Below are 57671 nucleotides of genomic sequence, written 5' to 3' on the forward strand. Positions count from 1 at the left end.
GCCGGCACGGACATGCCGGAGGATCTGCGCGGGCTCGGTTTCACGCAGACCCCGGGGATGAACGAGCTGATCGCCGTCCCCGACGCCGACATGCCGGTGATGTCCACCCTGGAGATCAACGCGCTCGTCACCGAGTCGGGCCGGCTCACCGCCCGTGTCGGGTTCCCGACCGGCGTGCTCTCCCGCGAGGAGGTCCGGGAGCTGGCCGACCTGTGGGGCACCGCCCTCACCGGTCTGGCCCGGCACGCCGCCCGGCCGGACGCCGGCGGGCTGACCCCGTCCGACGTGCTGCTGGCCCCGGTGCGCCAACGGGACCTGGAACGCTGGGAGGCACGCTTCCCGTCCCTGACGGACGTGTGGCCCACGACCCCGCTCCAGCAGGGCCTGCTCTTCGAGTCCGAGGTGTCGGAGGCGACCCAGGACGCCTACCAGATGCAGTTCGCCTACCACCTGTCCGGCGCCGTCGACCCGGAGCGGATGCGGGCCGCCGGGCAGGCACTGCTCGACCGGTACGCCAACCTGCGCACCGCCTTCGTCCCCGACGGCTCCGGGGACCTCGCGCAGCTGGTCCTCGACGACGTCGTACTGCCCTGGCGCCACCTGGACCTGACCGGGGCCGGCGAGGAGGAGTTCCAGCGGCTGCTGGCCGAGGACCGCGTCGAGCGCTTCGACCCCGCCACCCCGCCGCTGCTGCGCTGCACCCTGGTGCGCCGCGGCCCGGAGCGCGCGGTCCTGGTCCTCACCGCGCACCACGTGCTGTTCGACGGCTGGTCGGTGCCGACGCTGATGCAGGACCTGCTGCGGCTGTACGGCTCCGGGGGCGACCCCTCCGCCCTGCCCAGGGTCCGCTCCTACCGCGACTTCCTGGTGTGGCAGGAACGCCAGGACCGCACCGCGTCCGCCCGGGCCTGGGCCGACGAACTGGCCGGGTTCGACGAGCCGACGCTGCTCGCCCGGGAGAAGGACGCCGGGGCCCGCGTGGACGACGTCGGCCATGTCGACGTACCCCTCGCCCCGCAGCTCGCCCTCGACCTCTCGGCCCGCGCCGCCGACCTCGGCGTCACCCTCAACACCCTGGTGCAGGGCGCCTGGGCGGTGCTCCTGGGACAGCTGACGGGCAGCCAGGACGTGGTGTTCGGTGCCACGGTCTCCGGGCGGCCGCCGGCCGTGCCGGACGTGGAGTCCATGGTCGGCCTGTTCATCAACACCCTGCCCGTGCGGGTGCGGATCGCGCCCGGCGAGACCTTCGCCGAGCTGCTCGCGGGGCTCCAGGCACGGCAGGGCGCGCTGCTCGACCACCACCACTACGGGCTGACCGAGATCCACCGGGCCGTGGGGACCGGCACCCTCTTCGACACCCTGGTCGTCTTCGAGTCCTACCCGGTCGACCACGTCGGCCTGAGCGAGGCCAACGACACGGCGGGTGTCGCCATCACCGGCATCACGCCGTTCAGCGGCACCCACTACCCGGTGACCGTCATGGCCGACGCCGACCCCCACCTGCGGCTGTCCCTGCAGTACCAGCCGCACGCCCTGGACCGGGCCGCGGCGCAGACCCTCGCCGGGCGCCTGGAGCGGGTGCTGCACTCCCTGGTGACCGAGCCCTGGGTGCCCGTCGGCACGGTGGACGTGCTGACCCCGGCCGAGCGGGAGCGGGTGCGCGGCGGTGCCGCGGCCACCGGGGCGCCGGACGCGACGGTCCCCGGCCGGTTCGAGGAACGGGCGGCGGCCGTGCCGGAAGCGGTGGCCGTGGTCTCGGGCGGACGGCGGCTGACGTACCGCGAACTCGACGAGCGGGCGAACCGGGTGGCGCACCGGCTGCGCGAGCACGGCGCCGGCCCGGAGACGCTGGTGGCCGTCGCCCTGCCGCGCACCTGCGACCTGGTCGTGGGGCTGCTCGGCGTGCTGAAGGCCGGAGCCGGATACGTGCCGGTGGATCCCGAGTACCCGAGCCGGCGCCTGGAGTTCGTGCTCGGCGACGCGGCACCCGCGCTGATCCTCACCGACCCCGTCTCCGCCGCCGCCCTCCCCGACACCGGCCTGCCCGTGCTGCACCTCGCGGCGGCCGAGGGCGACGACCCGACGCCCCTCGCGGACGGGCCGCACCCGGACAACGTGGCGTACGTGATGTACACCTCGGGCTCCACCGGGGCCCCCAAGGGCGTCACGCTCACCCACCGCAACGTCACCGGCTGCCTGCCCTCGCTGGCCGAGGCCGTCGGCGTCCGGGCCGGCACCCGCATGCTGGCCGGCGCCTCCGTCAACTTCGACGTGTCCGTGTTCGAGATCTTCACCACGCTGACCCACGGCGGCACCGTCGAACTGGTCCGGGACGTGCTGGAGCTGGGCGAGCGGGACGACTGGGACGCCGACGTGATCAGCTCGGTGCCGTCGGCCTTCGCCGAACTGCTCGACGGCCTGCCGGGACGGATCAGCCCGCGCGCCGTGGTGTTCGCGGGCGAGGGACTGCCGGCCGCGCTGGTGGCCCGCGCCCGGCAGGCCTTCCCCGGACTGCGCGTGGTCAACGGCTACGGCCAGACCGAGTCGTTCTACGCCACCGCCTTCACCCTCGGCCCGGACGACGAGTTCGGCGGTGAGGGCGCCGCGCCCATCGGCGAGCCGCTGGAACACGTCCGCGCCCATGTGCTCGGCGCGGGCCTCGGCCCGGTGCCGCAGGGCGTGACCGGCGAGTTGTACGTGGCCGGCGACTCCCTGGCCCGCGGCTACCGCGGCCGGGCGGCGCTGACCGCGGAACGGTTCGTGCCCGATCCCTACGGGCCGCCCGGGTCGCGCATGTACCGCACCGGCGACCTGGCCCGGTGGACCGCCGACGGCAGGCTGGAGTACGTCGGCCGCGGCGACGGCCAGGTCAAGATCCGCGGCGTGCGGGTGGAACCCGGCGAGGTGGAGGCGGCCCTGACCGCGCACCCCGGTGTCGCCCAGGCCGTGGTCGTCGCCCGCGAGGGACACGGCGGCGGCACCTCCAAGTACCTCGCCGCGTACGTGGTCCCGGCCGGCGACGAGACCCCCGGCGACCTGCGCGACTTCATGTCCGCCAAGCTGCCCGACCACATGGTGCCGACCGCGTTCGTGCCGCTGGAGCGGTTCCCGCTGCTGCCCAACGGCAAGGTGGACCGGGCCGCCCTGCCCGAACCGGAGTTCACCGGCGTCGCCCACCGGGCACCCCGCACCACGACCGAGGACGTGCTGTGCCGCCTGTTCGCCGACGTGCTCGGCGTGGACCGGGTCGGCATCGACGACGACTTCTTCGTCCGCGGCGGCCACTCCCTGCTGGCCACCCGCCTGGTCAACCGGGTCCGTGCCGAACTGGGCGCCGAGATCGGCGTCCGGACGGTGTTCAACGCGCCCACCGTCGCCCGGCTCGCCGGGCACCTTGCGGCGGGCGGCCCGGCCCGGCCGCTGCTGAGCGGCGCGCGCACCCGCCCGGAGCGGGTGCCGCTGTCGTACGCGCAGACCCGGCTGTGGTTCGTGGACCGCTTCGAAGGGCCCTCGGCGACCTATAACCACGCCTTCGTCCTGCGCCTGCGGGGCACCCTGGACGTCGCCGCGCTGCGGGAGGCGCTGCGGGACGTGGTCGCCCGGCACGAGGTGCTGCGCACCGTGATCGGCGAGGAGGACGGCACCCCGTACCAGCGGGTGCTGCCCGCGGACGAGGTGGACCTGACCACCCCGCTCGTCGAGACCGGCCCGGAGGGCGCCGACGCCGCGCTGGAGGGCGTGCTCGGCCGCCCCTTCGACCTCGCCACGGAGATCCCCACCCGCACCACGCTGCTGCGGCTCGGGGCGCAAGAGCACCTGCTGGCGCTGGTCATCCACCACATCGCCGTCGACGGCGAGTCCATCGCCCCGCTCGCCCGCGACATGGCCACGGCCTACGCGGCCCGCCTGGGAGCCGCCGCCCCGGACTGGCCGGAGCTGCCCGTCCAGTACGTCGACTACACCCTGTGGCAGCGCGAACTGCTCGGCGACGAGAACGACCCCGGCGGTGTGCTGCACGCCCAGGCCGCCTACTGGCGCCGGGAACTGGCCGGCGTACCGCAGCCGCTGCGGCTGCCCACCGACCGGCCGCGGCCGTCCGCGCCCAGCCACCGCGGCGACGTCGTGGAGTTCGCCCTGCCCCCGCACGTCGCGGAGGCCGTCGAGCGGCTCGCCCACGACCGGGGCGCCACGGCCGCGATGGTGCTCCAGTCCGCCCTCGCGGTGCTGCTCGGCCGGCTCGGCGGCGGCGAGGACATCACCATCGGCTCCCCGATCGCCAACCGCACCGACGACGCCCTCGCCGACATGGTCGGCTTCTTCGTCAACACCTGGGTGCTCCGTGCCGACCTGTCCGGACACCCGTCCTTCGCCGACGTCCTCGGCCCGGTCCGGGACAAGGCGCTCACCGCCTACGACAACCAGGACGCGCCCTTCGAGCGGCTGGTGGAACTGCTCAACCCGGAGCGCTCCACCGCTTACCACCCGCTGTTCCAGGTGATGTTCGCCTGGCAGAACATCACCCGGGAGAACTTCCGGATGCGCGGCCTGGAGGTGGCCTGGGAGCCGTCCTTCACCGGCACCGCCAAGTTCGACCTGTTCTTCAACATGGGCGACATCCCCGGCCAGGGCGTGATCGGCCATCTCGAGTACGCCACCGACCTGTTCGACCGGGGCACCGTCGAGGACCTCGCGGCCCGCTTCGTGCACCTGGTCGAGCAGCTGGTCGAGGCCCCCGAGCGGCGGATCGGCCTGCCCGGACTCCTGCTGCCGGGCGAGGGCGAGCGGCTGGACGCTCTCGCCGGTCCCGGCAGCGCCGCCCCCGACGCCACCGTGCCCGGCCTCGTCGGGGCGCAGGCCGCGGCCCGCCCGGAGGAGACCGCCGTCGTCTGCGGCGACCGGGTCCTCACCTACCGGGAGCTGGACGAGCGGGCCGACCGGCTGGCGCGCGCCCTGCGCGGACGGGGAGTGGGCGCGGAGTCCCTGGTGGGTCTGGCGCTGCCGCGTTCCGCCGATCTGGTCGTGGCGATGCTCGGCATCCTCAAGTCGGGCGCCGCCTACCTGCCGATCGACCCGCGCTTCCCCAGCGCCCGCCTCGGCCTGATGCTGGAGCAGGCCCGCCCCCGGCTGCTCCTCGCCGACGCGGAGTCGGCGGCCGCGCTGCCCCCGCACGACGTGCCGGTCCTGTGCCCGGCCGCCCTGGACGCCGAGCCCGCCGGCACCAGCGGTGCGCTCGCCCCCGTGCACCCCGACAACGCGGCGTACGTGATGTACACCTCGGGCTCGACCGGTGTCCCCAAGGGCGTCACGATCACCCACCGCAACATCGCGGCCTGCCTGCCCTCCCTGGTGGCCGCCGTCGGTCTGGAGCCGGGCGGCCGGGTCCTGGCGGGCACCTCCGTCAACTTCGACGTGTCCGTGTTCGAGATCATGACGGCGCTCACCACCGGGGCCACGGTCGACGTGGTTCGCGACGTGCTGGAGCTGGGCGAACGGGACGACTGGCAGGGGACCGTCGTCAGCTCGGTCCCGTCGGTCTTCGCCGAACTCCTCGACCGGATCGCCGGCAAGGTACGGGTGGGCACCCTCGTCTTCGCGGGCGAGCCCCTGCCCGCCGCCCTGGTGCGGCGGGCGCGCACCGCCTTCCCCGGGGTGCGGGTGGTCAACGGCTACGGCCAGACCGAGACCTTCTACGCCAGCGCCCACACCCTCCGGGGCGACCAGGAGGAGGCGGACGGGCCCGGCGCCCCGATCGGCACCCCGCTGGACGGGGCCCGGGTGCGCGTCCTGGGCGACGGCCTGCTGCCGGTGCCTCCCGGTGTCCCCGGCGAGCTGTACGTGGCGGGCGGCTCGGTGGCCCGCGGCTACCACGACCGGCCGGGACTGACGGCGGAACGGTTCGTGCCCGACCCGTTCGGTCCGGCGGGCTCGCGCATGTACCGCACCGGCGACCTGGTCCGCTGGAACCGGGACGGGCAACTGGAGTACGTCGGCCGGGGCGACGGTCAGGTGAAGATCCGCGGTCTGCGCATCGAGCCGGGCGAGGTGGAGGCGGCCCTCGCCGCCCATCCCTCGGTCGGGCAGGCGACCGTCGTCGTCCGCGAGGGCAAGGGCGGCGCCAAGCAGCTCGTCGGGTACGTCGTCCCCGCCCGCCCGGGAGCCGAGGACTCCGGCCGGGAGCGCAACACCCTCGACCTGACGGCGGGGGTGTCGGTGCCGGAGCTGCGCAGGTTCGTCTCGGCCCGGCTGCCCGAGTACATGGTGCCGTCCGCGTTCGTGGTCCTGGACCGGCTGCCCCTGGCCCCCAACGGCAAGCTCGACCGGGCCGCCCTGCCGGCGCCGGCCGTCCGGAACGAGACCTACCGGGCGCCGGTCTCGGAGCCGGAGAAGATCCTCGCCGCTGTGTTCGCCGAGGTGCTGGGCGTGGACCGGGTCGGTGTGGACGACGACTTCTTCGTCGTGGGCGGTGACAGCATCCGCTCCATCCAGGTCGTCTCCCGGGCACGTGCCCGGGGCGTGGAGGTGACCCCGCGCGAGGTCTTCCAGCACCGCACGGTGGCCGAGCTGGCCCGGGTCGCCGCCGGGCGCGGGGCCGCGGTCGAGCTGGAGGAGCTGGCGGGCGGCGGGATCGGTTTCGTGCCGTTGTTGCCGGTGGCGCGGTATCTGCTGGAGCTGGGGGGTGGGTACGGCCGGTTCACGATGTCGTCGGTGGTGGATCTGCCGGCGGGGATCGACCGGGCGGGGCTGGTGGCCACGCTGTCGGCGGTGTGGGACCGGCACGATCTGCTGCGTTCGCGGCTGGTGGAGGGCGGCCTGGAGGTCGGCGCTCCCGGTTCTGTCGACGTGGCCGCGCTGGTCGAGCGGGTGGCGGCCGACGGGTCCTGGGATGCGGCCTGGTACGAGCTGGCCGCACGCGAACTCGACACGGCGACGGGTTTGTTGGACCCGGCAGCGGGGGTGATGGCGCGGTTCGTGTGGTTCGACGCGCCATCCGGTGGCCGGCTGGTGATCGTGCTGCATCACCTGGTCGTGGACGGTGTGTCCTGGCGCATCCTCCTGCCCGACCTCGCCGAGGCCTGGAAGCAGGTCCGCGACGACCGCGTCCCGGAACTGCCCGCGGTCGGCACCTCCGTGCGCCGTTGGGCGCACGCCCTGGTGGAGGAGGCGTCGTCGCCGGAGCGGGTCGCCGAGCTGGAGCTGTGGCGGTCGGTCGTGGAGGGGCCGGATCCGCTGATCGGCGCCCGCCCGCTCGACCCCGCGACCGACGTGGTGTCCACCGTGGACCACGTTTGGCTGAGGCTGCCCTCCGAGGTCACCGAGGCCCTGCTGACCACCGTCCCGGCGGCGTTCCGTGGCGGGGTGAACGACGGGCTGCTGAGCGCGCTGGCGCTGGCGGTGGCGCGTTGGCGGCGGGACCGGGGGGTCGACGAGTCGTCGCTGCTGGTGAAGCTGGAGGGCCACGGGCGTGAGGAGGCCGTGGTCCCGGGCGCGGACCTCTCGCGCACGGTCGGCTGGTTCACCAGCATGTTCCCGGTCCGTCTCGACGTCGGGGACGCCGATGTCGAGGAGGCGCTGGCGGGCGGGGCGGCGGCCGGGCAGGTGGTGAAGGCGGTCAAGGAGCAGTTGCTGCGCATCCCCGACAAGGGCATGGGCCATGGGCTGCTGCGTTACCTGAACGAGGAGACGGCGGCGGTGCTCGCCGGGCACCCGACCGGGCAGATCGCCTTCAACTACCTGGGCCAGTTCTCGGCCGGCACGGACATGCCGGAGGATCTGCGCGGGCTCGGTTTCACGCAGACCCCGGGGATGAACGAGCTGATCGCCGTCCCCGACGCCGACATGCCCGTGATGTCCACCCTGGAGATCAACGCCGCGGTGACGGACACCGAGGACGGCCCGGCGCTCGCCGTCCGCTTCGGGTTCCCGACCGGCGTGCTCTCCCGCGAGGAGGTCCGGGAGCTGGCCGACCTGTGGGGCACCGCCCTCACCGGTCTGGCCCGGCACGCCGCCCGGCCGGACGCCGGCGGGCTGACCCCGTCCGACGTGCCGCTGGTCGACGTACGCCAGGGCGAACTGGAACGCTGGGAGGCACGCTTTCCCTCGCTCACGGACGTATGGCCGCTCACCCCGCTCCAGCACGGCCTGCTGTTCGAGTCGATGCTCGCGGACACCTCGTACGACGCCTACCACGTGCAGGTCGTCTACGCCCTGTCCGGTGCCGTCGAACCGGAGCGGATGCGGGCCGCCGGGCAGGCGCTGCTCGACCGGTACGCCAACCTGCGCACCGCCTTCGTGTCGAACCGGGCGGGCGAGCTGGTGCAGTTGGTGCTCGACGCGGTCGAACTGCCCTGGCACCTCGCCGACCTGCGGGAGCTGGACGACGCCGCGCGCGCCGAGGCCCTGCGGCGGCTGCTCGCCGAGGACGAGGCGGACCACTTCGACCCGGCCCGGCCCCCGCTGCTGCGGATCACCCTCGCCCTGACCGGCGCGGACGAGGCCCAGCTCGTGCTGACCTCCCACCACGCCCTGCTGGACGGCTGGTCGCTGAGCATCCTGATGGGCGAACTGCTGCGGCTGTACGGCTCCGGGGGCGACCCCTCCGTCCTGCCGCGGGCCCACCGGTACGGCGACTTCCTGCGCTGGCTGTCGGAGCAGGACCCGGCGGCCTCCGACCGGGCCTGGCGGACCGAGCTGGCCGGGGTGGAGGAGCCGACGCTGGTCGTGACCGACACGAGCGTGCGGGCCGACGCGCGCCGGGTGGGACAGGCCGACATCCCGCTGTCCCCGGAGACCGCCCGTGAACTGATCGGCGTCGCCGCCGAGCTGGGCGTCACGCTCAGCACCCTGGTGCAGGGCGCCTGGGCGATCGTCCTGGCCGGGATCACCGGCCGGCAGGACGTGGTCTTCGGCACCACCGTCTCCGGCCGGCCGCCCGCCGTGCCCGGGGTGGAGTCCATGGTCGGCCTGTTCATCAACACCCTGCCCGTACGCGCGGAGCTGTCGCCCTGGCAGAGCCTGCGCCAGGTGCTCACCGCGCTCCAGGACCGGCAGGGCGCGCTGATGGACCATCATCACGTCGGGCTCACCGACATCTGCCGGACCGCCGGACTGACCACGCTGTTCGACACCGTGGTGGTCTTCGAGTCCTTCCCGATGGAGCGGGACGGCCTCGCCGACGCCGACGCCAACGGCGGCATCGCCATCACCGGTGTCGGCACCGGCAACGGCACGCACTACCCGCTCGGTGTCGCGGCCGCCGCCGACGACCGGCTGCACGTCGTCATGGAGTACCAGCAGGACCACTTCGAGGCGGCGGTGGCCGAGGGCATCGCGGACCGGCTCGGCCGGGTGCTCACCCGGATCGCGGCCGACCCGGACCTGCCCGTCGCCGCGGTCGCCCTCCAGCCCGACGAGGAGCGGCGGCGACTGCTCGACGGCTTCAACGACACGGCGGCACCGACGGCCGCCGGCACCATCGCCGACCAGTTCGAACGCCGGGCCGCCGCCACGCCCGACGCCACCGCGCTGCTCTTCGAGGACCAGCGGGTGACGTACCGGGAACTCGACGAGCGCGCCGACCGGCTGGCGTACGCGCTGCGCGAGCGGGGCGTGGGCCCGGAGACCGTGGTGGCGGTGGCCACCCGCCGCTCCCCGGACCTCGTCGTCGCCCTGCTCGGGGTGACCAAGGCGGGCGGTGTGTACCTGCCGGTCGACCACACCTACCCGGCCGAGCGGATCGCCTACATGCTGGCCGACTCCGGGGCCCGGCTCGCGGTGGTGGACGCCTCCGCGGCCGCGGTGACGGACGGGCATGGCCTGGCCACGGTCCGGGTGGACCGGGTGCCGTCCGGCGGCGGGCACGTACCGCGCGTGGCCCGGGGCACCAACCCCGACAGCGCCGCGTACGTCATCTACACCTCCGGCTCGACCGGTCTGCCCAAGGGCACCGTGGTCACCCACCGGGGCGTGGCGAGCCTGGTCGACGCCCACGTCGAGCGGATGGCGGTGGGGGCCGGCAGCCGGATGCTCCAGCTGGTCTCGCCCAGCTTCGACGTCTCCCTGTGCGAGATGTTCACGGTGCTGCTGTCCGGCGCGACCCTGGTCCTCGCCGACAAGGAGGAGCTGGCGCCCGGCCCGCCGCTGGCCGCGACGGTGGACCGGCACCGGGTCACGCACATGATGCTGCCGCCGTCGATGCTGGCCGCGCTGCCCGCCGGCTCGCTGAGCAGCGTGGTCTCGCTGCTGGTCGGCGGTGAGGCGCCGTCGCCCGAGCTGGTCGCCCAGTGGGCGCCCGGCCGCCGGATGATGAACGTCTACGGCCCGACCGAGACCACCGTGTGCGCCACCATGAGCGCCCCGCTGGCCGCCGAGGACCGGGTGTTCCCGATCGGCACGCCCATCCACAACACCCGGCTGTACGTGCTCGACGCGGCGCTCCGGCCGGTCCCGGCCGGGGTGCCCGGTGAGCTGTACATCGCCGGTCCCGGCCTCGCCCGCGGCTACGTCGGCCGGCCCACCGTGACCGCCGCCCGCTTCGTGGTCTGCCCGTTCGGCGGGCCCGGGGAGCGGATGTACCGCACCGGCGACGTGGTGGCGTGGACCGCCGACGGGGCGCTCGTCTTCCACGGGCGGGCCGACGACCAGGTCAAGATCCGCGGCTTCCGGATCGAACTGGGCGAGGTGCAGGCGGGGCTGCGGGCCCATCCGGGCGTCGACCAGGCCGTGGTGGTCGTGGACGGCAGTGGCGGCGACCGCCGGCTGGCCGGCTACCTGGTGCCCACCGCGGACCGGGCCGGCGATCCGGAGCTGGTGTCCGAGGTGCGCGAACTGGTGCGGGCGCGACTGCCGCAGCACATGGTGCCCGCCGCGCTCGCGGTGATCGACGAGGTGCCGCTGACCCTGAGCGGCAAGCTCGACAAGCGGGCGCTGCCGGTCCCCGACTACGCCGGCGAGTCGGCAGGGCGGGCGCCGCGCACCACCCGTGAGGAGATCCTGTGCGGCCTGTTCGCCGAGGTGCTGGGCCTGGACTCGGTGACCATCGACGACTCGTTCTTCACCCGCGGCGGGCACTCGCTGCTCGCCGCCCGGCTGATCAGCCGCATCGGAGTGGTCCTCGGCGTCGCACTGCCCCTGCGCGCGGTCTTCGACGCGCCGACCGTCGCCGAACTGGTCGTGTTCCTGGAGGCGGAGGGCGACTCGGGGCTGTCCGGTGATCCCTTCGCACCGGTGCTGTCCATCAAGGGCGGCGGCACCCGGGCCGCGGGCGACGACGGGCCGCCGCTGTGGTTCGTGCACCCCGGCGGCGGCATCTGCTGGCCCTACCTGGGCTTCGGCGGCCGGCTGCCCCAGTACCGGACCATCCACGGCATCCAGGCGAAGGGCTTCGACGGGGCGGCCCGGCTGCCGGAGTCACTGGACGAGATGGTCCTCGACTACGTGGCGGAGATCCTGGCCGTCCAGCCCGAGGGCCCCTTCCACCTGGCCGGGTACTCCATCGGCGGCACCCTCGCCCAGGCCGTCGCCGCCCGCCTCCAGGAACGCGGCCACGAGGTGGCGTTCCTGGTGCTGCTGGACAGCGTGCCCGGCGACTACCTGGCGACCCAGCCGGCTCCGGCACCCGCAGCCCTGCGGGAGTACTTCCGCGAGCACCTCACCAGCGGCGTCGGCTCCGGGGACCACGAGGCGTTCCTCGACGACGCGGTCCGGGTCATCGTCAACCACACCTCGCTGACGCCCAAGTTCACCTCACCGGTCTTCCACGGCGACGCGCTGTTCTTCAACGCGGTGCCCAACCCGGACGCCCGCTACGGGGACCTGTGGGGGCCGTACATCACGGGGTCCGTCACGCAGTACGACATCGAGAGCACCCACCACGACCTGATCGACGCCGGGTCGGCCGACGAGATCTGCCGGCTCATCGGCCGGGAGACGAAACGGAGATTCGACATATGAGCAGCAACCCCTTCGACGACGAGAGCGGCCAGTTCCAGGTGGTGGTGAACGACGAGGACCAGCACTCCCTCTGGCCGACCTTCTCGGACGTGCCGGCCGGCTGGCGGGCCGTCTTCGGTCCGGCGGGCCGCGCCGAGTGCCTGGAGTACGTCGAACAGAACTGGACCGACCTGCGGCCCAAGAGCCTGCGGGCGGCCATGGCCGCGGAGAAGTAGCGCAGCGACACCAGCGAGCACGGACACCAGCGAGAGGAATCAACTTCGCCATGTCGAAAGTCGTCGAGCGGTGGAACTTCCACCCCAACAGCCCCTGGCTGCGCGGCATCCGGCCCGAGAAGCCCGTCGAGTTCAGCGAGGCGTTCGGCGCGTGGAACGTCTACGGTTTCGCCGAGGTCGAGCAGGTACTCGGTGACCACGAGACCTTCTCCGCCCGCACGGCCGCCTATGCCGCCGTGCAGGTGGACGAGAAGTTCCAGCAGGGCGACATCTCCCAGATGGACCCGCCGGAGCAGACCAAGTACCGCAAGCTCATCGGGCGTGCCTTCACCCCGCGGGTGGTGTCCAACCTCGAACCCGCCATCCGGAAGATCACCGGCGAACTGCTCGACGCGGTCGACGAGAAGGGCTCCTTCGAGCTGGTCGCCGACCTCGCCTACCCGCTGCCGGTGCGGGTGATCGCCGACATGCTCGGGATCGACAGCAAGGACTTCGACCTGTTCAAGGGCGCCGCGTTCGACATCATCGAGAACATGGCGGGCATCGACTTCGTGGCCGGCGGCGACGGGATCGAGGAGCAGATCCACGACGCGGAGAAGCGCCTCCAGCCGCTGCTCGACTACATGCTCGGCCAGGTGGTGGAGCGGCGGAAGAACCCCCGTGAGGACCTGCTGACCTACCTCACCCAGGCCGAGGAGGAGGGCGAGCGGCTCACCGACACCGAGATCGTCAACATCGCCAACGTCCTGCTGATCACCGGGCACATCACCAGCACGATGATGGTCGGCAACACCATGGCGTGCCTGGACACCGAGCCCGACAAGCGGGACCGGGTGCGCGCGGACCGCTCGCTGGTGCCGGGCGCGATCGAGGAGGCGCTGCGGCTGCTGCCGCCGGCCGCCACCCTGTCCCGGGTCACCACCCGCGAGGTCGAGCTGGGCGGGGTCACCATCCCGGCCGAGCAGATGATCCTGCCGTGGGTGAGCGCCGCCAACCGCGACCCGCTGCGCTTCGACGGCCCCGACGAGTTCCGCCCCGAGCGCACCCCCAACGCGCACGTGGTCTTCGGGCACGGCGTGCACTTCTGCCTGGGCGCCCGGCTCGCCCGCCTGGAGGGGCGGATAGCCGTCAACGCCCTGCTCGACCGCTACCCGGACTTCCGGACCGACCCCGAGCGGCCGACCACGTTCTTCCCCTCGGAGGACATGGTGGGCGTGCGCTCGATGCACGTCCTGACCGGGCGGGGCGGGGCCCGGTGACCGCCTTCGCGGACCGTTGGGGCCTCGGTCCCGACAAGTACTGGCTGCGCGGTCGGCTGCCGGAGGAGAAAGTCGCCTTCGACGAGGCCCTCGGGGTGTGGCAGGTCGCCGGGTACCCGGAGGTGCTGGAGGTCCTGAACGACTCCGAGTCGTTCTCGGCCGACTCCACCCGCCTGTTCGACGTGGACGAGGAGCAGGCCCGGCTCATCAAGGGCGACATGGCCCAGATGAATGGGCCCGAGCACATCCACATGCGCCGCCAGGTGGGCCGGGCCTTCAGTCCCAAGCGGATGGAGGACCTGGAGGGCCGGATCACCGGCCTCGGCGACGAGCTGCTGGCCGAGCTGGCCGGCCGGGACCGGTTCGACCTGCTGGGCGACTTCATCGACGACCTGTCGGGCATCCTCTTCAGCGAGCTGCTGGGCACCCCGCCCGAGCAGCGGCACATGTTCAAGGCCGTCGACCAGACGATGGACGCGGACGTCCAGATGAGCACGGTCGGCGAGGGCGGCGAGGAGTACTTCGACTCGCTGCTCGGCCCGCTGCTGCCGCTGCGCGACTTCCTGGGCGAGATCATCGACGAGCGCGCCAAGGAGCCCCGGCAGGACCTGCTCAGCCTGATGCTGGAGTTCCGCTACCTCGACGGCAGCCCGATGGCCCGCGACGAGATCATCAACTTCGCCGTGGCGGTGCTGGGCGCGGGGCACCTCACCAGCCCGATCCTCATCGGCAACACCATGCTCTGCCTGGAGTCCTTCCCCGGCCAGGCAGCCCGGGTGCGGGCCGACCGCTCGCTGGTGCCGAGCATGTTCGAGGAGGTCATGCGGTACTTCACCCCGGCGACCACCTCCTACCGGGCCACCGAGACGGACGTCGAGGTGGGCGGGGTGAAGATCCCCAAGGACCGGATGGTCAGCATCCAGCTGGGCGCCGCCAACCGCGACCCGCGCCAGTTCCCCGACGCGGACGCCTTCGACGTGGGCCGCGCCCCGAACCAGCACCTCGGGTACGGGCGCGGGGCCCACTACTGCGTCGGCGCGGCGATGGCCCGGGTGGAGACCCGGGTGGTCTTCAACCTGCTCCTGGACCGCTTCCCGACGCTCCGGGTGGACCCGGACGTCCCGCCGGTCTTCTTCGGCTCGCCCGAGTTCACCGGAGTGCGTTCCCTGGCGGTGCGCACCTCCTGACCCGCGGCGCCCCCCTCCCGTCCCCGTCGGTGCCACCGGCGGGGACCTCGCACGTCCGGGGCCTGATACCGCGTCGATAAGGCACCGATAAGCGGACCCCATAACGTCGTGGTCGTACCGAGGCGACAGATGCCGAGGGAACAGGAACCCAGAGGGCCCAGCCCCTCACCGACCGACGGGAGTCACCGATGGACGCGGTCCAGGTCCTGCGCACCGGCCCGGTCCGGCGGCGGCAGCGATCGGCTGCCGAGCCGGCGCTCGAGTCCGTCCAGGATGGCCTGGAGGCCGAACTCGAAGCTGTGCTCGGGCGCGGCCCCGTACTCGGTGCCGGCATAGGAGTCGACGCGGGAGCGCAGACGGGGGAAGCCCATCGCGATCTCCGTCGCCTGCGCCATCGTCTCCCTGATCGCTTCCTGGGCGTTGCGGCCGGCATTGGTCAGACGCCGGTTCACCGACAGGGTGGCCGACAGGCCGATGGAGTGGCCGAGCACGAACGTGAAGACCGTGGCCGCCGCCTGGTCGGCCTCCACGCCGACGAAACCGGCCTTCTCGAAGACCGCGAGGCTGTGGTCGTCGTGGCGGGCCTTGTTCTCCCCGTACAGGGGCTGCGAGGCGAAGGCCATCACCAGCCAGGGGTGCTTGGTGACCATGCGGTACAGGTCACCCGCCATCGTGGCCGCCGCCGTGCGCCAGCCGACGGTGTCCAGGTCGGGTAGCCCGACCTCGTTCCACACCTCGTTCCCGGCCAGGACGACGAGGTTGTCCTTGTTCTTCACGTGCCAGTACACGGCCGTGGCCGCCGAGTCGAGGCGCTTGCCGAGACTGCGCATGTTCAGGCCCTCGAGACCTTCGGCGTCCAGCAGCTCGATGGCTGCGCGCACGATCTGCTCGCGGGTCAGCGTGTCACGGGGCATGAGCTCAGGCTAGATCAGAAATTCGGATTGCACAAAGTTCAAGTCAGGTGCGAATCAGCACTTGCACAGTGTGCAAGTCACCTCTACGGTGAGGACTTGAACGGCGTGCAAGTCAGTGAGGAGGATTGAGATGGTGAGTACGGCGATTTCGGTTGTCGGTCTGCGCAAGGCGTACGGCGAGCACCGGGTACTGGACGGAGTGGATCTCGAGATCCCGGCCGGATCGGTGTTCTCGCTCCTGGGTCCCAACGGCGCCGGCAAGACCACGACCGTGAAGATCCTCTCGACGCTGCTGAAGGCGGACGAGGGCCGGGTGACGGTGGCCGGGCACGACCTGGCCGCCGACCCCGACGGTGTCCGCGGCAGCATCGGCGTCACGGGCCAGTTCTCCGCGGTCGACCCCTTCCTGAACGCGGAGGAGAACCTCGCCCTGATGGGTCGGCTGTGGCACCTGGACAAGCGGGTGGCCAAGGAGCGCTGCGCCCGGCTGATCGAGCAGTTCGACCTGGTGGAGGCGGCGCGCAAGCCGGTGCTGACCTACTCCGGCGGCATGAAGCGGCGCCTGGACCTGGCGATGACCCTGGTCGGCGCCCCGCGGGTGATCTTCCTGGACGAGCCCACCACCGGACTGGACCCGCGGGTGCGCCGGGCGATGTGGGACCTGCTGCGCGACCTGGTCGCCGACGGCGTCACGCTGTTCCTGACCACCCAGTACCTGGAGGAGGCCGACCAGCTCGCCGACCGCATCGCGGTCCTCAACGGCGGCCGGCTCGTCGCCCAGGGCACTCCCGAGCAGCTCAAGCGGCAGATCCCCGGCGGCAGCATCGACCTGCGGTTCACCAGCCCCGCCGCGCTCGCCGTGGCCGCCGCCGCACTGGACGGCACCCCGCTCAGCCGCGACGAGGACTCGATGACGCTGCGGGTCCCGAGCGACGGCAGCGCCGCGGCCGTCCAGAGCGTCCTCGCCCGGCTCGACGTCACCACCGTCGGCGAGCTGACGCTCAAGACCCCGGACCTGGACGACGTCTTCCTCGCCCTGACCGGCCAGACCCCCGACACCAGCAAGCCCGCGCCCGCCGGCACCGTCGGCGCCGACACCGAGAATGGAGCCCTGGTATGAGCACCGTCACCTACGCGGTCGCCGACTCCGCCACCCTGCTGCGCCGCAACATCAAGAACCAGCTGCGCTACCCCACCACCGCGCTGTCCATCGTCGGCATCCCGGTCCTGTTCCTGCTGCTGTTCGTCTACGTCTTCGGCAACGTGCTGGGGGAGGGCGTCTCCCCCCTCGGCGGCGGTGACGACTACGTCAACTACGTCCTGCCCGGTCTGATCATCATGACCGCCGCCACCGGCTCCCTGGGCACCGCCGTGTCCACCTCCGTGGACATGACCGAGGGCATCATCGCGCGGTTCAAGACGATGGCCATCTTCCGTCCGGCCATCCTCATCGCCCGCGTCATCTCCTCGGTCCTGCAGACCCTCACCAGCATGGCGCTCGTCCTCGCGGTGGCCTGGGCCATGGGCTTCAGGCCCAACGCCACCGCGGTCGAGTGGCTCGCGGCCCTCGCGCTGCTCGCCGCCGCCAGCCTCGCCCTGACCTGGCTCGGCGTCGCCTTCGGCCTCGCGGCGAAGACCCTGGACGCGGCCAGCAACGCCCCTTTCCCGCTGATCCTGCTGCCCTTCGTCGGCTCCGGCATCGTGCCGACCGACACCATGCCGACCGGCCTGCGCTACTTCGCCGAGTACCAGCCCTTCACGCCGATGATCGAGACCCTGCGCGGGCTGCTCCTCGGCACCGAGATCGGCAACAACGCGTGGATCGCCGTCGCCTGGTGCGCCGGCCTCACGCTGCTCGGCTTCGTCTGGGCCATGAAGCACTTCAACAAGGACCGCACCAACTGACGGTGCGGCACCCGTCCGCCGATTCCCCCCCCCGCAGCCCGTGGCGCCCCAGCGTGTCCACGGGCTGCTTGCCATCCGCCAAAGGGTTCGTCATGCCGGAATTCGAGACTCCTCAACCGATCCTGGCCACCATCGAGCTGAACGTCGGCAGCGTCCGGATCGCTGCGGGCGCCCGCACCGACACGGTGGTGGAGGTACGTCCGAACGACCGTTCCGACCCGCGCGACGTGGCGACCGCGCAGCAGGCCCGCGTCGCCTTCGCGGCCGGAGAACTCGTGGTGAGCGCGCCCAACCCGCGCGGCTTCGCGCTGGGCGGCGGCGCGGTGGTCATCGACATCGAGCTGCCGACCGGTTCCCGGGTCCGCGGGGACGCGCTGGCCGCCGACTTCGTGTGCGTGGGCCGCCTGGGGGAGTGCCGGCTCAGCACCGACTGCGGACACATCGAGGTGGACCAGGCGGGGCCGCTCCACCTGACCTCGATCCTCGGCAACGTCACCGTGGCGCACGCCCACGGCGACGTGGAGGCCCTGGCCGAGGGCGGCGACGTGCACATCCGGGTCGCCGAGGCGGGCGTCCAGCTCAACCGGACCAAGGGCAACTCGGAGATCGGCGAGGTCAGGGGCGACGTACGCGTGTACGCGGACAGCGGCGACCTCCACATCGGGCGGGCGCACGCCGAGGTGGAGGCGCGGGCCTCGCAGGGCGACATCCGCATCGACGAGACCACGCGCGGGCCGCTCGTGCTGGAGACCGCGTCCGGCAAGCTGGAGGTCGGCGTCGCCCTGGGCGTGCCGACCCTGCTCGACCTCGACTCGCACGTCGGCACCGTCTACCGCTCCCTGGACCTCGTCGTCCCCGGCGCCTGCGCGGACCGCTCCGACGCCGTCCACATCCACGCCCACACCATCATCGGCGACATCGTCGTACGCCGGACCTCCTACGACCTGGACGACGGGAGCTGGCCCTGACGGCCGAACCCGCCTCCACCGACCGCCCTCGCCCGGGACACCGGGCGGGGGCGGAGGCGTTTGTGCGGCACGCGAGGCCCGTGCGTCGCCACACGCCGGTACGGGCCACGCCCCGAGGTGGGCCGGTGCCCGCCGGCGCGGGCGGGGAGGGAGGACGGCGCGGGCGTGACGGCGGACAGCCCAGGGTGCTCCCCGCCGCTGTGCCGTGCGCCTCGGCTGCCGCCACCCTCCCCACGGTGCCGAACCCCGTCCCGGCGTACTGGAGGAAGCCGCGTGCCGTCACACGGAAGCCGGCGGGGCACGGAAGCCGGCCGGGCGCGGGAGCCGGCCGGGCGCGGGAGCCGGCGGGGCAGGGGAGCCGGCCGGGCGCGGGAGCCGGCGGGGCAGGGGAGCCGGCCGGGCGCGGGAGCGGCGCCGGGCACGGCGGGCAGCACGGACCCGGAGCTGCGGAAAGCCCCCGGCCCCCCGCGGACGCGGGGGGCCGGGGGCCGGGAGGCTGACGAGGGGAAGGTCAGCCCGCCTTCTGGGAAGTGGCCCGGAAGAGGGCGGAGAGGGAGTCGGCCGTGGTGTTCAGCAGACCCTGTGCCTTGGCCAGGTCGTCCTCCGACAGGACGCGGTCCTGGCCGGCGTCGCGGACCTGGTCGCCGAACCGCTCCAGCATCCGCTTCAGCAGCTTCTGCGTCTCCTTGGCGTCCCGCCCCTTCGGCCTGCCCGACCCGTGCTGCACCCCCGCGCGGACCCGCTCCTCGACGTCCTCCATGAGCCGGGCCTGGAAGCCCGCCCCGTACTGGTCCCGGGTCCGCTCGACGAGCTGCTCCTTGAGCTGCCGGGCGTCCTGCTTGGCGTTCTCACGCATGACCGTCACCTGTTCCTTCGTGTTCTGGCGGATCTGCCGGGCCGCCTGTGCGGTGGCCTCGCCGTCCCGCTGCGCCATCCGCCGCAGGGTGCCGCCCAGGCTCGGGCGGCTCTTGGCGGTGGCGGGCCGCAGGTGGCCGGAGAGGTCCGCGACGTTCGGGTACTGGAAGAGCTGCCGGATGGTGACCTCGACGCCGAGGGTGCGACGCATCCGGCCGATGATGCGGGTGGCCTTGAGGGAGTTGCAGCCGAGGGTGAAGAAGTCGTCCCCGACGCCCACCCGTTCCACCCCCAGGACGTCCGCGATCAGCTCGCAGAGCGCCTCCTGCCGGCCGGTGGCCGCCGGTGCGCCCCCGTCCGCCGGGGCGGGCGCGGCGGTGGCCGGCGCGGGCAGCGCGGCCCGGTCCACCGAACCCGCCGGCGTCAGCGGCAGCTCGTCCAGGACCACGACCGCCACCGGCACGGCGGCGTCCGGCAGCCGCCCGGCGACGAACTCCCGTACCTGCCCGGCGTCCACCCGGCCGTCGCGCACCGGCGAGACATAGCCGACGAGCCCGTCCGCGCCGTCCGGACCGGCGTCCTCGCGGACCACCGCCACGGCATGGGCGACCTGGGGATGCGCGGCCAGCGCGGCCGTGACCCCGGTGACCGGGACGCGCTGCCCGCCCACCCGGGCCCACGGCCCGCCGTGTCCGGCGTACTCCAGCGCACCGTCGTCGCACCGTCGGGCGAGGTCCCCGGTGCGGTACATCCGGGCCCCGGCCGGACCGAAGGGGTCCGGCAGGAACCGCAGCGCGGTGTCACCGGGCCGCCCGGGCCACCCGCGCGCCACCGCGCCGCCGATGTACAGCTCACCCGTCACGCCCGCCGGGACCGGGCGCAGCGCCGAGTCCAGCACGTACGCCCGGGCCGGGCCGGCCGGCAGTACCCGCGTGGAGGCGTCCGGGACGTGCAGCGCCGTGCCGGTCCCCGCGGGGCCGTACGCACCCACCACCCGCGCCCCCGGTATCAGCTCCCGCACCCGCCGCACCAGTGCCTCGGGCAGGGTGTCCCCGGTGAGGACCACCGTGCCGGCGTACAGGGCGCGGCCCGCGCGGTTGAGGGCCTCGGTGAAGAACGGGGCGACCGTGGCGATCACGTCACCGGTCCAGCCCCAGTCCCGGCCGAACGTGCCGATCTCGGTCGGCACCTTCACACCGGCACCGCAGAACAGCGCCGCGACCACCTCGAACAGCATCGCGTCGTCGTGCGGCGAGGCCGCCAGCAGCCGGGTGCCCGGCACCAGGCCCGCGACCGAGGCGAACCGCTCCGCGCCGTCGGCCAGGGCCCGGTGGTCCACCGCCACCACGTCCGGCCCGCCGTCGGCCGCGTACGGCCGGCGCAGCCAGGCCAGGTGCCCCGGGTCGAGCGGGGCCCGCAGCTCGCGCCGCGCCGGGTCGGCGTCGTCCGTGGGGTACGAGGGCTGCGCACCGAGTTCGTCCACGTCCGAGCGCCGCACGAACTCGGCGACGGGCACGGGCGTGTCGCCCGGCCCGGCCACCACGAACGCGGCGCCGGACTTCAGGACGCCCAGCACGGCGACCGCCAGCTGCACGGAGCGCGGCACGTCCAGCGCGACCACGGACTCGGGACCCACCCCGTGCCGGATCAGCTGGTGCGCGAGCCGGTTCGCCCACGTGTTCAGCTCCCGGTAGCTCAGCGAGACCCCCTCCGAGGTCACCGCCACGGCGTCGGGAGTGTCCCGCGCCCAGCGTTCGACCAGCAGCGGCAGCGGCTCCCGCGGCGGCGCCTCCTCCGCGCGCACCGCCGCGTGCCCCTGCCCGGCGCCGGCCTGTCCCGCACCGGCCGCACCCGCGCCGTCGAGCCGTTCCCGCTCGGCCGTCAGCAGCAGGTCCAGCGCGCCGACCCGCCGCGCGGGGTCCTCGGCGAGCGCGCACAGCACCTGGTGCAGCCGGGCGGCGACGGCCTCCACCGCCTCCTCGGCGAGGATCTCCCGGTGGTACTGAAGGGTCAGCCGCAGCCCCGGGTCGGTCTCCACGATCAGCGCCAGCGGATAGCCGGCCGCGCCCTCGGCGTCCACGCCCGTCACCTCGACGCCGGCCGCGGCGCTCGCCTCGGCGATCCCGGCCCGGTCCACCGGGTACGACTGGAACGCCACCAGGGTGTCGAACAGGGCGTCCAGGCCGGTCTGCCGGTGCAGGTCGGACAGGCTGTGGTGATGGTGGTCGAGCAGCGCCGCCTGGCGGGACTGCAGACCGGTCAGCAGATCGGCGAGGGTGTCACCGGGAGCGCACCGGACGCGCACCGGCAGGGTGTTGATGAACAGGCCGACCATGGACTCCACGCCCGGCAGCGCCCCGGGCCGGCCGGAGACGGTCGCGCCGAACACCACGTCCTCGCGGCCGGTGAGCGCCCCGAGCAGCACCGCCCACGCGCCCTGGACCAGGGTGTTGACGGTGACGCCCAGTTCCACGGCGCGCCGGCCGAGGAGGCGGGCCTCGGCCGCGGTGAGCGCGACGGCCCGTTCCCCGGCGCCGCGGGCGGCGACCCGGGGGGCGCCCGGTACCAGCAGCGTCGGCCCGTCCAGACCGGCCAGCTCCTCGCCCCAGACCCGGGCCGAGGCGTCCTGGTCCCGCCGGCCCAGCCAGGCCAGGAAGTCCCGGAACCCGCGCACCGCGGGCAGCGCGGAGGCGTCGCCGCCGGTCGCGTACAGGCGCAGCAGGTCCTGCATCAGGATCGGCTCGGACCAGCCGTCGACCAGTACGTGGTGGGTGGTCAGGACGACGTCGTAGCGCTCCTCGCCGAGCCGGACCAGCGTCAGCCGCAGCAGCGGTGGGCGGGTGCGGTCGAAGTGGTCGGCGTAGTCCTCGGCCAGGAACGCGCGCATCGCCCGTTCGCGGTCGTCCTCGGACAGAGCGCCGAAGTCGATCTCGCGCCAGGGCAGTTCGACGCCGTCCACCACCAGCTGGACCAGGGTGTCGTCGGCGTCCGGGACGAAGGCGACGCGCAGATTGGCGTACCGGTCGAGCAGCGCCTGGCCGGCCGCGCGCATCCGTCCGGCGTCCACGGGGCCGGAGAGGTGGAAGACGGTCTGCATCTGGTAGGCGTCGTAACCGGTGTCGCTCAGCGCGGACTCGAACAGGATCCCGGACTGGAGCGCGGTCAGCGGCCAGATGTCGGACAGCCCCGGGTAACGGCCCCGCCAGGCCAGGAACTCCGCGGACTCCGGGTCGGCCAGGGGCGTCGACGGCAGCAGCTCCGCGGTGAAGTCCGTGCCGGTGGCCACGGCCGCCAGCCGGGCCGCGGTACGGCACTTCAGCACCAGCGGGGCGGTGACCTCCACGCCGCGGGCCCGGGCCCGGGTGACGACCTGGATGGCGCGGATGCTGTCACCGCCCAGGACGAGAAAGTCGTCGTCGGCGCCGACCCGCTCCTGGTGCAGGACCTCGGCGAAGACGGCGGTCAGGACCCGCTCCTCGGCGCTCTGCGGCGCCCGGTACTCGGCGGACGTGAACTCCGGCTCGGGCAGCCCCAGCCGGTCCAGCTTGCCGTTCGGGGTGAGCGGCAGCCGCTCCAGGGCGACGACGGCCGCCGGGACCATGTAGTCGGGCAGTCTGCGCGCGGCCAGGTCGATCAGGGCGCCGGTGTCGACACCGCCGCCGTGCCCGGCGTCCTCGGCGACCACGTAGGCGACCAGCCGGTTGTCGCGGGCGACGGCCACGCTCTGCCGTACGTCCGGGTGGGAGCGCAGCACGCTCTCGATCTCGCCCAGCTCCACCCGCAGACCGTGGATCTTGACCTGGAAGTCCTTGCGGCCGATCAGCTCGATCAGGCCGTCGGGACCGAACCGGGCGGCGTCACCGGTGCGGTACAGCCGCTCGTCGCGCACCACGTCGCCGTACGACCAGGTGAGGAACCGCTCCGCGGTCCGCTCGGGCTGGCCGAGGTAGCCGCGGGCCAGACCCGTGCCCGCCAGGTACAGCTCGCCCGGCACGCCGGGGGGCACGGGCTGCATCGCGTCGTCGAGGATGTAGCAGCGCTGGTTGGCCATGGGGCGGCCGTAGGGGATGCTCGTCCACTCCGGGTCGGTCTTGTCCACCTCGAAGATCGTGGAGTGGATCGAGGACTCGGTGGCCCCGCCCATCACCACGAACCGCAGCCCGGGAGCGACGGCCGCCACCCGCTCGGGCAGGGTGACCGGCACCCAGTCGCCGCCGAGCAGCGCGAGCCGCAGCCGGGGCAGCGGCTCGGCGCCGGTCTGCTCCAGGTGGTCGGTGAGCAGGCCCAGCAGGGCCGGCGCGGAGTTCCAGACGGTGACGTCCTCGGCGACCAGCAGCTCCGCCCAGTGCCCCGGGTCCTTGGCGCGGCCGGCGTCCGGCACCACCACGGTGCCGCCGGCGGCGGTCAGGCCCAGGAACTCGTACACCGACATGTCGAAGCTCGGCGAGGACAGCGCGAGCACCGAGTCGCCGGGGCCGACGCCGTAACGGGTGTTGAGGTCGGCGACGTTGTTCAGCACACCGCGGTGGCGCAGCGCGATCGGCTTGGGCGCCCCGGTCGAACCGGAGGTGTGGATGATGTAGCAGAGGTGGTCGGGGCCCGCGAGGCGTCCGGGGTTGTGCCCGGGCAGCTCGCGGAGCAGGTCCGCGTCCCGGTCGAGCAGCACCAGCGGGGTGCCGTCCGTCCGGGGCAGGTTGCCGGTGAGGTCCGTGCGGCTGACCATCACCGCGCAGGAGGTGCCGGTGACCATCGTGGCGATGCGCGACGCCGGGTAGTCCGGGTCGAGCGGCACATAGGCGCCGCCCGCCTTGAGGACCGCGAGTTCGGCCACCAGCAGCTGGGCCGAGCGGTCCAGGCAGAGTCCGACCCGGTCGTCGGGTCCGACGCCGAGGGAGCGCAGGTGGTGGGCGAGGCGGTTGGCCGCCGCGTTGACCTCGCCGTACGTCAGGCGGTCGGCGCCCTGTACGACGGCCACCGCGTCGGGCGCCGCGTCCGCCCGTGCCTCGAAGGCCTCGTGCAGACAGCCCTGGGCGGGCAGGTCGGTGGCCGTGTCGTTCCACTCGACGAGCGTGGTGCGCAGCTCGGCGTCGGTGAGCAGCCGCAGCCGGCTCACCGGACGCGCCGGGTGCGCCAGCGCGTCGGCCAGGAGCGTGCCGTAGTGGGCCAGCAGCCGGGCCGCCGTGCCCCGCTCGAACAGCTCAGGGTCGTGGCGGAGCCGGACCGTGTCGCCCTGGACCGACACGACCAGCTCGAAGGGCGCTCCGTGCGGGGCGGGATCGGGGCCCGCGGCGAAGGCCACCGTCGTAGCGCCGGTGGCGGCCGCCCGGGTGGCGTTCGCGGCGAGGTCCCGCAGGGTTGCCCCGTCGGTGATCCGGAAGCGCAGCTCGCCGTCCGGGCCGGCCAGGGCCATGCGTTCCTGGCCGGTGCAGCGGTACAGCAGCGCGGCGAGCGCGGCGGCCGACAGCTCCGGGTCCGCCCCCGCCGGCAGCGGGGCGTCGAGCACGGCCGAGGCCCACGGGACGGCGCCGGGGCGTCGCGGGGCGTCCGTCGGGAGCAGGGCCGGCGGCCAGGGCACCGAGGCGTCGGCGGCCGGGCCGGTGGCGGGCGTGGGTGCGGGTGTCGGTGCCGGTGTCGCCGACGGAGCGCCGGCGGCGGGGCTGCGGTCTGGGGTCATGGTCCCACTCCGATCAGGGAAACCGGGGCGCCGGCGCCGGTGTCGATGGGCAGGGGGTTGCGGGCGCACAGCCACCGGACCTCCTCGCGGACGGTGGTGACGAGCGCCGGGTCGATCCGGTAGGTGGTGTCGGAGACCAGGCGGGTGCCGGTCAGCACCAGATGCAGCAGCTGCGCACAGGCCCCCATCTGAGCCGGTCCCATTCCGCGCTGCGCGAGGATGTTGGTGCCCAGCCGCAGCCCGCTGGTGACCAGAGGCGGCCGGGTGTCGCCGGGGATGCGGTTGCGGTTGGCGAGGATCCCGCACTCCTCCAGGGCGCGCTCGGCGGTCACCCCGGTCAGACCGGTGCCGGTGACGTCCATCAGCACCATGTGGTTGTCGGTGCCCCCGGTCAGGATCCGGTGCCCCAGGGCGGACAGCTCGGCGGCGAGCGCCCGCGCGTCGGCCACGATCAGCTCGGCCGTCTCCCGGAACGCGGGTTCGGACGCCACGGCGAAGGCGCGGGCCTTGGCCGCGATCGACGCCGGACTCGGCGTGCCCTGGGACTGCGGGAAGACCGCTCGCTGCATCAGCCGGTGCAGCGGGGTGCGGCCGTCGGGGCCCGGGGCGTCGAAGTCCCGCCCGGCGAGGATCAACCCGCCGCGCGGGCCGGCCAGTTGCTTGTAGGTACTGGTCGTGGTGAGGTGCGCGACGTCGACCGGGCTCGGGTGCAGGCCCGTGGCGACCAGCCCGGCGATGTGGGAGATGTCGGCGAGCAGGTACGCGCCCACACTGTCGGCGATCTCCCGGAACCGGGCGAAGTCGACGGTGCGCGGGTAGGCGCTGGCGCCGGCGATCAGCACCCGCGGCCGGTGTTCCCGGGCGAGTTCCGCGACCTGGGTGAAGTCGATGAGCCCCCGGTGGTCCAGGCCGTAGGAGACCGCGCGGTAGTGGCGGCCGCTCACCGAGGCCCGGGAGCCGTGCGTGAGGTGGCCGCCCGCGTCGAGGTCCAGGCCCAGCAGCGTGTCGCCGGGGCGCAGCAGCGCCGAGAGCACCGCGAGGTTGGCGGAGGAGCAGGAGTGCGGCTGGACGTTGGCGTAGCGCGCGCCGAAGAGCTGCTTGGCGCGCTCCACCGCCAACCGCTCCACCTCGTCGAACTGCCGCGCCCCCGGGTGGTACCGGGCGCCCGGGTAGCCCTCGGCGGTCACGTTCGACAGGGCCGCGCCACCCACCGCGAGGACGGTGGGGTCGGCGGTGCTCGCCGAGGCGACCATCGCCAGGGTGGAGTTCTGCTGCTCGACCTCGGCGTCCAGCAGCGCGGCGAGTTCGGGGTCGGCGTGGTGCAGGGTGTCCATGCCGGCGCGCAGCAGCTCCGCCTGCGCGCCGGTCGGGGGCCGCTCGCCCGGTACGGCGGCCGGTTCCGGTGCGGTCACGGTCCGATGGTTCATCGGCTGTACCTCGTCTCACACTCGTGGGTGGATGGCTGGGGACCGGACGGGCCTCGGGCCGTCAGCGCGTGTCCGCTCGGCGCATGGGCGCGGCACGGCGCTCGGTACGGCGGCGGGAGACCCGGCGCAGGCCCGACGAGATGAGCCGGGCGGCGGTCAGGGACGTGTGGCGCAGACCCAGGTCGATCATGGGAGGGATCACGGCAACCTGCTCATGAGTTCGGCGGTGGCGCGGTGCCGGGTGCAGCCGCGCTCGGCAAAGGACCGGTGTACGCGTTCGCGTACCTCTCGGCCCTGTTCCTGGCTGAGTTTGAACATTCCGTTGGCGCCGGTGATGGTGAAACGGAAGGCCCCGACGCCGGGCAGGATCTGCCGGAAATAGGAAAGGGACTCGGTCATGTCCCAGTCGGCGCCGAATTCCTTTTCGAAGGCGAGCACGGTCGACGTCACCACGTGCAGCGTCCGTTCGCCGGGCGCCTCTTCCTCGATCTTCTCGAGGGTGCCGTGGGCGTGCACCGAGGTGAAGTCCCACGTCGGTGCGGCCGGCGTCTTCTCGTACACCGTCGGCGACACGTAGGCGTGCGGTCCGGAGAAGGTGAGCAGCGCCGGGCTGCCCGTCTCCAGGGCGGCCCAGTGCGGGTTCGCCCTGTTCATGTGGCCGTACAGGGTGGTGCCGGACAGGTCGCCGGCGTGCGGGCCGTCGATCTCCGGGTCCAGGATCACGGGCAGGTGGGTGGCGAACGGGCTGCCGTCACGGGCGCCGTTCGACACCATCAGGGCGAGCGGGCTGGTGCGGATCAGGTCCAGCAGCCAGGAGCTCTCGGGCTCCCGGTAGGGCGGTGGGACGAACATCGTTACCGCTCCTTTCGGCTACGGCGTGAGCTGCGGCTTCGCGGTGCCCAGGAAGCTAGTCGCGGGAGATTTCGGGTCGTTATCGATCCGGCTTCGGAAAAAACGTCCCGGGTGATGCCGGCGTCGGTCGGCGGTGCGTTGATCGGGACTGAATGATCTCGTCCGGAAATCGCCGTCGCACTGGCCGAAAAGAATTCGATAACGAAAAGGAAAGAAGCGGCGGCAACATTGCTGGCCGAGTAGTCACTGCCCAGGCTCGAGATCAGGAGAGAACATGTTCCATGTGAATTCTGAGGTCGGCGCGCTGAAGCAGGTCGTCCTGCACGAACCGGGCCTGGACTTCGAGCGGCTGACCCCGGCCAACAAGGACGAGCTGCTCTTCGACGACGTCGTGTGGGTGGCCCGCGCCCAGGAGGAGCACCGGGCCTTCCAGGCACTCCTGCGGGAGCGGGGCGTCACCGTCCATCTCCTGCACGACCTGCTCGCCGAGACGGTCAAGCTCGACGAGGCGGTGGACTTCCTCTTCGCCCGCGTCCTGGACGACCGGCAGCCCCACCTCGGTGCCGGCCTGGCCGCCGCGACCCGGGCGGTACTGGCCGCCATGGGCCCGCACGAACTGGCCACCCACCTGCTCGGCGGCCTGAACAAGCGGGAACTGACGACGGCGCTGGGCGAGCGGCACCCTCCGCTGCGCTCCCTGGGCCTGGACCTCCTGGCGGACGACGACTTCATCCTGCCGCCCCTGCCCAACTCCCTGTTCACCCGGGACAGCAGCTGCTGGGTCTACGACGGGGTCTCGGTGAACCCGATGGCCAAGGCCGGGCGCAAGGCCGAGACCGTCAACTACGAGGCGGTGTACACCTACCACCCGATGTTCGCCGAGGCCCGCGCGCACCGCTGGATCGACGGCGAGGCCATGGCGCCGGCCGCCATCGAGGGCGGCGACGTCGAGGTGATAGGCAACGGCGCGGTCCTGGTCGGCCTCGGCGAGCGCACCACTCCGGCCGGTGTGGAGATCCTGGCGCGGCGGCTGTTCCGGGCGGGCTCGGCACGGCGGGTGATCGCGGTCGAGCTGCCCAAGGCCCGGGCGCTGATGCACCTGGACACGGTGCTCACCATGGTGGACACCGACGCCTTCACCCTCTTCTCCGGTCTCGACCCCCGGGCCCTGCGCTCCTGGACGCTCACTCCGGGCACCGGCGACGCCCCCGAGGTCACGGAGAACCCCGACTTCTTCTCCGCCGTCGGCGCGGCCCTGGAGCTGGACTCCGTCCGGGTCCTCCAGACCTCCCAGGACTCCTACGCCGCCCAGCGCGAACAGTGGAACGACGGCTGCAACCTGCTGGCCCTCGCGCCCGGCACGGTCGTCGCCTACGAGGTCAACGAGGCCGGCAACCGGATGCTGGAGGACAACGGCATCGAGGTGCTGCGCATCCGGGGCGACCAACTGGGCCGCGGCCGCGGCGGCCCACGCTGCATGAGCTGCCCCGTCGAACGCGACGCGGCCTGACCCCCGCCGGGCCCCGGCCGGCGCACCCCGCCCGCCCCGTCGCAGGACTCCACCCGGCACACCGGGATGCCCCCGCGGCCCCGCCGAGCCCACCGCCCCTCCGGGCCCCCGGGCCCCCGCGTCCTCCGAGCCCTCCGAGCCCTCCGGCCCATCGGGCCCCCGCCCCGCCGAGCCCCGGCCCCACCGTGCCCCCGGGGCCCGCCGCCCCGCCGAGTTTCCGCGACCGCCGGCCCCACCGGGCCGTGCGGCCGCCGCCCCGCCGAGTTCCAGACGTTCCACCGACCGAGAGGAAGCAGGGCCTTGTCCCAGTCAACGGCCGGCCGCGAGGCCACTCCCCGCCACTACCTGATGTGCCGTCCGACGTACTTCGACGTCACCTATGCGATCAATCCCTGGATGGACCCCGGCAAGCCGGTCGACACCGACCTGGCGGTCGAGCAGTGGGACGCGCTGCGCCGGCTCTACCTGGAGCACGGCCACACCGTCGACGTGATCGACCCCGTCGAGGGCCTGCCCGACATGGTGTTCGCCGCCAACGGCGCCACCGTGGTCGACGACCGCGTGCTGGTGGCCAGGTTCCGGCACGCCGAACGCGCCGCGGAGGCGGCGGCGTACCACGACTGGTTCACCTCCCGCGGCTACCCGCGAGTGCACACCGCCGAGTACGTCAACGAGGCCGAGGGCGACTACATGGTCCTCGGGGACAGGATCCTGGCCGGCACCGGTTTCCGCACCGATCCCCGCGCCCACGCCGAACTGGAGCGCGCCCTGGGCCGCGAGGTGGTCACCCTCACTCTGGTCGACCCCCGCTTCTACCACCTGGACACGGCGCTGGCCGTGCTCTCCGACACCGAGGTCATGTACTACCCGGGGGCGTTCTCCGAACGGAGCCTGGACGTCCTGCGCGCGCTCTACCCCGACGCGGTCCTGGTCGGGGAGGAGGACGCGGAGGTCTTCGGCCTCAACGCGGTCTCCGACGGGCTGCGGGTGTTCCTGCCCGACACCGCCACCCGCCTGGCCGGGCAGCTGCGCGGCCACGGGTTCCGGCCCGTCGGCGTGGACCTCTCCGAACTGCTCAAGGCCGGCGGCAGCGTCAAGTGCTGCACGTTGGAGATCCGCCACCGGACCGACGCCTGAAACCGTCCGCCACCACCCCGGGCCCGGCACGCCCAGTCACCGCAAGTCACCGTCAACACGCAAGCGGGAGTACAACCATGAGTCTTCGTGAACCCGAGACCTACGACGTGGTCGGTGTCGGCTTCGGTCCGGCCAACCTGTCGCTGGCCATCTCCCTCGAGGAGCACCCCGCCAACGTCCTGACCGCCCCGGTCACCGCCGCGTTCTTCGAGCGCCAGCCGTCCTTCGGCTGGCACCGGAACATGCTCCTGCCGTCGGCGACCATGCAGATCTCCTTCCTGAAGGACCTGGTCACCTTCCGCAACCCGGTGTCGCGGTTCAGCTTCGTGTCGTTCCTGCACGACCAGGACCGGCTCGCCCAGTTCGTCAACCGCAAGGAGTTCTTCCCGACCCGGCGCGAGTTCCACCAGTACCTGGAGTGGGCGGAGTCGCGCATGTCCGACGTCGTCTCCTACGGCAGCGCGGTCACCGCCATACGGCAGGCGCCGGAGCACCTGCGGGACGCGGCCGGGGACCACCTGCAACTGGAGGTCCAGGACACCCTGAGCGGCACCTCCCGGCGGGTCAACGCCCGCAACGTGGTCGTCTCCACGGGCCTGCGCCCCCGCATGCCCCAGGGCATCCGGCGCGACGAACGCGTCTGGCACAGCTCGGAGTTCCTGGAGCGCTTCGGCCGCACGGACACCGACGGCCTCAGGAACGTGGCCGTGGTGGGGGCCGGCCAGAGCGCCGCCGAGATCACCGCGTTCTTCCACGAGCGCCTCCCGCACGCCCAGGTGCACGCGATCCTCCCGGCGTACGGCTACTCGGTCGCCGACGACACCCCGTTCGCCAACCAGATCTTCGACTCGGCCGCGGTCGACGACTACTACTTCGGCGACGACACCGGCCGCGAGGCCTTCTGGCGCTACCACCGCAACACCAACTACGGGGTGGTGGACGACGCCGACATCCGGCACCTCTACCAGATCGCCTACGACGAGGACGTGGCCGGCACCCGCCGGTTCCACTACCTCAACCTGACCAAGGTCCGCTCCGTCGAGGGAACCGGGGCCACGCGCCGGGTGCACCTCACCTCGTCGCACGGGCGGGGGCCGCAGTGGCTCGACGTGGACGCGATCGTGTTCGCCACCGGCTACGACACCATGGACCCGGCCGAGCTGCTCGGCGACCTCGACCGGCACTGCCTGCGCGACGAGAGCGGCCACCACCGGGTGACTCGCGACTACCGGCTGGTCACCACGCCGGAGGTGACCTGCGGCATCTACCTCCAGGGAGGCACGGAGCACACGCACGGCCTGTCCTCGTCGCTGCTGTCCAACATCGCCGTGCGCAGCGGCGAGATCGCGGACTCGATCATCCGGGACCGCGCCCCGCGCGAGCTGGCGCACGCCGGGGCACTGGGAGTGGCGGAGCGGAGCGGCTGATCCGCGCCGTCGCAGGCCCACCGAAACGACCGCCGGCCGCCGGCGGTCGTTTCGGTGCGCCGACCGGAGCCTTCGTCACCACGACGCCCGCGACCGGAATTCAGGAAAACCTCCCCGACGCGGGCGGTTTTCATCCTGGCGTCTTCTTTCCGAAGCGCGGTAAATTCATAAGGCAATCACCAGGGGAGCGCCGCGTCGGGCCTGGCAGCAGCCCTGGCGGCCCGGGCCGGGCCCCGACCAAAACTGGACCGATATTCCATTGATAGAGCCACGTCCTAACGTCTTCGGTGGCAGAAGACGTGATGCCGGACCGGCTCACGGAACAAGCGTCCCAGTGGAGGCGACAGGCATGCCCGGTGCAGTCAACCTCGAGAACTCCGGCCGTCCCGCGACCGACAGCGAACGCCGGCTGGCGGGCCTGTGGGCCGAGGCGCTCGGGGTCCCGGTCGAGCGGATCGGCCGCGACGACAACTTCTTCCGGATCGGCGGCACGTCGAGGGCCGCGGCGCGGCTGGTGATCGCGCTGGACCGCCGCCTGACCATCGGCGAGTTCGCGCGCACCCCGACCCTGGCCCACCTGGCCGAACTGGTGGACGTGCGCACCGCCGCCGCCGGCCCCGTGCCCGCCGGCGGATGAGATGAGGACCTCCGTACGGGCGCCCCGCGACGGGGCGCCGAGGCCGTGCGTGACCGGCTTGCCGTGTACATGGCAACTCTGGCAGGTCCGGTCCCTGATCCCGTCTCCGACACCGCCGAGCCGGCCGGGCGTCCCTGGCCGGGCCCGGCCGAGGAAGTGATCCCGCCATGCGTCTGGTCATCGCCGAAGGCTCCGCCGTACTGCGGGCGGGCCTGGCCCACGTACTCGGTGAACGCGGCCACCAATTGGCCGGCGCCGTCCACGACGCCAGAGTGCTGCCCGCCCTGGTGGCCACCCACCGCCCCGACGTCCTGGTCGCCAACGTCCGGCTCGCCCCGACCTGGACCGACGAGGGCGTGGGCGCCGCGCTCGACGCCCGCAGGCGGCACCCCGGCACCGGCGTCCTGCTGTTCTCCGCGAGCCCCGAACCCCAGCACGTGGCCCGTCTGTTCGCCGGTGACGGAGCCGGCCTCGGCTATCTGATCCAGGACCGGATGACGGACGCCGAGGAACTGTTGGAGAGCCTCGGTCACGTCGCGACCGGCGGCACCGTCGTCGATCCCCGCGTGGTCGGCTCGCTGGCGGCGGGCACCGCACCCGGAACCGGTCCGGACGGCGTGCTCGACGCACTGAGCGAACGGGAATTGGAGGTCCTTTCCCTGATGGCGCAGGGCCGCACCAACAGCGCCATAGCGGACCGGCTGATCGTTTCCCAGGGGACGGTGGAGAAACGGGTGGCGTCCGTCTTCGAGAAACTGGACATCCCCGGCAGCCCGAGCGACAACCGCCGGGTGCTGGCCGTGCTGCGCTATCTCACCGAGCGCCGGACGCCCGTGCGGCAGACCCGCTTCGAGCGCCGCCCGGACCGTCGGCGGGTGCTCGGCCGGGCCGCCTGACAGACTCCGGTCCAAGGTCGCCATTACCTTCGATTCCCCCGTGATAGGCGCTAAGGAAGCGAAAAAATTTCAGGTCTACACATGATCTTGACATGTTCTCCGGGTCGATGTTTTGCTGACTCCCGACCGACGTAAAAGCAGCAAATACAATCGCTTGCAAAGGTGACCGGACGGGGGGTCATGTACGTGAGCATGGAAAATGGCGTGGATGGTGGAATAAGAGTTTCTCCCACCATCCCACCGCACATGGCGAAGATGGTTCCGCCGCTTCGCGCCGGGGTCGGACGCGGGCACATGCGCGCCGACCAGGTGCTGACCATGAGGGTCGGGCTCCGGCTCCCGGACCTGCTGTCCTTCGAGGAGTGGGAGCGGGCGGGCCGCCAGCTGGCCGGCGTACTGGACTCGTCGTCGTGGTGGCTCGGCGACTGGCTGACCTACGGCAAGGATCACTACTCCGACCGCTACAAACAGGGGATCGCCGCCGCCGGCCTGCGCTATCAGACCTTACGCAACTACGCCTGGGTGGCGGGCCGCTTCGAACTGGGGCGGCGCCGGTCCAGGCTGACCTTCCAGCACCACGCCGAGGTGGCCTCGCTGTCCCCCGGGGAGCAGGACACGTGGCTGGCGCGCGCCGAGGAGAGCGGCTGGACGACGAAACAACTGCGCACCGCCCTCCGGGAGGCCAGGGACGACACGGTCCCGACGGGCGCGAAGGTGGTCCCGGTGCGTCAGCTGGCCGTTCCGCGCGAGCGGTTCGAGCGCTGGCTCAAAGCGGCCGAGTGCACCGGAGTCGCGGTCGAGGAATGGGTGCTCTCCATCCTCGACTCCGCCGCCGAGCAGGTCATGGAGGGCGAGGACGAGTGGGCCGCCGCCGTGGCGGGTCTGCCTCCGTCCGGCGAGCTGTCCGCCGCGGACGGCCGCGGAGTCGCGCACGCCGGGTGAGGGGCAGGGCCGGATCATCCGCGGCTTTCCGCCAGTGTGCCCAGCCGGCTGTCCTGTCGACAGGACAGCCGGCCTTTCTGTGCCGGGGGAACGGCGTTTGCACGCCACAGTGGCGAATAATCGCCGTCCCGAAAACATTCGGCCACACCTCTGTGAATGATGTCCGATAGCCGACCAGTGGCGCGTGCAATACCTGCAATATCTGAGTTGTCCGTCCTGCCGGATTCGCGCAGACCAATGCGCGCCGAGTTGTCAGCCATTCTTTGCCGCCGTATCGCAGGGGCCGACCGGCCCGGGAGGGAGTCGCGCGATGAGCGCGCTCGACGAGATCGTCGAAGGAGTACGGGAGGAGCTGGCGGGCCGCACGACGCGCACCTCCGGCGCGGAGCTCCGGGACCGGGCCGCCGCCCGCGGAGCCGGCCGTGACTGCGCCGAACTGCTGCGCGGCCGCGGGCAGGTACGGGTCGTCGCCGAGGTGAAACGGGCCAGCCCCTCGGCGGGGCCGCTCGCGGACATCGCCGACCCCGCCTCGCTCGCCGCGGAGTACGCCGCCGGCGGTGCGGCCGCGGTGAGTGTGCTGACCGAGCGGCGCCGGTTCGGCGGCTCACTCGCGGACCTCGCGGCCGTGGCCGCGCGGGTGGACGTGCCCGTGCTGTGCAAGGACTTCGTGGTCGACCCCTACCAGCTCTGGGAGGCGAGGGCCCACGGCGCCGAACTGGTGCTGCTCATCGTCGCCGCGCTCGGCCGGCCGCTCCTCACCGACCTGCTGCACCAGGCACGGGAGACCGGACTCACCCCGCTCGTCGAGGTGCACGACGAGGCCGAGGCCGAACAGGCGGTGGCGGCCGGGGCCACCGTGATCGGTGTCAACGCCCGCGACCTCAAGACCCTGGAGGTGGACCGGACCACCTTCGCCCGGGTCGCGCCCCACATCCCCGCGGACGTGGTCCGGATCGCGGAGTCGGGCGTACGGGGCCCGTGGGACGTGGCGGAGTATGCCCGGGCCGGAGCGGACGCGGTCCTCGTCGGCCAGGCACTCGTCACCGCCGGCCGCCCGCGCCACGCGGTGAGCGAACTCCTGCGCGCACACGAGTGAGCCCGCACCGGACGGTGCGGGCTCACTCGACGAACGACGATGGTGCCCCCAACGGGATTCGAACCCGTGCTACCGCCTTGAAAGGGCGGCGTCCTAGGCCGCTAGACGATGAGGGCTATCGGCCCGCCGGGGCGCCTCACGGCGCGTCGGGGACGTGAGAAGCATAGGCGACGCCGCGACGTATCGCCAAAACGGTTTACGGGGTGCCGGGAACGGAGGCGGCCGGGCCGTCCGGGGCCGTCGCGGAGGGCGCGGTCGACGTGGGGGACGGGGTGGCGCCCGGCTGGTTCTCCTTCGGCAGATGGCGGCTGACCTCGGCCGTCGTCAGGCCCAGGCCGCCCAGCCGGATCTCGTCCCAGGCCTGCAGGCGCCGGGTGTCCCGGTCGAAGTAGAGGATGGACGCCTGGATGGGGTCGGGGTACTTGCCCTCGACCGCGCGCAGCCCGCTGCCGCCGGTGGAGCCCTCGACGCGCAGCCGGGTGCCGTACTTCATGACCTTCATGTCCTCGTGGTGAAGGTGCCCGGCGAGCACCAGCGGGACGTCGCCGTCCACCTCGCGGGCGGCCGACGGCTCGTGGGCGACGGCGACGTCCACGGGGGTGCCGGCCGCGCTCTGGTCGCGCAGGGCGGAGGCGAGGCGGGCGCCGGCCAGTTCCTGGGAGGCCTCGGCGCCGTCCGCCTCGGAGCGGTCGGGGGTGTACTGCGGGTCGCCCATGCCGGCGAAGCGCAGGCCCGCGACGGTCCGGGCGTGGCCGTCGTCCAGGACGTGCACGTTCTTCAGGTGCTTCAGGTACTCCTGGGTGCCGCGGGAGTCATGGTTGCCGCGGACCCAGACGTAGGGGGCGCCGAGGTCCTCGATGGGGTCCAGGAAGCCGTTCTCCGCGGCCGTGCCGTGATCCATCGTGTCGCCGGAGTCGACGATCACGTTCACCTTGTACTGCTGCACCAGCGAGGCGATGATCTTCCAGCTCGCCGGGTTCAGGTGGATGTCGGACACGTGCAGGACGCGGATCGTGGTCGGGTCCGGCTGGTACGCGGGGAGCGTCGAGGTCACGTCGTAGAGCTTGGTCACGTTGGTGACCAGGCGGGCCAGTTCCTTCTGGTAGACGTCGAACTCGGTCACGATGCTGCGCGCGTTGCCGACGAGGGAGGGCGCGGAGGAGAGCAGGCCGGAGAACTTCGGCTCCAGGACGGAGTCGGGGTTCCAGGTCGCGTAGGCGGTGCCGCCCGAGGCGACCAGGAGGGTGAGCGCGAGTCCGCCCGCGCCGAGGGCGCGCCGGGGGCGGCGGTAGACGGCGAGGCCTAGCGCGGTGGCGCCGGTGACGACGGCCACGCAGGAGCGGACGGCGAGGTCGAGGGTGCCGTGCTCGACGTCCCGGGCGACCTCGTCCTGGAGGCCGGAGAGGCGTTCGGGGTGGTCGACCAGGGCCTGGGCGCGGGCGGGGTCCAGCTGGTCGACGTTGACGTCGAGGCGGACCGGGGCGACGTGGCTGTCGAGCTGGAGGGCGCCCAGCGGCGAGACATTGATCTTCGTGCCGCCGGCCAGCGAGGGACGCAGCGTCATCGTCGTGTCCATGGGCCCGACCGGTACCCGGACGTTGCCGACGACCAGCAGCCCCAGCCAGGCGCCGAGCAGGACGACGGCGACGAGGCCGGCGGCGCGGGTCCAGGGGCGGGAGCGGCCGGCCAGCTCGGGGGTGGTGGACGGGGACCGGTCCCGGCGGGCGAGCCGGTCGCGGTACCGGCGGGTGAGGATGCGCGGGGCGTTGCGGATTCGGATCATCACCTCGGCCAGGGCGTGCGGGGCTGCGGCGGGGACGCGGGCCATTGGTCCCGTATGCCCGGACCCCGGGGCGGATATGCGGGTCGTACTCCACGGTCGTACCCGACAATGGGCGTGTGCTGGAGATGACGCGCGAGGAGTTCGAGGAACTGGTCGCCGAGGCCCTGGACCGGATCCCGCCGGAGCTGACGCGGCTGATGGACAATGTCGCGGTGTTCGTCGAGGACGAACCGCCGGCGGACGATCCCGAGCTGCTCGGGCTGTACGAGGGGACGCCGCTGACGGAGCGCGGGGAGTGGTACGCGGGCGTGCTGCCGGACCGGATCACCGTCTACCGGGGGCCGACGCTGCGGTTCTGCGCCACGCGTGAAGACGTCGTGGCCGAGACCGAGGTGACGGTCGTGCACGAGATCGCCCACCACTTCGGGATCGACGACGCGCGGCTGCACTCCCTCGGCTACGGGTGAGGCACCGGGTGCCCGGCCCGGGTACGGGTGAAGCGCGCGGGTCAAGTCCGCCTCGCCGGGCGCGTGTCCTCTTGTGGGTGACGGGAGTTGGGCACGTCGACTCCTTGACCCCCGGAGGTGGCCGCCCGTGCGCCCCTTGTACCTGCCCGTCCGTCTGGCCGCCACCGCCCTGGCCGTCGCCGCCGCCGCCGGCTGCATGAGCGTCGGCGACGACGAGTCCGGCGGGGGCGGCAGGCCGTCGCACTCCGCCGGGGAGCGGGGCGGCGAGGCGCCCGGGGGCGGCCCCGCGGTCTCCGGGGGGAACGCCGGGTACGGCGCGGCGGCCGACGACGGGCACGGCAAGGGGAAGAAGGCGAAGGCCGAAGGCAAAGGCAAAGGCAAGGGCAGGGGCGACGCCAAGGGGGAGGGCGGTGAAGGCGCCAAGGGCAGGGGCGGGTCCGCCTCGGAACCCGCGGCCGCCCGCCCGACCGGGGCACCGCCGCCGAACGGCGGGAACCACGGCCCCGAGCCCACCCGGACGCCCCCGGCGGAGCCCACCCGGCCGGCCGAGCCGGAGCCGACGCGGACCCCGGAGCCGCCCGCCTCCCCGACGCCGGAGCCGACGGTGGCCGAGCCGTCCTCGTCGGCGCACGAGCCTCCCGGGACCCAGCTCGGGCAGCGGGAGCCGGCACCGGCGGCCGGGATGCCGGCGTAGCACGGACGGGCCGCTGACCTGGGCATGTGTCGCCGGTTTGCGTTCGGGGGTGGGGGGTGCGTATGGTGGTAGATCGTTTGATCCCATTTGCCCGGCGCCACCGCAGAGCGCGCCGTGTGGCGCGTACTCTCCCCCTGCCGTGGTGGACCGCATCGAGGCGGTCGTATTGCGAATTGCGATTCACGGAGTTGACGGGCGCGTGCCGACGAGAGACTCCGGAAGGTTTCGCATTCGCATGTCCATGACCAGTACTGACCACGTCGTCGTGCCCGAGAACGCCGAGGGCTTCGAGGATGCGCCCAAGGCCGTCGAGGCCGTAGACGCCCCCACGATCACCGAGGCCACCGAGGCCACGGAGCCCGCGGCGGCTCCCGAGCCGACGTTCGCCGACCTCGGTCTGCCCGAGGGCGTCGTGCGCAAGCTCGCGCAGAACGGCGTGACCACCCCCTTCCCGATCCAGGCCGCGACCATCCCGGACGCGCTGGCGGGCAAGGACATCCTCGGCCGGGGCCGCACCGGCTCCGGCAAGACCCTCTCCTTCGGTCTGCCGACCCTGGCCACGCTGGCCGGCGGCCGCACCGAGAAGCACAAGCCCCGCGCCGTCATCCTCACCCCGACCCGCGAGCTGGCCATGCAGGTCGCCGACGCGCTCCAGCCGTACGGCGACGTCCTCGGCCTGAAGATGAAGGTCGTCTGCGGCGGCACCTCGATGGGCAACCAGATCTACGCCCTCGAGCGCGGCGTCGACGTCCTGGTCGCCACCCCGGGCCGGCTGCGCGACATCATCAACCGCGGCGCCTGCTCCCTGGAGAACGTGCAGATCGCGGTCCTCGACGAGGCCGACCAGATGTCCGACCTGGGCTTCCTGCCCGAGGTCACCGAGCTGCTCGACCAGGTCCCGGCCGGCGGTCAGCGGATGCTCTTCTCCGCCACCATGGAGAACGAGATCAAGACCCTCGTCGACCGGTACCTGAAGGACCCGGCCCTGCACGAGGTGGACGCGGCCCAGGGCGCGGTGACGACCATGTCGCACCACATCCTGGTCGTGAAGCCCAAGGACAAGGCGCCGGTCACCGCGGCCATCGCCTCCCGCAAGGGCCGCACCATCATCTTCGTCCGCACCCAGCTGGGCGCCGACCGCGTCGCCGAGCAGCTGCGCGACGCCGGTGCCAAGGCGGACGCGCTGCACGGCGGCATGACCCAGGGCGCGCGCACCCGCACGCTGGCCGACTTCAAGGACGGCTACGTCAACGTCCTGGTCGCCACCGACGTCGCCGCCCGCGGCATCCACGTCGACGGCATCGACCTGGTCCTGAACGTGGACCCGGCCGGCGACCACAAGGACTACCTGCACCGCGCCGGCCGCACGGCCCGCGCGGGCCGCACCGGCACGGTCGTCTCGCTGTCCCTGCCGCACCAGCGCCGCCAGATCTTCCGGCTGATGGAGGACGCGGGCGTCGACGCCACGCGCCACATCATCCAGGGCGGCGCCGCCTTCGACCCCGAGGTCGCCGAGATCACCGGCGCCCGGTCGATGACCGAGGTCCAGGCCGAGTCCGCGGGCAACGCGGCGCAGCAGGCCGAGCGCGAGGTCACCCAGCTCACCAAGGAGCTGGAGCGGGCCCAGCGCCGTGCCACCGAACTGCGCGAGGAGGCGGACCGCCTGGTCGCCAGGGCCGCGCGGGAGCGCGGCGAGGACCCGGAGACGGTGCTGGCCGAGGTGGCCGCCGCGTCGGCCGAGACCGAGGTCTCGCTGCCCGAGCAGCCCGGCGCCCGGGACGTGGAGAAGACGGAGCGCACCGGCGGCAACAACGCCCGCGACCGCTTCGCCGACCGCGGTGACCGCTCGTACGACCGTCGTGACGACCGCGGCGACCGCGGTGGCCGTTCCTTCGAGCGTCGTGACGACCGCGGTGACCGTGGCGGCCGTTCCTTCGAGCGTCGTGACGACCGTGGCGGGCGTTCGTTCGAGCGTCGTGACGACCGCGGTGGCTTCCGTCGTGACGACCGGAACGACCGTGGCGGGCGTTCGTTCGAGCGCCGCGACGACCGGAGCGACCGTGGCGGGCGTTCGTTCGAGCGTCGTGACGACCGCGGCGGCTTCCGTCGAGACGACCGGAACGACCGTGGTGACCGTGGCGGGCGTTCGTTCGAGCGCCGTGACGACCGTCGTGACGACCGCGGTGGCCGTTCGTTCGAGCGTCGTGACGACCGCGGCGGCCGCTCCTTCGAGCGCCGCGACGACCGGAGCGACCGTGGCGGGCACCGTGGCAGCGACCGTCCCTTCAACCGCGACCGCCAGGGTGACCGCCCCGGCTTCCGCTCCGGCGGCCACGAGCGTCCGTACGGCCGCCGCGACGACCACCGCGGTTCGTCGTCCTTCGGCCGCCGTGACGACAAGCCGCGCTGGAAGCGCAACGGCTGACGCCTGAGCACCTGAGACGCGCCGTGGCCTCCACCCCACCGGGTGGAGGCCACGGCGCGTCGCGTTGCGGTCCGGTTTCGGCCACGGAGTGACGCATGTCACGCTCGCGGCAAGGGAATTGCTGGGGGCATGACAGATGACGCCAAGGCGAGTGGGCTGTCGGACGAGGAACGGCTGGCCCAGCTCGGCTACACCCAGGTTCTGGCCCGCCGCATGTCGGCGTTCTCCAACTACGCGGTCTCCTTCACGATCATCTCGGTCCTGTCGGGCTGCCTGACCCTCTACCTCTTCGGCATGAACACGGGCGGCCCCGCCGTCATCACGTGGGGCTGGGTCGCCGTCGGCCTGATGACGCTCTTCGTCGGTCTGGCGATGGCCGAGATCTGCTCGGCGTACCCGACCTCGGCGGGCCTGTACTTCTGGGCGCACCGTCTGGCACCCCCGCGCACGGCGGCGGCCTGGGCCTGGTTCACGGGCTGGTTCAACGTGCTGGGCCAGGTCGCGGTCACCGCCGGCATCGACTTCGGCGCCGCGTCCTTCCTGGGCGCCTACCTGAACCTGCAGTTCGACTTCGAGGTGACGCCGGGCCGCACGATCCTCCTCTTCGCGGCCATCCTGATCCTCCACGGCCTGCTGAACACCTTCGGCGTCCGCATCGTCGGCCTGCTGAACAGCGTGAGCGTGTGGTGGCACGTCCTCGGCGTCGCGGTCATCGTCGGCGCGCTCACCTTCGCGCCCGACCACCACCAGTCGGCGTCCTTCGTCTTCGGCGAGTTCGTGAACAACACGGGCTGGGGCAGCGGGGCGTACGTCGTCCTCATCGGTCTGCTGATGGCCCAGTACACCTTCACCGGCTACGACGCCTCCGCCCACATGACCGAGGAGACCCACGACGCGTCCACGGCCGGCCCGAAGGGCATCGTCCGCTCCATCTGGACGTCCTGGATCGCGGGCTTCGTCCTCCTGCTCGGCTTCACCTTCGCCATCCAGTCCTACGACGGTGCCCTGACGTCCCCGACCGGCGCGCCGCCCGCCCAGATCCTGCTGGACGCGCTGGGCGCGACGGCGGGCAAAGCCTTGCTCCTGGTCGTCATCGGCGCCCAGCTGTTCTGCGGGATGGCGTCGGTGACGGCCAACAGCCGCATGATCTACGCCTTCTCCCGGGACGGCGCGCTGCCCTGGTCCCACGTCTGGCACACGGTGGACCCGCGCACCCGCACGCCGGTCGCGGCGGTCTGGCTGGCGGCCCTGGCCGCGCTGGTCCTGGGCCTCCCGTACCTGATCAACGTCACGGCATACGCCGCGGTGACGTCGATCGCGGTCATCGGCCTCTACATCGCCTACGTCATCCCGACCCTGCTGCGCGTCCGCAAGGGCGCGGCCTTCGAACGCGGGCCGTGGCACCTGGGCCGCTGGTCGCAGCCGGTGGGTGTGGTCGCGGTGACGTGGGTCGGCGTCATCACGGTCCTGTTCATGCTGCCCCAGGTCTCGCCGGTCACCTGGGAGACCTTCAACTACGCGCCCATCGCCGTCCTGGTCGTCCTGGGCTTCGCCGCCACCTGGTGGCTGGCCTCGGCCCGGCACTGGTTCCTCAACCCCGACCACGAACGCACCCGCGCCCGCGCCGCCGCCCGGGCGGGCGCCCCCGAGCCGGTGGACCCGTAGCCCAGGGCCCCCACGCCCTCCGACGCGGCCGTGACCCGATACCCGATCGGCGTCCCGGCGGCGTCGGGCTATGCTCGGTGTGGCAACATCACGCAACACACCGCCTGGGCCCTTAGCTCAATTGGCAGAGCAGTGGACTTTTAATCCATTGGTTGTGGGTTCGAGTCCCACAGGGCCTACTCGTCGGACCCCGGCTCACCGCAGGAGCGAGCTGGGGTCCCGTCCGTCTCCCGGCGCAGTTCTTTCCTTCTCCCTTGAGGGGGAAGATGATCTGTTCTAGACAGGGTGCTCGTGAACGAGAACACGGCCGCCGTGCTGGCGGCGTTCATCGGAGTCGCCGGCGCCCTGGGCGGAGCGTTCATGGGTGCCTGGATGCAGCGGAGAGCCACCCTGGAGCAGATCGCCGCTCAGGAGAGGGCCGAGCAGCGCAATCAGCTGCGCACCGACCGCCGCGCCTCCTACGCGGAGGTCATGGACGCCTCCGAGCGGTTCATCGCCTCCCTCGACGACATCGTGGCGGCACGACGTGCGCTCGCGGGACCGCCGGGCTCGGAAAGCGGGTGGGAGCAGCTGCGTGAGGAGAGCCGGACGGCCATGAGGATGCTGCGCCGCGCGATCTGGAACGTGCGGGTGGCGGGCCCGGAGGACATGGCCGACCTCGCGAAGGGGATCTACGACGTGAACATGCGCCGCTTCGGGATCGCCTTCGATCGAGCCCTCACCTTCGAGGAGATGGACGAGCGGCTCGACCACGAGAACGCCGAGTTCCGGCAGTCGCGCGCACGGTTCGTCACCGGAGCCCAGCGTCTTCTGGGCAACGGTGGAACCTGAGATCGATCAGCCCTGACCCGCGGCGGCCTCTTCCAGCTCCGTGACGGTGCCCGGCATGATCGTCCGTACGTGCTCGGTGATCTGCTCCACCGGCCAGTCCCACCACGCCAGCGCGAGCAGCCGCGCGATGTCCCGCTCCGCGTGGCGCGTGCGGATCAGACGGGCCGGGTTGCCGCCGACGATGCCGTAGTCGGGCACATCGCCCGTCACCACGGCCCCGGTGGCGATGATCGCGCCGTGGCCGATGCGGACGCCGGGCATCACGGTGGCGCCGTTGCCGAACCAGACGTCGTTGCCCACCACGGTGTCCCCCGGGTTCGGCAGGCCGGTGAGCAGGTCGAAGTGCTCGGCCCAGGAGCCGCCCATGGTGGGACTTCCGGAACCGGCGGCGGCCGCCGCGGGCGCCTTCTCCGTCTCCCGGGCGAAGGACGCGTGACCGCCGGGCCCGCCGGGCCGACGGGTAGAGTCCCCCGGCATGAGCACAACTCCCCCCGACGACAGCCTGGTTGACCTGCGGCCCCGCCGAGTAACCCCGCGCCGCCTCGGCGCCGCCGCCGTGGTCTACGGCGTGTTCGTCGCGGGCTGGTACCTGGGGCAGCCGGTGACCCCCGAGTGCCATGTCGACCAGGCCGCCCTCGACCGGGCCGCCGAGCGGTACCGTCCCGAGCCGTCCGCCACGCCCACGCCCGCGTACAGCCCGATTCCGTCACCGTCGGCGTATCCGGGCCACAGTCCGCTCGTGAACGCCCACGCGGTGCAGACCCCCCACGTCATGTCTCTGACCTTCACCTCCTACGCCGTCGCCTGCACCAACGACATGGACGAACGCCCCCGCCTGCGAGCCTGGTTCGACGGCGACGGGGAGTAGAGCCGGATGCCCGCCTGGATGACCTTGCGCCGCCTCGGCGTCGTCACCACCCTGTACGCCGTGTTCCTGGCCGGGTGGTGGCTGGGCCAGCCCGTGCGGTCCGACGGCTGCGTCGAGGACCGGATCACCGCCGGGTCGGACGGCCGTCCCACGCCGGTGGAACCGGCCGACCCAGGCCGCTACGTCGACAACCTCGACCTCGGCTTCGGCTTCCTGGACTTCGGCATCCTCGACTGGGCCGACGACCTGGACGGCTACCGGGACGGCGAGTACGGCCCCAGCGACTACGGGTACGACCTCCAGGGCGGCCCACGCACGTATGCCGCGGCCGGTGCCGACCACGCACCCTGCTCCTACAAGAAGCGCGCCCGCCTGCTCGCCTGGGTCAACGGCGACTGGGGCTGACCCGGCCGGGCCGCCGAAGGGCCCGGACCAACCAGGGCTGGAAGGGCAGGTGGCCGGGGACGACCTGCCAGTCGTTGAGGGTCCAGACCAGGCGCCAGTACCGCTCGACGAGTGGGTCGTGTCCCGCCTCGAACCGCCCGGCCAGCCACTCCCGCAGCTCCGGGCCGTCCGGGCGGTCGAGTACGGCGGCGCAGCGCGCCACGACGGCGTCGACGACCGGGGCGGCCTCGTCGCCCTCCGGATCGATGCCCGCCGCTCTGGCCCCGGCGACGGCCTGCCGGACGTAGGGGATGAGGTCCGCCGCCGCCTCGGGGGCCACCCCCGGCAGTACGTCCTCGTCGGCGGGCGGGAGGGCCGCACGGGCCATGCGCCCGCGGAAGTCGTCGTCGGCGACGAGTCCGGCCAGCTCCACCCACGCGGCGAGCTGGGCGTCGGTGGGTTCGTCGGGGAGTTCGGGCAGGGCGGCGCGCAGGGCAGCGGCGGCGTCCCTGGCGTGGGGCGTGCCGGCCTCCAGCGCGGCGATGAAGTCGGCGATCACGCGCCGCCGTTCGTCGGAGGTGAAGCGGGCGATCCGGTGCATGAGAACGGTCTCCTCGGGGCCGGCGTCGCGCCGGGCGACGAGTCGCAGCACGCTGTGCCGCAGCCGCAGCGCGCGAATCTGCAGGGCGGTGGCGTCGGCGTGTGCGGCGGCGACCTCGGCGACGGAGAGGTCACCGTCCAGGACACGGCGGACCGTGGTCAGATCGACGTCCAGCTCCCGCAGGACGCAGATGAGGTGGAGCCGGTCGAGGGCCGCCTCGCCATAACGGCGGTAGCCGGCCGGGGTGCGGTCGGTGGGGGGCAGCAGTCCGGTGTCCGAGTAGAACCGGATGGTCCGTACGGACACGCCGGTACGGGCCGACAGTTCACCGATGGAGTGCGGGGGCGTCGCGCCGTTCATGAGCCCACCCTGCGGTCTCCAGCCACTGGAGAGTCAAGGCGGGGCGTCAGCCGGAGGGCGGCCCCCTGCCGGCGACGGACGGCGAGTGCGCCGGCCCACGCCGGCCATGACCGACAATGGCGGCACTCCACGCCAGTCCGTCCGCTCGCCCCGCTCGTCCCACCGGAGTGCCGCCATGCCCCTCCCGTACGTCCTGCTCTCCGCCGCCGTCTCCCTCGACGGATACCTGGACGACACCGGCCCCGAACGGCTCCTGCTCTCCGGCCCCGCCGACTTCGACCGGGTGGACGAGGTGCGGGCCTCGGCGGACGCGATCCTGGTCGGGGCCGGGACGATCCGGGCCGACAACCCGCGGCTGCTGGTGAACTCGGCCGAGCGGCGGGCGGCCCGCACCGCGGCCGGAAGGCCGGAGTACCCGCTCAAGGTCACCGTCAGCGGCAGCGGCGAGCTGGACCCGGCGGCGCGGTTCTGGCACACGGGCGGGGAGAAGGTGCTGCTGACCACGGACGACGGTGCCCGGCGGGCCCGCGCGCTCGGGACCGGGGCCGATGTGGTGTCCCTGGGCCCGGACCTCGGCTGGCACGCCGCGCTGGAGTACCTCCACGACCGGCGGGGCGTGCGGCGGCTCATGGTCGAAGGGGGCGGGACCGTGCACACCCAGTTGCTCCAGCAGGAGCTGGCCGACGAGCTGCAGCTCGTCCTCGCGCCGCTGTTCGTGGGGGACACGGCCGCGCCCCGGCTGTTCGGGCCCGGCGCCTACCAGGGCGGGCGGCTCGCGCTGGTCGAGACCCGGCGGATCGAGGACGTCGTACTGATGAGGTACCGGCCCACCGCCCCCGGCACCGGTGACCGGGTCGCCGCCGCCGACCGGCACTGGCTGGGCCTCGCCTGTGAGCTGGCCGAGCTGTGTCCGCCGTCGGACACCGCGTTCAGCGTGGGGGCGGTCGTGGTGGCCGCCGACGGGAGCGAGCTGGCGCGGGGGTTCTCGCGGGAGGGCGGTGACCCCGTCGTGCACGCCGAGGAGGCGGCGCTCGCGAAGGTCGACCCCGAGGACCCGCGGCTCGCCCGCGCCACCGTGTACAGCAGCCTGGAGCCCTGTGCCCGCCGGGCCTCCCGGCCAGCACCCTGCGCCCGGCTCATCCTCGACGCCGGGGTGCGCCGCGTCGTCACCGCCTGGCGGGAGCCGGACACCTTCGTGGCGGGGGCGGACGGGAGCGGGGTGCTCGCGGCGGCGGGCGCCACCGTCGTCGTACTGGACGGGTACGCGGAGCGGGCCAAGGCGCCGAACCGCCATCTGGAGGGGTAGGGGAGGGCCGGGGGAGATACCGATGTGCATTCCGCCCCGTGGATGACGTACAGTGGTGAACACAACGACGCGGGGTGGAGCAGTTCGGTAGCTCGCTGGGCTCATAACCCAGAGGTCGCAGGTTCAAATCCTGTCCCCGCTACTGAAGGCCGAGGGCCGGAATCCGAAAGGGTTCCGGCCCTCGGTGCGTCTCCGCACGCGGTCCGTGTCATCCGGTCGGCCCCTCACCGTTCGCCCCCCGCCCCCGCTCCGGGAAACCTGGAGTCCGGGACGGCAAGCGGCGCGGACGTGCGGGGTGGCGGGAGACGAGTGGTGCGGCCAGGTGACGTGGACGACGAGGGAGCGTACGCCCGAGCCGGCGGCCGGCTCCCCGGCGATCCCGTGCCCGACCCGGGCCTCGGCGACGAACCGCGGCCCCTGTCGCCCCCCGCGCCACCGCCACGCCGGCGGACCGGGTACAGGCGCCTCTTCGTGCACGCCCTCCCCGTGCTGCTGATCGTCGTCGCCATCCTGTACGACATCTTCACCCCGAGGTACTTCACCGCCGGGCCCCTCTACACGGCCGCGCCCCTGATCGCCGCCCCGCTCTACTCGCGGCGCGGCACCGCCCTCACCGGTGTCGCCGTGGTCGCCGCGGTCATCGGGTTGCAGCTCGGCAAGGGCGTCATCCACTACGTCGACTCCCTCACCGAGCTGATCACCATCGCGACGGTCGCCGTGCTCGCCGTCCTGGTGAACGGCCTGGTCCGCCGCAGCGACGAGCGCCTCGTCTCCGTCCGCGAGATCGCCGAGGCCGCCCAGCGCGCCGTGCTGCCCCAGCCCGCCGAGCGGATCGCGGGCTTCGAGATCGCCGTCTGTTACGAGGCCGCCCAGGCGGACGCCTTCATCGGCGGCGACCTGTACGCGGTGCAGGACAGCGCCCGCGGCGTCCGGCTCATCGTCGGGGACGTGCGCGGCAAGGGCATGGGCGCGGTGGCCGCCGTCGCCGTGGTGATCGGCGCCTTCCGGGAGGCCGCCGAACAGGAGGCGACGCTGGAGGCGGTGGCGCAGCGACTGGAGCGGGCGCTGGCGCGCGAGGGCACCCGGCGCGACGGACTGGACGCCTTCGAGGGCTTCACCACCGCCGTACTCGCCGAACTCCCGCACGGTGGCGGCACGGTCCGCATCGTCAACCGCGGCCATCCGCCGCCCCTGCTGCTCTACGCCGACGGCACCCTCGGCCCGCTGCCCGCCCGCGAGTCGGCGCTGCCGCTCGGCATGGGCGAGCTGGGCGTGTGGCCCGACCGGGCGGAGGAGGTCGCCTTCCCCGGTGGGGCCACGCTGCTGCTCTACACGGACGGACTGACCGAAGCCCGGGACGCGAAGGGCGAGTTCTACGATCCGCAGACGCGGCTGGCCGGCCGCGTCTTCGGGCATCCGGCGACCCTGCTCGACACCCTCGCCGAGGACGTGCGCCGGCACTCCGGGGGCGGCATGGCGGACGACATGGCGCTGCTCGCCGTACGGCGTCCACGGCGAGGCGATCATGATCACTGTCACGAGCCGTGACAGCGTGACCTCCCTCCGCATAACAACTGATGCGCCGTCAGAAGAACATGACGTGAAGGGGAATACTGAGGCGCGGTCAACTCGCCCCGTTTTCACCGGTAGTGAGGCTTACATCCCGGCCGTTTCCGTTAATGATCAAGAGGAACGGCTTGGAATCGGAGCCTCGTGTCTATTAACGTTCGATAACGCAGCGCGGTCGTCCCAGCCGTCACAGAAGGCGGCTCCGTGCGCACGCGCCGAATCCCGCAAGGGAACCGGGGAACCACCACATTGGGGTGAATCGGGCGTTTGACGCCGTGGCAACACGGCTGCATGTGCCCGTAGGAGACCTTCCTGCTCCGAACCCGTCAGCTAACCCGGTAGGCGGAAGGAAGGAAAGGAGTACGCCCACGTGGCGTCCAACCGGCCTGCCCCCGAGGCCCCGTCCGTGCCCTCAGGGCACGGCACCGACACCTTCGGCTACGACAGCTACCGCACCGAAGAGGGCCCCTGGGAGGAGTGGAATCCCACCGCGGACTCCATCCGCCCCGTACGCGGCCGGCACCGCGTCGCCAAACAGCGCGGCGGGCTCGCCCGCAGCTCCACCGTCCTCGGCGTCGGGGTCATAGCGGCCGTCGGCGCGGGGGGCATGGCCAGCGCGCAGACCGGCAAGCCGCCGGTGTCCATCTCCGTGCCGGACCTGCCGAACGTCGGCTCGCTCCTGCCCGGTGACGACGACACCTCGGAGCCCGAGGGCTCCGCCACCCCGCTCAGCGGCATCACCCAGGCCGTAGCCGCCGACAGCGCGGAGGGCACCGGCACCGCCGACGCCGGTGAGTCGCTGCGGGCCCGGATCATGGCGCAGGCGGAGCAGCAGCAGGCGCAGGTCGAGACGAAGGCGGCCGCCGAAGCCGCCGCCGCGGCCGAGAAGAAGGCCGCGGAAGCCGCCGCCAAGGCGGAGAAGGAGGCCGAGGCCAAGGCCGCCGCCGCCAAGAAGAAGGCGGCGGAGGAGGCCGCGAAGAAGGCCGAGGCCGAGCGGCTCGCGAAGCTGGCCAAGCAGTACACGCTGCCGACCTCTTCGTACACGATCTCCTCCACGTTCAACCAGGCCGGCTCCCTGTGGGCCTCGGGCCACCACACCGGTCTCGACTTCGCCGCCCCGACGGGCACGCTGCTCAAGGCGGTGCACAGCGGCACGATCACGTCGGCCGGCTGGGACGGCTCGTACGGCTACAAGACCGTGCTCACCCTCGACGACGGCACCGAGCTCTGGTACGCGCACCAGTCCTCCATCAGCGTCAGCGTCGGCCAGAAGGTCACCACCGGTGACGTCATCGGCCGCGTCGGCGCCACCGGCAACGTCACGGGCGCCCACCTCCACCTGGAGGTCCACACGGCCGGCGGCTCCGGCATCGACCCGATGGCCTGGCTGCAGAGCAAGGGCCTCACTCCCTGATCCACCCCGCCCCTTGATGCGCCCCGCCGAACCCCGGCGGTCCTGACGGCAACCCCCCGACGTCAGGGCTGCCGGTTTGCGGGATTTTTGCGCAGGTGCCGGAATGGCCTGCTCCGGTGCGGTCGTTGAACCACTACATGACTTCTCTGCGCAAACTCGGCTCCTCCGACCTCGAGGTCTTCTCGCTCGCCCTGGGCGGCAACGTCTTCGGCTGGACCGCCGACCGGGACCGGTCCTTCGCCGTCCTGGACGCCTACACGGCGGCCGGCGGCAATTTCGTCGACACCGCCGACTCCTACTCCGCCTGGGTCGACGGCAACAGCGGCGGCGAGTCCGAGACCGTCCTCGGCCAGTGGTTCGCGGCCCGCGGCAACCGTGACGACGTCGTCCTCGCCACCAAGGTCAGCCAGCACCCCGAGTACCCCGGCCTGTCCGCCGCGAACATCAAGGCGGCGGCCGACGCCTCGCTGCGCCGCCTCGGTACCGACCACATCGACCTGTACTACACCCACTTCGACAAGCCCGAGGTGCCGGTCGAGGAGATCATCGGCGCGCTCGACGACCTGGTGAAGGCCGGCAAGGTGCGGCACATCGCCGCCTCCAACATCTCCGCCGAGCGGCTCGCGGAGTCCCTGGCGTTCTCCGACCGCGAGGGCCTCGCCCGGTACGTCGCCCTCCAGCCGCACTACAACCTGGTCTCCCGCGACACCTACGAGGGCGAGCTGCGCGACCTCGCCGAGCAGGCCGGTCTCGCCGCCGTGCCGTACTACGCCCTCGCGGCCGGCTTCCTCACCGGCAAGTACCGGCCCGGCACGGAGGTGGACAGCCCGCGGGCGGGCGGTGCGGCCAAGCACCTGGAGACCGAGCGGGGCCGCCGGGTGCTGGCCGCGCTGGACGAGATCGCCGAGGCCCACGACGCTCCCGTCGCCACGGTCGCCCTCGCGTGGCTCGCCGCCCAGCCGACGGTGGCGGCGCCGATCGCCTCCGCGCGCACGGTGGAGCAGCTGCCGGCCCTGCTGGGCGTGGCCGGGCTGAGCCTGACGGAGGACGAGGTCGCGCGACTGACACGGGCGTCCGCCTGAGCGCGCGGACGACGCGGACCTACGGCCGGTGGGGGCTGTACGGCACGTACGGCGCGTAGGGAGCCTGGGGCGAGGGTCCGTACGGCGCGTAGGGAGCGTACGGGGCCTGTAGGGGGTGCGGGGCGTACGTGGCGGGTGCGGTCCGCGGGCCGTACGCGCCGTGCGCCCCGCCGTAGGGATACGCCCACGGCGGTACCGGCCGCGGTGGGAGCGGCGGCGGTGCCGCGGCCCGGGCCGCGTACTCCAGCGCCGGCCGGGCCACGTCCCGCAGCTGCCACAGGGCCTCCAGCAAGGCCCGCTCCCGCACGGTGAAGTCGGCGCCCGCCCGGCCCCGGCGCCCGCGCTGCCGCAGGAACGCCACCGAGGTCGCGCAGGCCTCGTAGCGTGCCACCGCCCGCGCCCCCTCCTTCCCGGCGTGCCGGCGGGCGTACTGCCGGGCGATGCGGCGGGCCCGCATCGAGCCGAGCGCGTACGGCTCCGCCGGCGTGAGCCATCCGGCCACGACGTACGCGGGCAGTTCGGCCCGTACGGTGCCCAGTTCGCGCTGCCTGGTCCAGATCACCAGCCAGGTCAGCAGGCCGAAGGACGGCACCATGAACGCCGCGTACACGGCGAAGAAGCCGTACTCGCCGAACGCGGCCGAGCCGTTCCACAGGGCGTGCATGCCCATCGCGAGCAGCAGCCCGGCCAGGGGGAGCAGGGCCCGGCGCAGGCGGTGCCGGCCGGCCGAGAGCGCCGCGATGCCGAAGCCGATGCCGGTCAGCACGGTGAACAGCGGGTGCGCGAACGGCGACATCACCACCCGCACGAAGAAGGTCGCCGCGGTGACGGAGGCGATGCCGCTGCCGCCGGTGAGCTGGTCGGTGCCGAAGGCGGTGCCCAGGTAGAGGATGTTCTCGGTGAAGGCGAAGCCGGTGGCGGTGACCCCGGCGACGACCACGCCGTCGACGATGCCGGTGAAGTCCCGTCTGCGGAACAGGAAGACCAGGAGGACGGCGGCGGCCTTGGCGGACTCCTCGACGACCGGCGCTATGACCGTGGTGCCCAGCGTGTCCGCACCGGCCGGGTCGGCGGTCGCGGTCGCTATCCAGCGGGTCGCGAAGCTGTTGGCGACGATCGCTATCAGCGCCGCCGCGCAGGCCCCCCAGGCGAAGCAGAAGAGCAGGTTCCGCCAGGGGCCGGGATCCACCCGGTCCAGCCAGCGGAACGCGGCTATGAGCAGGGGCACGGGCAGGACGGCGAGGCCGAGCCCCACCAGGAAGCCCCGCGTGCCGGTCTGTTCGCGCACCAGGGCCAGGATCACCAGGCCGGAGAGCGCCAGCAGGGTGATCAGCGCGCCGTAACGGACCCAGGGACGCTGCCACCAGTGCGTATGCCGGTGCGCGCGGGTGGGATGCACACGGGTCGGATACGGGGGACAGGTGGCCACGGCATGGACCCTAACCGGTGGGGGGCAGCTCCTTGTGCTGTACGCGACGGAAGAGCAGGTCGTTCACCACATGTCCCTTGTCCAGTCCCTGGCCCTCGAAACGGGTCAGCGGCCGGTGTTCGGGGCGTGGCGCGAATCCGCCGCCGGGCACGGTGTTCTCGAAGTCGGGGTGCGCGGTGAGCACGTCCAGCATCTGCTCGGCGTACGGCTCCCAGTCGGTGGCGCAGTGCACGACCGCCCCCGGGGCGAGCCTGGCAGCGGCCAGGGACAGGAACTCCGGCTGGATCAGCCGGCGCTTGTGGTGCCGCTTCTTGGGCCACGGGTCGGGGAAGTAGACGCGCAGCCCGGCGAGGGAGTCGGGGGCGAGCATCTCGCGCAGCAGGATGATCGCGTCGCCGTTGCCCACCCGGATGTTGGACAGCTCCTTCCGCTCCGCGAGACCGAGCAGGTTTCCCTGGCCGGGGGTGTGCACGTCGACGGCGAGGATGTTGGTGTCCGGGTCGGCGGCGGCCATCTGGGCGGTGGCCTCGCCCATGCCGAAGCCGATCTCCAGGACGACGGGGCGGGTGTTGCCGAAGAGGTCGGCGAGGTCGATGACCCGCTGTCCGTCGATGTCCAGTCCCCACCCGGGCCACAGCCGCTGCAACGCGTCCGCCTGCCCGGTGGTCACCCGGCTCCGCCGGGGCTGGAAGCTCCGGATCCGCCGCTCGAAGTGCGACCCGGCGGGATCGGCCTTCGGGCCGTCGGGGAAACGGGGCTCGCCTTTGGCGCGGACGTGGCGCGGGGAGGTCCCGGCCGAGGGCGTAGGAGCGGCTTCGGCGGCTTCGGGGGTGTGGCGGAAGTCAGACACAGTGCGTCGATTTTAGTCCGCGCACGCGGTTGCGATGGCCTATCGGACTAGTTACAGTCTATAACTACAGCGATAGCGCGAAGTGCTGTTGCCGTGACAGTTGCCCCGTGGAGGAGAGACGCCGTGATCCATCACCAGATCCGCCTTGCCATGCGCCCCGACGCCCCCCAGGACAAGGTCGACGAAGCGCTCGAGATGCTCCGCAGGATGGGGCGGGAGATCGACGCCGTCGCGTACTGGGCGGTCGGACGGGACGTGGGCGGTGACTTCGACTACGGCGCGATGTTCGCGGTCGAGGACATCGAGGCCTACCGGGCGTACATGCACGCTCCGCTGCACCGGCGGGTCGACGAGATCGGGCTGCCGCTGGTGCGGCACATGGTCTCGCACGACCTGACCGACGACGAGGACCCGGCCACGGGCGAACTCATCCGGCAGATCCACGCGGAGCGCTTCGCGGGGGACCCGGCCCTCGTGGCGCTGATCGAGGGCCTCGGCTCGTACGAAGGGAGCAGCGCGCCCGGGCGGGACTAGGAGGTGTGCCGGGGGTGTGCCGGGGGTGCGCCGACGGGGCGCCAGTCCGCCAGCACGGCCAGCGCTCTGCGCGCCACCTCCCGGCCGATGGGCAGGGACGCGGTCGCCGCGGGCGACGGCGCGTTCAGGACGTGCACCGCGTGGGCGCCCTCCTTGATCAGGAAGTCGTCCACCAGCGTGCCGTCCGCCAGCACCGCCTGTGCCCGCACCCCGGCGGGAGCGGCGACCAGGTCGCCTTCCGTCACCGCCGGCAGCAGCCTGCGGACCGCCGTCGTGAACGCGGACCTGGACAGCGACCGCCGCAGCTCGCCCGCGCCGTACCTCCAGTGCCGCCCGGCCATCCGCCACGAACCCGGCCAGGCCAGGGTCGCACCCAGCTCACGGGGGCGCACCACGCCCCAGCCGTAGCCCTCGCGCGCCAGCGCCGGCACCGCGTTCGGCCCGACGTGCACGCCGCCGTCGATGCCCCGGGTCAGATGCACCCCGAGGAACGGGAACGCCGGGTCCGGCACCGGGTACACCAGTCCCCGCACCAGCTCCGGCCGCGCCAGCTCGTAGTACTCCCCCCGGAAGGGGACGATCCGCATGCCGGGGTCGTCCCCGGTCAGCCGGGCGATCTCGTCGCAGTGCAGCCCGCCGCAGTTGGCCAGGACCCGGGCGCGGAGCACGTCCCCGGCGCGGGTGCGGACGGCGACCCCCAGGCCGGGGCGCCGGTCGACGCGGTCCACCTCGGCGCCGTAGCGGATCTCCGCCCCGGACGCGTGGGCGAGCTGCCGGGCCACGGCGCCGTAGTCGCAGATGCCGGTGGTGCCGACGTGTATGGCGGCCAGGCCCCGCACCTCGGGCTCGTACTCCTGGATCTGGGCGCCGCCCAGCTCGCGCACCGGTATGCCGTTCTCCCGGCCGCGCTGGACGAGGGCGTGCAGGCGGGGCAGCTCGGCGCGGTCGGTGGCGACGATCAGCTTGCCGGTGACGGCGTGGTCGATGCCGTACTCGGCGCAGAACTTGACCATCTCGGCGGCGCCCCGCACCGCGTAGCGCGCCTTCAGCGAGCCCGGTCGGTAGTAGACGCCGCTGTGGATGACCCCGCTGTTGCGGCCCGTCTGGTGGCGGGCGGGGCCCGGCTCCTTCTCCAGGACCGTGACGCGGGTGCCCGGAGCGGCGCGCGTGATCGCGTACGCCGTGGACAGGCCGACGATCCCGGCGCCGATCACCAGCACATCGCTGTCGAACACTCGCTCCACCTCCCGGTCCGTCTCCCGGTCCGTCTCCCGGCTTCGATAGTGCACTGCGCCACTGACAACGCCCTCAAACCCGCGGGGCGGGTGCGGTGAGCGCGGCCGGCCGTCAGGCCGGAGTCACCAGCAGCGGGCGGGCGCGCTCGCGCAGCTCCACCACGCGCGGCTCGTCGCCGTACGGCTCCAGGCGGTGCAGGAGGTCCTTCACGTACTCGGTGGTGCGGGCCGAGGAGATGCGGCCGGCCACCTCGACGGCCCGCTCGCCCTGCTCGCAGGCCGCGTCCAGGTTGCCCGACTCCAGCTCGGCCACCGCCGAGACGACGAGTCTGAGGCCGTGCGAGCGTACGAACTCCTCCGTCGGTTGCGACAGCGCCTGCTCGGTGAAGCGGCGCACCTGGCGTGGTGCCTTCAGGTCGCGGTAGCACTCGGCCGCGTCGGCGGCGAACCGGTCGTAGGAGTAGAAACCCAGCCACGACGGGTCGCTGTCGCCCGGGCGGGCGCGCTCCAGCCAGCTCTCGGCGGCCTTCAGGGCGGCCCCGGCCGCCACCGCGTCGCCCGCTCGCGCGTGGGCGCGTGCCTCCACCAGGCGGAAGAAGCTCATGGTGCGGGCCGTGGCCAGACCGCGGTTGCGTTCGAGGGCGGCCTGGGCGAGGTCCACGCCCTCGTCGCCGAAGCCGCGGTAGGTCGCCTGCAGGGACATGGAGGCGAGCACGTAGCCGCCCAGCGGGACGTCGGCCGCCGCGCGGGCCAGGCGCAACGCCTGGATGTAGTACCGCTGGGCCGCCTCCTGCTGGCCGGTGTCGAAGGCCATCCACCCGGCCAGCCGGGTCAGTTCGGCCGAGGCGCCGAACAGGGCGCGGCCGACCTCGTCGGAGTAGGAGCCGAGGAGGAGCGGGGCCGCCTCGACGCGTAAGCACTCGGGGACCATCGACGAACGCCAGTCGCCGCCCCCGTACTTGGAGTCCCAGCGACGGGCGTCCTCGGCGGCCTCGCGCAGCTTCTGCACATCACTGTGGCCGACTTTGAGCGGTGCGCCGGAGCCCTCGGCCGGGCCCGCCTCGCGCGCCACCGAGCTGTCGGCCGGGGTTATCAGCCATCGCGAGGCGGGCGTCGCGTACGCGCTCACCGCGAACGACCCGGCCAGCGACTGCCAGATGCCGCCGCCGGCCCGGCGGCCGGCGAGGTCGAGACGGTACAGCTCGGTGGCGGACCTGACCGCCTGGCCGACGTCCCGGGGGAAGGCGAGGCCCACTTCGGGGGCGGGATCCGCGTCCGCCAGGCCGATCTCGTGGAGCGGCACCGGGCGGCCGAGCTTCTGGCCGATGGCGGCGGCGATGAGGTGCGGTGCCGCTCCCTGCGGCACCATCCCCTTCGACACCCAGCGCGCCACCGACGTCTTGTCGTAGCGAAGTGTCAACCCGCGTTGGGCGCCGAGGTCGTTGACGCGCCGGGCGAGCCCTGCGTTGCTGATTCCCGCGAGGGCGAGAACGGCGCCGAGCTTTTCGTTCGGCCCGCGTTGCTCCCTGGACATGCGCCACCCCTCGACACAGACGGCTGCCGCGCTGGCATAACCACGCGGCATTCGTAAACCCAGCGTAGTTCGCCGGATCCCAGGCGTTAAGAGGCATTGTTCCGGATGGCGGGATTGTGGTCCGTACTCAAGTGCGGTGTATGTACGGTCCGTTGCCGCGTGCTCCCGATGTGTGGCCGTGCGCCCGTGCGTGCGCTCTTCTCCGGCCACGGCGGGAGCGATTCCATGAGCGGTGCGTGGGTCGGCCCGCTGTACTGGATCCAGTGGGCTGGGGGACGCCGCCGCCTACATCCCCGCGGGCGGCGGTCCGGTCCGGGGGGCGAGTTCCGTCCCCCGGACCGAGCGCCGGCCGCCCTCGGCCGGTGGTGCGCAGAGTTTGTACGGAGCGTGTTCGAGTGCGGCTGCGTGACGCCGATTTGGCTGAAAATCACCTCTGGTGATTTCGGGGTACTACCGCCCTCACCATGGGAGTTGAGGGCGCGCGGGGGAGCCAAGGGGCGCGTTCCGGGGGCGCATTCGCGTCGTCTTCACTCCCTTCCGGGCGGCGTCCCGGGGGCGGTGCAAGGGAGTTGGCGCCTTCGCGTGAGGTTCCGCGAGAGCGCACGCAGGGGGCACACGCGGCTCCGCCGACGCTCTGTGGCGCGCCCTTCATGGCAGCATGGGAAACCAGTTGGTGCGGTGCACTGGTTGTCCCCAGCCTGTGGAGGCGTCGATGCGGTGGTTGGTGGGGTGGAGCAGCGCCGCCGTGGGAGCAGCGGGGATCGCCGGAGCGGGCGGCTCCGCCGGTGCCACCGGCTACGACGGCGAGACCGTGCAGCCCGTGGGCGCCCAGCCGCTGTGGGGCGACCCCGACCCCCTGTGGGCGGTCGGCGACTGGCGCCCCGACGAGGTGCGCGTCGTCAGCGCCGACGCACAGACCCGGATCGCCGTCCTCGGCATCTGCGGTGCGAGCGACGAGCAGTTGCGCGTCGCGCTGTTCGCCGCGCGCGGGGGCGCGCTCCGGCATCTGACGGCGTGGCCCGGCAGCTACACGGCCGTCGTCCAGGTGGGGCGGCGGATCACCGTCTGCGGCGACCTCGCGGGCGCGCGGCCGGTTTTCCACACCCCCTGGGCGGGCGGCACCGCCTACGCGACCGCCGCGCTGCCGCTCGCCGACCTCGTCGAGGCCAACCTCGACTTCGGCCACCTCGCCGCGCTGCTCGCCACACCCGACGTGCCGGCCGCGCTGGACGACTCCACCCCGTACGACGGCGTGAAGCGTGTTCCGCCGGGGCATGCGCTCATCCTGCGCGCCGGGGCGCGTGAGATCGCGGGGTACGAGCCGGTGGCCTCGCTCGCCGTCGCGGCGCCCACGGCGGACCCCGACCGCGCGGTGGACGGCGTGCGGGACGCCCTGGTGGAGGCGGTGCGCACCCGGCTGGCCGCCCCGCGGCACGTCCCCGGGGACGGCATCGACCCCGGGCCGGTCCCGGGCATGGGGCCCGCGGAACGCCGCGCGGCGCGCGGGATGCCGGTACCGGGGATCGGGGCCGACCTGTCCGGCGGGCCCGCCTCGGGCACGCTGGCGCTGCTGGCTGCCGGGCTGCCGGGGATGCCGGGGACCGTGCTGGGGCACGGCACCGGGGCGGGGGAGCGGCTGCTGGCCGTCACCTTCAACGACCTCGCCGTCGGCGGGCAGGAGCCCGAGCTGGCGCGGGCGGGTGCGCTGGCGGCCAACCCGCGGCTGCACCACGTGGTGGTCACCGGCGGCGAGGACATGCTGCCGTACGCCGCGCTGGACGGGCCGCTGA

38 protein-coding genes, 3 tRNA genes, 1 pseudogene and 1 riboswitch (1 of these 43 running past the window's edge) are annotated in these 57671 nt (G+C 73.0%); of the genes and pseudogenes, 29 read left to right on the forward strand and 13 right to left on the reverse strand.

Features of this window, described 5'->3' with window-relative positions:
• Positions 1-57: 57 nt before the first annotated feature.
• From ACZ6IM_RS37750 to ACZ6IM_RS37765, 4 genes are read left to right on the forward strand one after another with little or no spacing between them, the layout of a single operon-like run.
• On the forward strand, positions 58-11949 hold the full coding sequence (locus ACZ6IM_RS37750) for an amino acid adenylation domain-containing protein (protein ID WP_469563181.1): 11892 nt from the start codon (positions 58-60) through the stop codon (positions 11947-11949).
• Positions 11946-12164, forward strand: a complete 219-nt coding sequence (locus ACZ6IM_RS37755) for an MbtH family protein (protein WP_052843174.1) — start codon at positions 11946-11948, stop codon at positions 12162-12164. The genes ACZ6IM_RS37750 and ACZ6IM_RS37755 overlap by 4 nt, the downstream gene beginning before the upstream one ends.
• A 50-nt stretch (positions 12165-12214) precedes the next feature.
• Positions 12215-13423 (forward strand): cytochrome P450, encoded by a 1209-nt coding sequence (locus tag ACZ6IM_RS37760; protein ID WP_052843173.1) that lies wholly within the window; start codon positions 12215-12217, stop codon positions 13421-13423.
• Positions 13420-14610: a cytochrome P450 gene (locus tag ACZ6IM_RS37765; RefSeq protein ID WP_052843172.1), complete on the forward strand. Its 1191-nt coding sequence runs from the start codon at positions 13420-13422 to the stop codon at positions 14608-14610. Before ACZ6IM_RS37760 ends, ACZ6IM_RS37765 begins: the two co-directional genes overlap by 4 nt.
• Before the next feature lie 182 nt (positions 14611-14792).
• On the opposite strand, the gene ACZ6IM_RS37770 is transcribed toward ACZ6IM_RS37765, so the two are convergent.
• Positions 14793-15524, reverse strand: coding sequence for a TetR/AcrR family transcriptional regulator C-terminal domain-containing protein (locus tag ACZ6IM_RS37770; RefSeq protein ID WP_052843171.1), 732 nt, complete (start codon positions 15522-15524; stop codon positions 14793-14795).
• Between the two features lie 130 nt (positions 15525-15654).
• Here ACZ6IM_RS37770 and ACZ6IM_RS37775 point away from each other — a divergent pair, with 130 nt between their 5' ends.
• The 3 genes from ACZ6IM_RS37775 to ACZ6IM_RS37785 all read left to right on the forward strand — a co-directional run bounded on the left by ACZ6IM_RS37775 (position 15655) and on the right by ACZ6IM_RS37785 (position 18397).
• The gene (locus ACZ6IM_RS37775) at positions 15655-16644 is read left to right on the forward strand and encodes an ATP-binding cassette domain-containing protein (protein WP_052843170.1); all 990 of its coding nucleotides are present in this window, start codon (positions 15655-15657) and stop codon (positions 16642-16644) included.
• Entirely contained in the window at positions 16641-17429 is a 789-nt protein-coding gene (locus ACZ6IM_RS37780; RefSeq protein ID WP_052843169.1) for an ABC transporter permease, read from the forward strand. Before ACZ6IM_RS37775 ends, ACZ6IM_RS37780 begins: the two co-directional genes overlap by 4 nt.
• A 92-nt stretch (positions 17430-17521) precedes the next feature.
• A complete protein-coding gene (locus ACZ6IM_RS37785) occupies positions 17522-18397 on the forward strand; it encodes a DUF4097 family beta strand repeat-containing protein (protein ID WP_469563189.1) in 876 nt (291 codons plus the stop codon).
• Positions 18398-18908: 511 nt separating this feature from the next.
• Here ACZ6IM_RS37785 and ACZ6IM_RS37790 read toward each other — a convergent pair.
• The 4 genes from ACZ6IM_RS37790 to ACZ6IM_RS37805 all read right to left on the reverse strand — a co-directional run bounded on the left by ACZ6IM_RS37790 (position 18909) and on the right by ACZ6IM_RS37805 (position 27205).
• Positions 18909-24926 (reverse strand): amino acid adenylation domain-containing protein, encoded by a 6018-nt coding sequence (locus tag ACZ6IM_RS37790; RefSeq protein WP_469563191.1) that lies wholly within the window; start codon positions 24924-24926, stop codon positions 18909-18911.
• On the reverse strand, positions 24923-26338 hold the full coding sequence (locus ACZ6IM_RS37795; RefSeq protein ID WP_469563193.1) for a serine hydroxymethyltransferase: 1416 nt from the start codon (positions 26336-26338) through the stop codon (positions 24923-24925). The genes ACZ6IM_RS37790 and ACZ6IM_RS37795 overlap by 4 nt, the downstream gene beginning before the upstream one ends.
• A gap of 76 nt (positions 26339-26414) precedes the next feature.
• Positions 26415-26543, reverse strand: a complete 129-nt coding sequence (locus ACZ6IM_RS37800; RefSeq protein ID WP_469563196.1) for a hypothetical protein — start codon at positions 26541-26543, stop codon at positions 26415-26417.
• 8 nt (positions 26544-26551) lie between these two features.
• The gene (locus ACZ6IM_RS37805; RefSeq protein WP_052843166.1) at positions 26552-27205 is read right to left on the reverse strand and encodes an FMN-binding negative transcriptional regulator; all 654 of its coding nucleotides are present in this window, start codon (positions 27203-27205) and stop codon (positions 26552-26554) included.
• A gap of 274 nt (positions 27206-27479) precedes the next feature.
• Between ACZ6IM_RS37805 and ACZ6IM_RS37810 the strand changes: the two genes are divergently transcribed.
• The 7 genes from ACZ6IM_RS37810 (at position 27480) to trpC (ending at position 34850) form a co-directional block, all read left to right on the forward strand.
• Positions 27480-28715 (forward strand): arginine deiminase, encoded by a 1236-nt coding sequence (locus ACZ6IM_RS37810; RefSeq protein WP_052843165.1) that lies wholly within the window; start codon positions 27480-27482, stop codon positions 28713-28715.
• Between the two features lie 300 nt (positions 28716-29015).
• Positions 29016-29852, forward strand: a complete 837-nt coding sequence (gene ddaH, locus ACZ6IM_RS37815) for a dimethylargininase (protein ID WP_469563199.1) — start codon at positions 29016-29018, stop codon at positions 29850-29852.
• A 77-nt stretch (positions 29853-29929) separates the two neighbouring features.
• Positions 29930-31279 carry a lysine N(6)-hydroxylase/L-ornithine N(5)-oxygenase family protein gene (locus tag ACZ6IM_RS37820; RefSeq protein ID WP_052843164.1) on the forward strand — a complete coding sequence of 450 codons (1350 nt, stop codon included), beginning with the start codon at positions 29930-29932 and terminating at the stop codon, positions 31277-31279.
• Between the two features lie 349 nt (positions 31280-31628).
• Positions 31629-31916 (forward strand): acyl carrier protein, encoded by a 288-nt coding sequence (locus ACZ6IM_RS37825; RefSeq protein ID WP_052843163.1) that lies wholly within the window; start codon positions 31629-31631, stop codon positions 31914-31916.
• Positions 31917-32083: 167 nt separating this feature from the next.
• A complete protein-coding gene (locus ACZ6IM_RS37830) occupies positions 32084-32812 on the forward strand; it encodes a response regulator transcription factor (protein ID WP_052843162.1) in 729 nt (242 codons plus the stop codon).
• Between the two features lie 246 nt (positions 32813-33058).
• Positions 33059-33754, forward strand: coding sequence for an LmbU family transcriptional regulator (locus ACZ6IM_RS37835; protein WP_469563204.1), 696 nt, complete (start codon positions 33059-33061; stop codon positions 33752-33754).
• A gap of 310 nt (positions 33755-34064) precedes the next feature.
• Entirely contained in the window at positions 34065-34850 is a 786-nt protein-coding gene (gene trpC, locus ACZ6IM_RS37840; protein WP_469563207.1) for an indole-3-glycerol phosphate synthase TrpC, read from the forward strand.
• Positions 34851-34890: 40 nt separating this feature from the next.
• Here the strand turns inward: trpC and ACZ6IM_RS37845 are convergent.
• Positions 34891-34966, reverse strand: a tRNA-Glu gene (locus tag ACZ6IM_RS37845).
• An 80-nt stretch (positions 34967-35046) separates the two neighbouring features.
• On the reverse strand, positions 35047-36678 hold the full coding sequence (locus tag ACZ6IM_RS37850) for a metallophosphoesterase family protein (protein WP_469563210.1): 1632 nt from the start codon (positions 36676-36678) through the stop codon (positions 35047-35049).
• A gap of 71 nt (positions 36679-36749) precedes the next feature.
• Between ACZ6IM_RS37850 and ACZ6IM_RS37855 the strand changes: the two genes are divergently transcribed.
• From ACZ6IM_RS37855 to ACZ6IM_RS37880, 6 genes are all read left to right on the forward strand, one after another.
• The gene (locus ACZ6IM_RS37855) at positions 36750-37100 is read left to right on the forward strand and encodes a metallopeptidase family protein (protein WP_052843159.1); all 351 of its coding nucleotides are present in this window, start codon (positions 36750-36752) and stop codon (positions 37098-37100) included.
• 127 nt (positions 37101-37227) lie between these two features.
• Entirely contained in the window at positions 37228-37794 is a 567-nt protein-coding gene (locus ACZ6IM_RS37860; protein WP_052843158.1) for a hypothetical protein, read from the forward strand.
• Positions 37795-38029: 235 nt separating this feature from the next.
• Positions 38030-40219, forward strand: a complete 2190-nt coding sequence (locus tag ACZ6IM_RS37865) for a DEAD/DEAH box helicase (protein WP_469563214.1) — start codon at positions 38030-38032, stop codon at positions 40217-40219.
• 129 nt (positions 40220-40348) lie between these two features.
• On the forward strand, positions 40349-41884 hold the full coding sequence (locus ACZ6IM_RS37870; RefSeq protein ID WP_052843156.1) for an amino acid permease: 1536 nt from the start codon (positions 40349-40351) through the stop codon (positions 41882-41884).
• A gap of 106 nt (positions 41885-41990) precedes the next feature.
• Positions 41991-42063: transfer RNA gene (locus ACZ6IM_RS37875), tRNA-Lys, on the forward strand.
• Between the two features lie 112 nt (positions 42064-42175).
• Positions 42176-42715 carry a hypothetical protein gene (locus ACZ6IM_RS37880; RefSeq protein ID WP_469563217.1) on the forward strand — a complete coding sequence of 180 codons (540 nt, stop codon included), beginning with the start codon at positions 42176-42178 and terminating at the stop codon, positions 42713-42715.
• Between the two features lie 6 nt (positions 42716-42721).
• Here the strand turns inward: ACZ6IM_RS37880 and ACZ6IM_RS37885 are convergent.
• Positions 42722-43027: pseudogene (locus ACZ6IM_RS37885) on the reverse strand (CatB-related O-acetyltransferase); the annotation flags it as partial.
• A gap of 163 nt (positions 43028-43190) precedes the next feature.
• Here ACZ6IM_RS37885 and ACZ6IM_RS37890 point away from each other — a divergent pair.
• Both ACZ6IM_RS37890 and ACZ6IM_RS37895 read left to right on the forward strand, forming a co-directional pair.
• Positions 43191-43583: a hypothetical protein gene (locus tag ACZ6IM_RS37890; protein WP_469563220.1), complete on the forward strand. Its 393-nt coding sequence runs from the start codon at positions 43191-43193 to the stop codon at positions 43581-43583.
• 6 nt (positions 43584-43589) lie between these two features.
• Positions 43590-43988: a hypothetical protein gene (locus tag ACZ6IM_RS37895; RefSeq protein ID WP_052843152.1), complete on the forward strand. Its 399-nt coding sequence runs from the start codon at positions 43590-43592 to the stop codon at positions 43986-43988.
• Here ACZ6IM_RS37895 and ACZ6IM_RS37900 read toward each other — a convergent pair.
• Positions 43969-44928 carry a MerR family transcriptional regulator gene (locus tag ACZ6IM_RS37900; protein WP_052843150.1) on the reverse strand — a complete coding sequence of 320 codons (960 nt, stop codon included), beginning with the start codon at positions 44926-44928 and terminating at the stop codon, positions 43969-43971. The two genes, ACZ6IM_RS37895 and ACZ6IM_RS37900, sit on opposite strands and share 20 nt — an antisense overlap.
• Positions 44929-45103: 175 nt before the next feature.
• Between ACZ6IM_RS37900 and ACZ6IM_RS37905 the strand changes: the two genes are divergently transcribed.
• From ACZ6IM_RS37905 to ACZ6IM_RS37925, 5 genes are all read left to right on the forward strand, one after another.
• Positions 45104-46234, forward strand: a complete 1131-nt coding sequence (locus ACZ6IM_RS37905; RefSeq protein ID WP_052843148.1) for a dihydrofolate reductase family protein — start codon at positions 45104-45106, stop codon at positions 46232-46234.
• A gap of 68 nt (positions 46235-46302) precedes the next feature.
• A tRNA-Met gene (locus ACZ6IM_RS37910) sits at positions 46303-46376 on the forward strand.
• 329 nt (positions 46377-46705) lie between these two features.
• Positions 46706-47782, forward strand: a complete 1077-nt coding sequence (locus ACZ6IM_RS37915; protein ID WP_469563225.1) for a PP2C family protein-serine/threonine phosphatase — start codon at positions 46706-46708, stop codon at positions 47780-47782.
• Positions 47783-48006: 224 nt separating this feature from the next.
• A riboswitch (cyclic di-AMP (ydaO/yuaA leader) is annotated at positions 48007-48163 on the forward strand.
• A 10-nt stretch (positions 48164-48173) separates the two neighbouring features.
• A complete protein-coding gene (locus ACZ6IM_RS37920; protein ID WP_052843146.1) occupies positions 48174-49217 on the forward strand; it encodes a M23 family metallopeptidase in 1044 nt (347 codons plus the stop codon).
• Positions 49218-49354: 137 nt separating this feature from the next.
• Complete coding sequence (locus tag ACZ6IM_RS37925) at positions 49355-50299, forward strand: aldo/keto reductase (protein WP_469563228.1); 945 nt, start codon at positions 49355-49357, stop codon at positions 50297-50299.
• Between the two features lie 19 nt (positions 50300-50318).
• Here the strand turns inward: ACZ6IM_RS37925 and ACZ6IM_RS37930 are convergent, their stop codons facing one another.
• Both ACZ6IM_RS37930 and trmB read right to left on the reverse strand, forming a co-directional pair.
• Positions 50319-51728 (reverse strand): PrsW family intramembrane metalloprotease, encoded by a 1410-nt coding sequence (locus tag ACZ6IM_RS37930; RefSeq protein ID WP_469563231.1) that lies wholly within the window; start codon positions 51726-51728, stop codon positions 50319-50321.
• Between the two features lie 10 nt (positions 51729-51738).
• Positions 51739-52578, reverse strand: coding sequence for a tRNA (guanosine(46)-N7)-methyltransferase TrmB (gene trmB / locus ACZ6IM_RS37935; protein ID WP_469563234.1), 840 nt, complete (start codon positions 52576-52578; stop codon positions 51739-51741).
• A gap of 123 nt (positions 52579-52701) precedes the next feature.
• Between trmB and ACZ6IM_RS37940 the strand changes: the two genes are divergently transcribed.
• On the forward strand, positions 52702-53112 hold the full coding sequence (locus ACZ6IM_RS37940; RefSeq protein ID WP_052843138.1) for a Dabb family protein: 411 nt from the start codon (positions 52702-52704) through the stop codon (positions 53110-53112).
• On the opposite strand, the gene lhgO is transcribed toward ACZ6IM_RS37940, so the two are convergent.
• The gene (lhgO, locus tag ACZ6IM_RS37945; protein ID WP_469563238.1) at positions 53109-54401 is read right to left on the reverse strand and encodes an L-2-hydroxyglutarate oxidase; all 1293 of its coding nucleotides are present in this window, start codon (positions 54399-54401) and stop codon (positions 53109-53111) included. The genes ACZ6IM_RS37940 and lhgO overlap by 4 nt on opposite strands.
• A gap of 58 nt (positions 54402-54459) precedes the next feature.
• Complete coding sequence (locus ACZ6IM_RS37950; protein ID WP_052843134.1) at positions 54460-55881, reverse strand: hypothetical protein; 1422 nt, start codon at positions 55879-55881, stop codon at positions 54460-54462.
• A gap of 712 nt (positions 55882-56593) precedes the next feature.
• Here ACZ6IM_RS37950 and ACZ6IM_RS37955 point away from each other — a divergent pair.
• Positions 56594-57671: the 5' portion of an asparagine synthase-related protein gene (locus tag ACZ6IM_RS37955; protein ID WP_469563241.1), read on the forward strand. 1040 nt of this gene lie beyond the right edge of the window; 1078 of the gene's 2118 nt are visible here — the first part of the coding sequence; its start codon is at positions 56594-56596; the stop codon falls past the right edge of the window.

Source organism: Streptomyces sp. NPDC042336 (assembly GCF_055581985.1).

What these genes read in the sequence shown, in the direction of transcription:
- ACZ6IM_RS37805 (WP_052843166.1), bottom strand. Translation starts at nt 27,205, where the DNA reads ATGTTCGTCCCACCGCCCTACCGGGAGCCCGAGAGCTCCTGGCTGCTG.
- ACZ6IM_RS37890 (WP_469563220.1), top strand. Translation starts at nt 43,191, where the DNA reads ATGAGCACAACTCCCCCCGACGACAGCCTGGTTGACCTGCGGCCCCGC.
- ACZ6IM_RS37770 (WP_052843171.1), bottom strand. Translation starts at nt 15,524, where the DNA reads ATGCCCCGTGACACGCTGACCCGCGAGCAGATCGTGCGCGCAGCCATC.
- ACZ6IM_RS37755 (WP_052843174.1), top strand. Translation starts at nt 11,946, where the DNA reads ATGAGCAGCAACCCCTTCGACGACGAGAGCGGCCAGTTCCAGGTGGTG.
- ACZ6IM_RS37925 (WP_469563228.1), top strand. Translation starts at nt 49,355, where the DNA reads ATGACTTCTCTGCGCAAACTCGGCTCCTCCGACCTCGAGGTCTTCTCG.
- ACZ6IM_RS37760 (WP_052843173.1), top strand. Translation starts at nt 12,215, where the DNA reads ATGTCGAAAGTCGTCGAGCGGTGGAACTTCCACCCCAACAGCCCCTGG.
- ACZ6IM_RS37870 (WP_052843156.1), top strand. Translation starts at nt 40,349, where the DNA reads ATGACAGATGACGCCAAGGCGAGTGGGCTGTCGGACGAGGAACGGCTG.
- ACZ6IM_RS37790 (WP_469563191.1), bottom strand. Translation starts at nt 24,926, where the DNA reads ATGACCCCAGACCGCAGCCCCGCCGCCGGCGCTCCGTCGGCGACACCG.
- ACZ6IM_RS37905 (WP_052843148.1), top strand. Translation starts at nt 45,104, where the DNA reads ATGCCCCTCCCGTACGTCCTGCTCTCCGCCGCCGTCTCCCTCGACGGA.
- ACZ6IM_RS37810 (WP_052843165.1), top strand. Translation starts at nt 27,480, where the DNA reads ATGTTCCATGTGAATTCTGAGGTCGGCGCGCTGAAGCAGGTCGTCCTG.
- ACZ6IM_RS37900 (WP_052843150.1), bottom strand. Translation starts at nt 44,928, where the DNA reads ATGAACGGCGCGACGCCCCCGCACTCCATCGGTGAACTGTCGGCCCGT.
- ACZ6IM_RS37830 (WP_052843162.1), top strand. Translation starts at nt 32,084, where the DNA reads ATGCGTCTGGTCATCGCCGAAGGCTCCGCCGTACTGCGGGCGGGCCTG.
- ACZ6IM_RS37750 (WP_469563181.1), top strand. Translation starts at nt 58, where the DNA reads ATGAACGAGCTGATCGCCGTCCCCGACGCCGACATGCCGGTGATGTCC.
- ACZ6IM_RS37800 (WP_469563196.1), bottom strand. Translation starts at nt 26,543, where the DNA reads ATGATCGACCTGGGTCTGCGCCACACGTCCCTGACCGCCGCCCGGCTC.
- ACZ6IM_RS37785 (WP_469563189.1), top strand. Translation starts at nt 17,522, where the DNA reads ATGCCGGAATTCGAGACTCCTCAACCGATCCTGGCCACCATCGAGCTG.
- ACZ6IM_RS37895 (WP_052843152.1), top strand. Translation starts at nt 43,590, where the DNA reads ATGCCCGCCTGGATGACCTTGCGCCGCCTCGGCGTCGTCACCACCCTG.
- trpC (WP_469563207.1), top strand. Translation starts at nt 34,065, where the DNA reads ATGAGCGCGCTCGACGAGATCGTCGAAGGAGTACGGGAGGAGCTGGCG.
- ACZ6IM_RS37950 (WP_052843134.1), bottom strand. Translation starts at nt 55,881, where the DNA reads ATGTCCAGGGAGCAACGCGGGCCGAACGAAAAGCTCGGCGCCGTTCTC.
- ACZ6IM_RS37820 (WP_052843164.1), top strand. Translation starts at nt 29,930, where the DNA reads ATGAGTCTTCGTGAACCCGAGACCTACGACGTGGTCGGTGTCGGCTTC.
- ACZ6IM_RS37780 (WP_052843169.1), top strand. Translation starts at nt 16,641, where the DNA reads ATGAGCACCGTCACCTACGCGGTCGCCGACTCCGCCACCCTGCTGCGC.
- ACZ6IM_RS37850 (WP_469563210.1), bottom strand. Translation starts at nt 36,678, where the DNA reads ATGGCCCGCGTCCCCGCCGCAGCCCCGCACGCCCTGGCCGAGGTGATG.
- ACZ6IM_RS37825 (WP_052843163.1), top strand. Translation starts at nt 31,629, where the DNA reads ATGCCCGGTGCAGTCAACCTCGAGAACTCCGGCCGTCCCGCGACCGAC.
- ACZ6IM_RS37775 (WP_052843170.1), top strand. Translation starts at nt 15,655, where the DNA reads ATGGTGAGTACGGCGATTTCGGTTGTCGGTCTGCGCAAGGCGTACGGC.
- ACZ6IM_RS37865 (WP_469563214.1), top strand. Translation starts at nt 38,030, where the DNA reads ATGTCCATGACCAGTACTGACCACGTCGTCGTGCCCGAGAACGCCGAG.
- ACZ6IM_RS37835 (WP_469563204.1), top strand. Translation starts at nt 33,059, where the DNA reads ATGGCGAAGATGGTTCCGCCGCTTCGCGCCGGGGTCGGACGCGGGCAC.